General features: G+C 31.6%; 43 protein-coding genes and 2 tRNA genes (1 of these 45 cut by a window edge). 27 read left to right on the plus strand and 18 right to left on the minus strand.

Annotated features, from left to right (window positions below; all coding sequences use genetic code 11):
- A protein-coding gene (locus tag B4H69_RS09115; RefSeq protein ID WP_280062637.1) for a lipopolysaccharide biosynthesis protein crosses the window boundary here: on the minus strand, positions 1-435 show its beginning. It extends 984 nt beyond the left edge of the window; 435 of the gene's 1,419 nt are visible here — the first part of the coding sequence; the start codon lies at positions 433-435; its stop codon lies off the left edge, out of view.
- A gap of 96 nt (positions 436-531) precedes the next feature.
- Here B4H69_RS09115 and B4H69_RS09120 point away from each other — a divergent pair, with 96 nt between their 5' ends.
- The 6 genes from B4H69_RS09120 (at position 532) to B4H69_RS09145 (ending at position 4,789) form a co-directional block, all read left to right on the plus strand.
- Positions 532-1,533, plus strand: a complete 1,002-nt coding sequence (locus B4H69_RS09120) for an NAD(P)H-dependent glycerol-3-phosphate dehydrogenase (RefSeq protein ID WP_291074718.1) — start codon at positions 532-534, stop codon at positions 1,531-1,533.
- Position 1,534: 1 nt separating this feature from the next.
- Positions 1,535-1,948: a hypothetical protein gene (locus tag B4H69_RS09125; protein WP_280045873.1), complete on the plus strand. Its 414-nt coding sequence runs from the start codon at positions 1,535-1,537 to the stop codon at positions 1,946-1,948.
- Positions 1,949-2,035: 87 nt separating this feature from the next.
- On the plus strand, positions 2,036-2,527 hold the full coding sequence (locus tag B4H69_RS09130) for a hypothetical protein (RefSeq protein WP_180905632.1): 492 nt from the start codon (positions 2,036-2,038) through the stop codon (positions 2,525-2,527).
- Between the two features lie 116 nt (positions 2,528-2,643).
- A complete protein-coding gene (locus tag B4H69_RS09135) occupies positions 2,644-3,519 on the plus strand; it encodes a bifunctional 5,10-methylenetetrahydrofolate dehydrogenase/5,10-methenyltetrahydrofolate cyclohydrolase (protein ID WP_180906769.1) in 876 nt (291 codons plus the stop codon).
- Between the two features lie 4 nt (positions 3,520-3,523).
- Entirely contained in the window at positions 3,524-4,171 is a 648-nt protein-coding gene (locus tag B4H69_RS09140) for a 7-carboxy-7-deazaguanine synthase QueE (protein ID WP_180905631.1), read from the plus strand.
- A gap of 96 nt (positions 4,172-4,267) precedes the next feature.
- Positions 4,268-4,789, plus strand: coding sequence for a plastocyanin/azurin family copper-binding protein (locus B4H69_RS09145; RefSeq protein ID WP_180905630.1), 522 nt, complete (start codon positions 4,268-4,270; stop codon positions 4,787-4,789).
- 53 nt (positions 4,790-4,842) lie between these two features.
- Here B4H69_RS09145 and B4H69_RS09150 read toward each other — a convergent pair whose 3' ends face one another.
- From B4H69_RS09150 to B4H69_RS09160, 3 genes are read right to left on the minus strand one after another with little or no spacing between them, the layout of a single operon-like run.
- A complete protein-coding gene (locus B4H69_RS09150; protein ID WP_180905629.1) occupies positions 4,843-5,355 on the minus strand; it encodes a hypothetical protein in 513 nt (170 codons plus the stop codon).
- 12 nt (positions 5,356-5,367) lie between these two features.
- The gene (locus tag B4H69_RS09155; RefSeq protein WP_180905628.1) at positions 5,368-6,828 is read right to left on the minus strand and encodes a hypothetical protein; all 1,461 of its coding nucleotides are present in this window, start codon (positions 6,826-6,828) and stop codon (positions 5,368-5,370) included.
- 6 nt (positions 6,829-6,834) lie between these two features.
- Positions 6,835-7,413 (minus strand): hypothetical protein, encoded by a 579-nt coding sequence (locus B4H69_RS09160; protein ID WP_180905627.1) that lies wholly within the window; start codon positions 7,411-7,413, stop codon positions 6,835-6,837.
- Positions 7,414-7,795: 382 nt separating this feature from the next.
- Here B4H69_RS09160 and B4H69_RS09165 point away from each other — a divergent pair, with 382 nt between their 5' ends.
- Positions 7,796-9,529, plus strand: a complete 1,734-nt coding sequence (locus B4H69_RS09165) for a thiamine pyrophosphate-dependent enzyme (protein ID WP_280045875.1) — start codon at positions 7,796-7,798, stop codon at positions 9,527-9,529.
- A complete protein-coding gene (locus B4H69_RS09170; RefSeq protein ID WP_280045876.1) occupies positions 9,529-10,767 on the plus strand; it encodes an MFS transporter in 1,239 nt (412 codons plus the stop codon). The genes B4H69_RS09165 and B4H69_RS09170 overlap by 1 nt, the downstream gene beginning before the upstream one ends.
- 46 nt (positions 10,768-10,813) lie before the next feature.
- Here B4H69_RS09170 and pgi read toward each other — a convergent pair whose 3' ends face one another.
- Entirely contained in the window at positions 10,814-12,466 is a 1,653-nt protein-coding gene (gene pgi / locus B4H69_RS09175; RefSeq protein ID WP_280045877.1) for a glucose-6-phosphate isomerase, read from the minus strand.
- Positions 12,467-12,631: 165 nt separating this feature from the next.
- Between pgi and B4H69_RS09180 the strand changes: the two genes are divergently transcribed.
- From B4H69_RS09180 to B4H69_RS09210, 7 genes are all read left to right on the plus strand, one after another.
- Positions 12,632-14,257, plus strand: a complete 1,626-nt coding sequence (locus B4H69_RS09180) for an alpha/beta fold hydrolase (RefSeq protein WP_280045878.1) — start codon at positions 12,632-12,634, stop codon at positions 14,255-14,257.
- A gap of 55 nt (positions 14,258-14,312) precedes the next feature.
- Positions 14,313-15,059 (plus strand): lysophospholipid acyltransferase family protein, encoded by a 747-nt coding sequence (locus B4H69_RS09185; RefSeq protein WP_244957993.1) that lies wholly within the window; start codon positions 14,313-14,315, stop codon positions 15,057-15,059.
- Positions 15,056-16,906, plus strand: a complete 1,851-nt coding sequence (locus tag B4H69_RS09190; protein ID WP_180905624.1) for a M1 family metallopeptidase — start codon at positions 15,056-15,058, stop codon at positions 16,904-16,906. The genes B4H69_RS09185 and B4H69_RS09190 overlap by 4 nt, the downstream gene beginning before the upstream one ends.
- A gap of 3 nt (positions 16,907-16,909) precedes the next feature.
- Positions 16,910-17,383 carry a ribonuclease HI gene (rnhA, locus tag B4H69_RS09195; protein ID WP_038336544.1) on the plus strand — a complete coding sequence of 158 codons (474 nt, stop codon included), beginning with the start codon at positions 16,910-16,912 and terminating at the stop codon, positions 17,381-17,383.
- 29 nt (positions 17,384-17,412) lie between these two features.
- A complete protein-coding gene (locus B4H69_RS09200; protein ID WP_180905623.1) occupies positions 17,413-18,327 on the plus strand; it encodes a hypothetical protein in 915 nt (304 codons plus the stop codon).
- 452 nt (positions 18,328-18,779) lie between these two features.
- A complete protein-coding gene (locus B4H69_RS09205) occupies positions 18,780-19,727 on the plus strand; it encodes a radical SAM protein (protein WP_244957992.1) in 948 nt (315 codons plus the stop codon).
- A 30-nt stretch (positions 19,728-19,757) separates the two neighbouring features.
- Entirely contained in the window at positions 19,758-20,315 is a 558-nt protein-coding gene (locus tag B4H69_RS09210; RefSeq protein WP_280045879.1) for a 5-formyltetrahydrofolate cyclo-ligase, read from the plus strand.
- Here B4H69_RS09210 and B4H69_RS09215 read toward each other — a convergent pair.
- Both B4H69_RS09215 and B4H69_RS09220 read right to left on the minus strand, forming a co-directional pair.
- Positions 20,255-20,884 carry a hypothetical protein gene (locus B4H69_RS09215; RefSeq protein WP_280045880.1) on the minus strand — a complete coding sequence of 210 codons (630 nt, stop codon included), beginning with the start codon at positions 20,882-20,884 and terminating at the stop codon, positions 20,255-20,257. The two genes, B4H69_RS09210 and B4H69_RS09215, sit on opposite strands and share 61 nt — an antisense overlap.
- A complete protein-coding gene (locus B4H69_RS09220) occupies positions 20,868-21,950 on the minus strand; it encodes a hypothetical protein (RefSeq protein WP_180905619.1) in 1,083 nt (360 codons plus the stop codon). The genes B4H69_RS09215 and B4H69_RS09220 overlap by 17 nt, the downstream gene beginning before the upstream one ends.
- A 307-nt stretch (positions 21,951-22,257) precedes the next feature.
- Here B4H69_RS09220 and B4H69_RS09225 point away from each other — a divergent pair, with 307 nt between their 5' ends.
- Both B4H69_RS09225 and B4H69_RS09230 read left to right on the plus strand, forming a co-directional pair.
- Positions 22,258-22,515, plus strand: coding sequence for a hypothetical protein (locus B4H69_RS09225; protein ID WP_180905618.1), 258 nt, complete (start codon positions 22,258-22,260; stop codon positions 22,513-22,515).
- Positions 22,516-22,545: 30 nt separating this feature from the next.
- On the plus strand, positions 22,546-22,767 hold the full coding sequence (locus B4H69_RS09230; protein ID WP_291093631.1) for a hypothetical protein: 222 nt from the start codon (positions 22,546-22,548) through the stop codon (positions 22,765-22,767).
- A 62-nt stretch (positions 22,768-22,829) separates the two neighbouring features.
- Here the strand turns inward: B4H69_RS09230 and B4H69_RS09235 are convergent, their stop codons facing one another.
- From B4H69_RS09235 to B4H69_RS09250, 4 genes are all read right to left on the minus strand, one after another.
- The gene (locus B4H69_RS09235; RefSeq protein ID WP_180905616.1) at positions 22,830-23,879 is read right to left on the minus strand and encodes an NAD(P)-dependent alcohol dehydrogenase; all 1,050 of its coding nucleotides are present in this window, start codon (positions 23,877-23,879) and stop codon (positions 22,830-22,832) included.
- Between the two features lie 10 nt (positions 23,880-23,889).
- Positions 23,890-24,810 (minus strand): hypothetical protein, encoded by a 921-nt coding sequence (locus tag B4H69_RS09240; protein WP_180905615.1) that lies wholly within the window; start codon positions 24,808-24,810, stop codon positions 23,890-23,892.
- A 72-nt stretch (positions 24,811-24,882) separates the two neighbouring features.
- Positions 24,883-25,728 (minus strand): hypothetical protein, encoded by an 846-nt coding sequence (locus B4H69_RS09245; RefSeq protein WP_180905614.1) that lies wholly within the window; start codon positions 25,726-25,728, stop codon positions 24,883-24,885.
- An 84-nt stretch (positions 25,729-25,812) separates the two neighbouring features.
- Positions 25,813-27,927 (minus strand): prolyl oligopeptidase family serine peptidase, encoded by a 2,115-nt coding sequence (locus B4H69_RS09250; RefSeq protein ID WP_291093634.1) that lies wholly within the window; start codon positions 27,925-27,927, stop codon positions 25,813-25,815.
- 199 nt (positions 27,928-28,126) lie between these two features.
- Here B4H69_RS09250 and B4H69_RS09255 point away from each other — a divergent pair, with 199 nt between their 5' ends.
- Positions 28,127-29,551 (plus strand): MATE family efflux transporter, encoded by a 1,425-nt coding sequence (locus B4H69_RS09255; protein WP_180905612.1) that lies wholly within the window; start codon positions 28,127-28,129, stop codon positions 29,549-29,551.
- 33 nt (positions 29,552-29,584) lie between these two features.
- Here B4H69_RS09255 and B4H69_RS09260 read toward each other — a convergent pair whose 3' ends face one another.
- The gene (locus B4H69_RS09260) at positions 29,585-30,910 is read right to left on the minus strand and encodes a hydroxymethylglutaryl-CoA synthase family protein (protein WP_280045881.1); all 1,326 of its coding nucleotides are present in this window, start codon (positions 30,908-30,910) and stop codon (positions 29,585-29,587) included.
- A 174-nt stretch (positions 30,911-31,084) separates the two neighbouring features.
- Between B4H69_RS09260 and B4H69_RS09265 the strand changes: the two genes are divergently transcribed.
- On the plus strand, positions 31,085-31,723 hold the full coding sequence (locus B4H69_RS09265; RefSeq protein ID WP_180905610.1) for an HdeD family acid-resistance protein: 639 nt from the start codon (positions 31,085-31,087) through the stop codon (positions 31,721-31,723).
- A 42-nt stretch (positions 31,724-31,765) separates the two neighbouring features.
- Here the strand turns inward: B4H69_RS09265 and cls are convergent, their stop codons facing one another.
- On the minus strand, positions 31,766-33,256 hold the full coding sequence (cls, locus tag B4H69_RS09270) for a cardiolipin synthase (RefSeq protein ID WP_291093636.1): 1,491 nt from the start codon (positions 33,254-33,256) through the stop codon (positions 31,766-31,768).
- Positions 33,257-33,389: 133 nt separating this feature from the next.
- Between cls and B4H69_RS09275 the strand changes: the two genes are divergently transcribed.
- The 4 genes from B4H69_RS09275 to der all read left to right on the plus strand — a co-directional run bounded on the left by B4H69_RS09275 (position 33,390) and on the right by der (position 35,803).
- Positions 33,390-33,465 (plus strand) — tRNA-Phe (locus tag B4H69_RS09275).
- A 112-nt stretch (positions 33,466-33,577) separates the two neighbouring features.
- Entirely contained in the window at positions 33,578-33,928 is a 351-nt protein-coding gene (locus B4H69_RS09280) for a phosphomannose isomerase type II C-terminal cupin domain (RefSeq protein ID WP_291093638.1), read from the plus strand.
- A 35-nt stretch (positions 33,929-33,963) separates the two neighbouring features.
- On the plus strand, positions 33,964-34,392 hold the full coding sequence (locus tag B4H69_RS09285; RefSeq protein ID WP_038336508.1) for an adenylyltransferase/cytidyltransferase family protein: 429 nt from the start codon (positions 33,964-33,966) through the stop codon (positions 34,390-34,392).
- A gap of 103 nt (positions 34,393-34,495) precedes the next feature.
- On the plus strand, positions 34,496-35,803 hold the full coding sequence (gene der, locus B4H69_RS09290; protein ID WP_180905606.1) for a ribosome biogenesis GTPase Der: 1,308 nt from the start codon (positions 34,496-34,498) through the stop codon (positions 35,801-35,803).
- Between the two features lie 108 nt (positions 35,804-35,911).
- Here the strand turns inward: der and B4H69_RS09295 are convergent.
- Positions 35,912-35,985, minus strand: a tRNA-Arg gene (locus tag B4H69_RS09295).
- 190 nt (positions 35,986-36,175) lie between these two features.
- Between B4H69_RS09295 and B4H69_RS09300 the strand changes: the two genes are divergently transcribed.
- Both B4H69_RS09300 and B4H69_RS09305 read left to right on the plus strand, forming a co-directional pair.
- Positions 36,176-37,243: an ABC transporter substrate-binding protein gene (locus B4H69_RS09300; protein WP_291093641.1), complete on the plus strand. Its 1,068-nt coding sequence runs from the start codon at positions 36,176-36,178 to the stop codon at positions 37,241-37,243.
- Positions 37,244-37,735, plus strand: coding sequence for a MepB family protein (locus B4H69_RS09305; protein ID WP_291093644.1), 492 nt, complete (start codon positions 37,244-37,246; stop codon positions 37,733-37,735).
- A 452-nt stretch (positions 37,736-38,187) separates the two neighbouring features.
- Here B4H69_RS09305 and pheS read toward each other — a convergent pair whose 3' ends face one another.
- Complete coding sequence (pheS, locus tag B4H69_RS09310) at positions 38,188-39,207, minus strand: phenylalanine--tRNA ligase subunit alpha (protein WP_219034641.1); 1,020 nt, start codon at positions 39,205-39,207, stop codon at positions 38,188-38,190.
- A 96-nt stretch (positions 39,208-39,303) separates the two neighbouring features.
- Here pheS and B4H69_RS09315 point away from each other — a divergent pair, with 96 nt between their 5' ends.
- Complete coding sequence (locus B4H69_RS09315; protein ID WP_180905602.1) at positions 39,304-39,960, plus strand: ATP-binding cassette domain-containing protein; 657 nt, start codon at positions 39,304-39,306, stop codon at positions 39,958-39,960.
- A complete protein-coding gene (locus tag B4H69_RS09320) occupies positions 39,953-40,945 on the plus strand; it encodes a hypothetical protein (protein ID WP_180905601.1) in 993 nt (330 codons plus the stop codon). The genes B4H69_RS09315 and B4H69_RS09320 overlap by 8 nt, the downstream gene beginning before the upstream one ends.
- A gap of 176 nt (positions 40,946-41,121) precedes the next feature.
- Here B4H69_RS09320 and B4H69_RS09325 read toward each other — a convergent pair whose 3' ends face one another.
- The 3 genes from B4H69_RS09325 to B4H69_RS09335 form a co-directional block, all read right to left on the minus strand.
- Positions 41,122-42,258 carry a DegT/DnrJ/EryC1/StrS family aminotransferase gene (locus tag B4H69_RS09325; RefSeq protein WP_291093647.1) on the minus strand — a complete coding sequence of 379 codons (1,137 nt, stop codon included), beginning with the start codon at positions 42,256-42,258 and terminating at the stop codon, positions 41,122-41,124.
- A gap of 349 nt (positions 42,259-42,607) precedes the next feature.
- Positions 42,608-43,705: a hypothetical protein gene (locus tag B4H69_RS09330; protein ID WP_291093650.1), complete on the minus strand. Its 1,098-nt coding sequence runs from the start codon at positions 43,703-43,705 to the stop codon at positions 42,608-42,610.
- 10 nt (positions 43,706-43,715) lie between these two features.
- Positions 43,716-44,489 (minus strand): RNA polymerase sigma factor, encoded by a 774-nt coding sequence (locus B4H69_RS09335; RefSeq protein WP_280045890.1) that lies wholly within the window; start codon positions 44,487-44,489, stop codon positions 43,716-43,718.
- Positions 44,490-45,522 lie beyond the last annotated feature (1,033 nt).

Below are 45,522 nucleotides of genomic sequence, written 5' to 3' on the forward strand. Positions count from 1 at the left end.
ATATAATATTGGTCGATTTTTAAAACGTAGAACTGCAAAAGGAATCACACAAATTGCATCAAAAAATGCAATCCACGCAAACCACAACAAGTATTCGGGATGATCGCTATAGTTTGCGAAATCTGCCAAAGGTTGTAAAAAAAGAAAAACCAAAACGAGCATCGCAGTAGAACTCATTACCATAAACCAAAAAGCTGTATTCAACACTTTTTGATACATTCCTTCTTCGGTTGCGTAGCGGAAAAAGGCTGTTTCGAAACCAAATGTTAAAATGACATTCAGGAAAGAAACCGCAGAATATAATTGAGAAAACATTGCAAAATCTGAATTATCAACTTGCTTGATAATAAAAAAATTCAATGCTAAAATAATTACCCTCGGCAATATAGAGCCAATACCGTAGATAATGGTCTCACTAAAAAGCTTTTTATACAAAGTCGTTAAAATTTTTACAAAATTGAGTTTCTTTTCGTAAAATTCAAAATACCTAAGCTACAAATTAATTAACTTTGTCTGTTCAATACATATATTATGATAGAGTTATCTAATCGTAAAGTTGGATTAATAGGGAATGGAAGCTGGGCAACTGCGATTGCAAAAATGCTGAATAAAAACCTTGAAACTTTCAACTGGTGGGTAAAAGATGAATACGTAAAAGGATATTTGGAGCGAAATAGACACAATCCAAATTATTTAACTGATGTCGAATTTAAGTCCGAAAAGCTTAAAATTTCAACGGATATCAACGAAGTTGTCATGAATTCGGATATCATCTTTTTGGTTGTGCCATCTATTTACGTTGCTGATTGTTTGAGTAAATTAACTGTTCCGTTGACAGATAAATTTGTTGTGACATCAATCAAAGGAATTATTCCAGATTATTATCAATTGGTTGGACAATATTTGTTCGATAAATTCGATGTAAAAGAAGAACAATTAGGAATTGTAAGCGGTCCTTGTCACGCTGAGGAAGTTGCTTTGGAGCGTCTTTCATATTTGACAATTGCGGCGCAAGACGAAGCTAAAGCACAAATTGTTGCCGATTGTTTAGCGTGTGATTTTATCAAAACGAAACTTTCAAACGATATTTACGGAACTGAATTTGGCGCAGTATTGAAAAATATTTACGCGATTGCAGCAGGTATTGCACATGGTTTGGGTTATGGAGATAATTTCCAAGCAGTTTTGATGAGTAACGCAATTCGAGAAATGAATCATATCTTGAAAACTGCAAGTCCAATGAAACGTAAAATTAACGATTCGGCTTATTTAGGCGATTTGTTGGTGACTGGATATTCATTCTTTTCACGAAATCGTATGTTCGGGAATATGATCGGAAAAGGTTATACTGTAAAATCTGCTATTTTAGAGATGAATATGGTTGCCGAAGGTTATTATGCGACAAAAGGTGTGGCGATTATGAATGAGCAATACCAAATAAAAGCGCCAATTATCAACGCTGTTCATAAGATTTTATACGAAGATAAAAATCCAAAGAAAACTTTCGAAAAGTTGTCTAAAAAATTAGATTAAGATGATTAAACAAGATTTTATTTCAAAATATATTCAAGAATTAAACAAAACATTGGCTCGAATTATTTCGTTAGAAATTGGAAATGCTGATGAAGGTTTTTTGATTATTTTCAATCAAATGTTACAATCGTATTACAAAATTGATGACAATAATTTGTCGACTTTATTGGAAGCAAACGAAGAACGCGATCAATTTTTGTTGGCAGATGAATTGAAAAAGAAAAATATTTTGACGTTTATGAAAGCGATTCGTATTTATCTAAATCGAGAAGATGTTTCAAAAGCAAAAGCTTCTTACGAAGTCTTGAAACGCATTGAAAGCATCAATTCTGGAATTTTTCAATTTCCGACTGAAGAAGATAATTTGATTGCACAAGAACGAAAAGTAGTGGAAGAAAAAATGAGTAATTTGTAATAAAATCAAACTTTATAAAATTTCAAAAAAGCTGTTAGAAAACTAACAGTTTTTTTTGTATCTTAACACAACCTAAATCAATCTACTATGGATAACATTCTTTCATTACTATCATCATTACTTTGTTGTATTTTGCCTTTTTTGTTAATTTTTGGAATTGCTTTTTGGGCGAGTAAATCTCGCGAAAAGAAACAAAATGCTTTGTTAGCACAAGTTCCTCCAAATGCAGAGTTCAAAGCAGTTTTGCGTTATAACTTCGGAAATCAACAATCAAAATTCTTGAAAATGAAAGCGTTTCAAGGAAGTGGTGTTTTATATGTTTTAGACGATCAAATACATTATATCACTACAAATAATCCGAATGATAATTTTATTTTCGACCTCAAAACTTCACAAATCAATTGGATTGGTGTTAATCTTACAAATGGTTTATTGGAATGGTTTCAATTAAAAAATGGAGAAAAAGATTATTATTTCAATGTCGAAACTGGAATGTTTATTTTTAATACAAATTCCAAAAAAATGAAAACAACACAAGTTTTTAATTACTTAAAAGAAGCGCAGAAAAAATATCAGTAATGCTAAAACCACTTCACAACGAAGTGGTTTTTCTATTTAATCAAAAAATCATCAACTCAAAACTTAATGATTTATTTTCCAATTTGTCCGTATCTTTGCGCAAACACAACAAAACAATGCAAATTTTAGACGGTATTAAACTGGCAAAAGAGATCAAACAAGAGATCAAGGAGCTGGTGCAGAATTACAAGGACCAAGGAGTTCGTGTACCACATTTGGGTGCAATTTTAGTAGGAAGTAATGGTGCTTCTCAAACCTATGTTGACAATAAAATCAAGGATTGTCATTTTGTAGGTTTCGAGTCTTCAGAATTACGTTTGCCTGATACAATTTCTCAAGAAGATTTGATTGCAGAAATTGAAAAATGGAACAATGATGATACATTAGACGGATTTATCGTGCAATTGCCATTACCAAAACACATCGATCAAGAAGCAGTTATCAATGCAATTGATCCTAAGAAAGATGTAGATGGTTTTCATCCAATGAATTTTGGTAAAATGGCATTAGAAATGGAAACATTTTTACCTGCTACACCTTACGGAATTATGGAAATGTTAGAGCGTTACAACATTGATACAACTGGTAAACATACAGTTGTGATTGGTCGTTCTCGCATCGTTGGTCGCCCAATGAGTATTTTGATGAGTAAAAACGGAAATCCTGGAAACAGTACAGTTACATTAACTCATTCGAAAACTCAAAATTTAGAACAATTTACAAAAGAAGCTGATATTGTGATCACTGCTTTAGGTGTTCCAGGTTTCTTAAAAGCTGATATGGTAAAAGATGGAGCGGTTATCGTTGACGTAGGAATTACACGCGTTGATGACGAAACTAATCCACGAGGATTTAGATTAGCTGGTGATGTAGATTTTGATAATGTAAAAGAAAAAGCATCATGGATAACGCCAGTTCCAGGAGGAGTTGGACCTATGACACGCGCTATGTTATTAAAAAACACATTGTTGGCATACAACAACAAAAAATAAAATTATGATACACATTGCATCAACAACTGCAGAAGAACAACAATTGATACAAGAAGGGAAATTATTGCCTGTTATGGAGCATTTTTACACAATTCAAGGTGAAGGAATGTACACAGGTGTGGCTTCTTATTTTATTCGATTAGGAGGTTGTGATGTTGGTTGCCATTGGTGCGATGTAAAAGATAGTTGGGATGCTGACAAGCATCCCTTAACTAATGTTGATGAATTGGTAGACTTGGCAACTTCTCAGGCCAAAACAATCATCATTACAGGAGGAGAACCTTTGATGTGGGATTTGACTTATTTGACAAAAAAACTACACGAAAAAGGTGCAAGAATTCACATCGAAACTTCGGGTGCTTATCCGTTGAGTGGAGAAATTGATTGGGTTTGTCTTTCTCCAAAAAAATTAATGTTGCCGTTAGACGAGGTTTGCGAAGCTGCAAATGAATTGAAATGTATTGTGTTCAATAATCACGATTTTCAATTTGCCGAAGAACAAGCTGCTCGTGTTGGAAAAGATTGTACGCTTTTCTTGCAAACAGAATGGAGCAAACGCGACAAAAATCTTCCATTGATTGTGGAATATGTGAAAGAAAATCCGAAATGGCGTTATTCTTTACAAACACACAAATATTTGGATATTCCTTAGATATTTATCTGTTTAAAATCAGTTCTATTTAGACTGAGTAAACTTTTTTAAGTTACTGAATTTCATTATTTTTATATCAAACAAAAAATTGAAATAATGAAAAAAATAGCTTTGATGAGTTTCGCGGCAATTTTGATGATGAGCTGCGGAGGTTCTAAGAAAGATGAATCAACTCAACCAGAAATAGATTATAGTACAGCTCCATCAGAAGATGCTGAAACTTCTACAGCTACGCCTGCTACAAACAATCATATTGTTTTGAAAGCGAGTGATGACATGCGCTACGATAAAACTGAATTTACAGTGAAAGCTGGCGAAGAAGTAACTTTAATCTTAATGAATGCTGGTGAAATGTCAAAAGAAGCAATGGGACATAATTTTATTTTATTAAAACCAGGTTCTGATGCTTCTGCTTTTGCAAATACAGCAGCTTCTGCTAAGGCAACAGATTATATTCCGACCGAATTACAATCAGAAATTATTGCGCATACAAAATTGTTAGGAGGTAAAGAAAATGATCAAATCAAATTTACTTTAGAAGAAGGTACATACGATTTCTTATGTTCTTTCCCTGGTCATTTTGCAACAATGAATGGAAAAATAAAAGCAGTTAAATAATAATAAAAAATGCGAGAAGTTTTCTCGCATTTTTTTATGAATAGATTGAATGATTATTTCCAATAATTCCAAACTTTACCATCAAAAATGGCAACAGTTTTACTTGCTGTATCGTAACAAATCATTCCAGGATATGGACTTTTTACATTAATTTCAGGTTGATTAACCTTAGGTAAAATCATCGCATCTTTATCCGATTCTAAAACTAAAATTCCTGTTGCAGCAGATGTTTCTGCTCCAATAATTACTCCATCACCTACTTCATTAGAAGAATTTGTTAATAAAACTGTTTTTTCTCCAACATCACTTAACTCAACCCAAATACCATTCTCATACATTTTCACTTTAGAATCTGTTAAGTCAAAAGCAAAGGTTCCACCATTATTCGTTGCATCCAAACCTGTAGGTACAGTAGTAACAGCTGGTAAAATAATTCCGTTTGTTGTTGATTCTTCGAAATCTAAAATTGTATTATTCCCATCCACTGCATTTTTACCAATTGACACTTGACCAAAAGAAATTGATGCAAAACCGCATAAAATAGCAGCGTATATTATATTTTTCATTTTAAATAATCTTTATTCGTTACAACTTTTCTCGATACAATGCCAAATTGTTCCATTATATAATTTGACACATTTTTCGGTTGTATCATACACAATCATTCCTTCTTTTGCATCAACAATTTTAACTACATCAACAGTTCTTGTAATGACGAAACCTTTTGTTGAAGATTCTAATGCTAAAAATCCATTTGGAATTGCAGTTGGCCAATTCTCTAATTTTGTTGACATTGCAGAAACTCCAACATTGGTAAAAGAAGTTGCTGTTGTTGTATTTGGCGTTTTTGTACAAGATGTTCCGGGAGTTGGAGTTGTACCTCCTCCTGTTACAGTAATTGTTGCAGAAGAACAAATACCAATTAAACTACATATTTGATATCTTAATCCTCCAACTGGTGGTACGAATCCACTTGTAAATGTAACAATACCAGTCTCAGTGTCTAAAATAGCTTCCGCAGGCCATTCTCCAATTATAGAAATTGTAGAGTTTTTATTATTTCCTGTTAATACTACTTTTGTTCCATTGGTTCCGTATAAATCATTATCTATAATATTAATACTAGAAGTAGTTGATAAATCTACATGGTCATCTGTTGCTTTAATTATATTATCAATTACAACATTAGTATCTGGACAGTCATACTCTGTACCAGTTTCTGTTGTTTCTTCTAATGTAATATCATCTACAAAAAAATCATTACCATCATTTGATGCAATGTTATTCCTTAGCGCCACAGCTATATTAATACAATTTGCGTCATTCGGAGCTTTAAAAGTCCATGTTTTTTGCTCCCAAGTATTAGCAGCACTTAATCTCATTACATTCTTAGCATTTTCAGAAAAATCTGTAATATTATGATCAATGTTGGATGATCCTAATACTTTTTCTGTTAGTATATCTTGTGCCTCAAAACTTACTCCTACTTTATTTCCTCCTGCTCCATAGATAAAAGCAGATACTTTATAAGTTTTACCTGGTTCTAATTGCACTACTCGACGGTAATATTGGTTAAGAACCATACCTCCATTTACTACCAATACAGCTCCGTCCAAAGATCCATCAGTATGATCTGCTGGTTTTGGATTTTGATTGTACCACCATTCTCCAATCCATCCAATATTATTACCATCTGGCATTACTTTAGTCATATCATAAATATGGCTTGGTGCTATTACGGCATAAAAACCATTATCAATATTCCACACATCCTGGTTATAACTACCTTTATTTGTACCATAAGTATTGGTTGAAGGTAAAGTTGATAAATCAGACAAATATTTATCTGCAAGTCGATAAAAAGAAGATCCGTGTTTGAAGAAGCCTAAACTTCCATCTTTTCCTGTTTGTGGTACATATTGAGATGATGTTCTTATTGTACTTTTCCCAAAATCTTCTTTGAAGATAAGTGTTTGCGCATTCAAATTGCATGTTATCATCACTACAATTGCGCTTATTATTTTTCTTAAATTGTTCATTTATAACTATATTATTAAAATTAATACAGTAGATTTAGTTGATGGTTTGTTTTTAGTGAACGAAAATGGAGGCGGACGAGTTAAAATGTTATCGATTACATTTATTCGAATATGAATAAAAGAATTATTAATCGCAAGTAAATTATTAGCAATATCAGACAGATTTATTTTAAAAATCGAATTTGTCCTTGCTACTTTTTGATGATATTTATAAAAATTTTCTTTTAAAACTATTTTCCCCGAGTTCTCAGGAAGATTACAACCAGATAAAAATTTTATTTTAGACGATAAAATAGCTGTTTTTGGCTTGTAGACATGTTCTTTTTGTTGCTTATTCTCTTTTTTTACGACTAAAACCTTTTTGAGTTTTTTAGGTTTAGTAATCGTCTTTTTTTCGACAGTGGTTTTGTTTATGGTTTTATCTACTGTTATTTTTTCTAATAAATTCGTTTCCGTATTTTTTGATATAAAAATAAGTATTTGACCACTTTCAACTATTGTATCTTTTTGGTAACCAAAAAGAATAGAAGAAAAAAGCAAAAGAAATAAACTTCCTAAATTTCTATATCTGAGAAAATGATTCATTAAATTATTAAAAATAACTAGAGATAGTAGGAAGAGAAGTGTGTAAAGCCAAAAGGCATACGAAAGTAAAGTATTTATAAATATTAATTCTGCAAAAAACTCTTACTTACACTATTTTTAATCATTAAAAATAAGAAGTGATAAACATAGATTAAACATTTATTTTACATGTCAAATATAGTTTTGGCACAAATATTGAAATATATTAAGCGTATAAGATTTAGTAGAGTAAATTTTGTCCTCATGTGTTAATTTTAAGCCTGTTTCTCAACAGGCTTTTTTGTTTTACAACAATTTACTATTCAAATATTTAACACTTATTTCAAATATTTTTATCCTATAATTTCATAACTTGTTAGTCACAATCAAAAAATACTTTATTATGGGAAAGAATGTAGCACATCAAATTGTAGAATTACTAGAAAAAGCGAATATAAAACGTGTTTATGCAGTAACTGGTGATAGTCTCAATTTTTTTAATATCGCAGTTAAACAAAGTGACAAAATTGATTGGGTTCATGTAAGACATGAAGAAGCTGGAGCAATAGCTGCTACTGCCGAATCAGAATTGAATGGGATTGGATGTTGCGCTGGAAGCTCTGGTCCTGGTCATGTACATTTGATCAATGGAGTTTATGAAGCGCATAAATCAAGAACTCCTTTAGTTGTAATTGCCTCTACTCTGCCTACAATAGAATTTGGTACAGATTATTTTCAGGAAACGAATACTATTAAACTTTTTGATGATTGTAGTTGTTATAATCAAATTATTACTCGAGCAGAACAAGTTCCTAGAATGGTACAAACAGCTATACAACATGCTATTTCAAAAAAAGATGTTGCAATTATTGGACTTCCAGGAGATATTGCAGAAATGGAAGCCGTTGAAAGTAATTATACCTCGAATTTCTATTTCAATCAACCTATTATTACTCCAAATAAAACTGAATTAAGAGAAGCTGCTTCTATTATAAATGATGCAAATAATATTACCTTATTCTGTGGAATTGGCGCATCTCAAGCAAATGAAGAAGTTATAAAACTTTCTCGTCATTTGCATGCTCCAGTTGGATATTCGTTCAAAGGGAAAATGAGTATTCAACCCAATAATCCAAATGAAATAGGAATGACAGGATTACTTGGTCAACCATCTGCTTATCATGCTATGCACAAAGCTGATTTAATTATTTTGATTGGTACCGATTTTCCTTATAAAGATTTTATTCCAACAGATAAAAAAATCATTCAAATTGATTCAGATGGCTCTAAACTTGGACGAAGAGCTAAAATTGATTTAGGATTAGTCGGAAATGCAAAAGAAACAATTAACGAATTAATTGAGTTATTAGAACCTAAGCAAGACAGAGATTTTTTGGATAGTCAATTAGAAATGTATAAGAAAGTTCTTGAAAGCAAAATGACATTTGTTCATGAAAAAGGAAAAGAAAATGCCATTCAACCCGAATATGCAGCTTATTTATTAGATGAGTTAGCTACAAAAGATGCCATTTTTACAGTTGATACAGGAATGTGTTGTGTGTGGGGAGCACGTTATATAACGGGTACGGGAGAGCGAAAAATGTTAGGATCTTTCAATCATGGCTCTATGGCAAATGCAATGCCTCAAGCGATTGGTGCACAAATGGCATATCCTGATAGACAAATTATTGCTATGTGTGGTGATGGTGGAATTTCGATGTTATTAGGAGATTTAGCAACCATCAAACAATATAATCTACCTGTTAAACTTATTATTTTTAATAATAGAACATTAGGAATGGTTAAATTGGAAATGGAAGTTGCTGGTTTACCTGACAATGAAACAGATATGGAAAATCCTGACTTTACTTTGATTGGAAAAGCAATGGGAATAGAAAGCGAATCGGTTAAAAATCCCGATGATTTACCTGATGCAATCGGAAGAGCTTTTGCTCATAATGGACCGTATTTATTAAATGTATTTACAAATCCAAACGCTTTAGCAATGCCTCCAAAAGTAGATCTTGATCAAATGATTGGAATGACAAAATCTATGGCAAAACTAATGTTAGGTGGAAAAATGGATGAGGTAATGGAAACTATTAAATCCAATTATAAACATTTAAAAGATTTATAATGAATCAATCATCATCTATCACACAATCAAGTAAAAAACTTTTCATCATTGCATGGGTTTTAGGCTTAATCTTCTATTTCATTGATTACGCAACTCGTTCTGCACCTTCATTAATGATCACAGATTTGGCTCAGAATTACAACATTTCTAAAGAAAATTTAGTTTCTCTTATTGGAACATATTATTACACTTATTCGATATTCGCTTTAATTGCTGGAATATGTTTAGACAAATTTGGTGCAAGATATTCGATGTTTGCAGGGTGTTTTATACTCGGAATAGGATGTATTTTATTTATCGCTTCCTCCCAATTTGCTGGAACAACAGGCAGATTATTACAAGGAGCGGGTAGCGCATTTGCTTTTCCTGGTTGTGTCTATTTAGCAACCAAAGGATTCTCATCAAAATCTTTAGCAACAGCAATAGGCTTCTCTCAATGTATAGGAATGCTTGGTGGAGCGGCAGGACAATTTGTGGTTGCGCCATTATTAGAAAATGGTTTTGGATATAAAACATTTTGGATAATTGCTGGAGTTTTATGTATAATTCCAGCTGTAGCAATGCTGTTCATAACTCCAAAATCGTCTGAAGAAGAGATCGAAAAAAGTAAACAAACCTCTTTTATTGAACCTTTCAAAATTATTTTCAGCAATCCAAATTCGTGGTTAACTGGTATTATTTCTGGATTATTATTTATACCGACAACGATTTTTGCCATGACTTGGGCTGTTCCTTTTTTCAAATTAGACTTAGGTTTTGATGCTCACACTGCTGCTATGACTGCTGCTATGGCGTCACTAGGCTGGGTAGTTGGATGTCCATTAATGGGTTATATAACGGATAAAATAGGAAAAAGAAAACCTGTTATTCTTTTTGGTTGTATCGGAATGATCTTGATGTTTTTACAACTCATTTATCTTCCAGATTTAATTCCAATAAAAGTTACATTTTTCATTTTTGGGCTTTTCTCTGGAGTCGCAATGATTCCATATTCGGTTATCAAAGAAGCTAATCCAGATTATGTAAAAGGCTCTGCAACTGGAGTTCAAAACTTTTTGACGTTTGGTGTAACTTCTCTAGTTAATCCTGTTTTTGCTAAATTATATGGAAACGAAATTGTAAATGTTACAGATAAAACTGGACATTATCATCAAGCAATTTGGTTTTGGATCATCGGAATATTTATTGCCATTATTCTAACCTTATTTTTAAAAGAAACTGGTCACAAAAATTCATAAAAAAATCCGCTCATTGAGCGGATTTTTTAGTAATTATATTGATAAATTATTTTCTCCAATATTTATAAGCATTGATTAATCCATTTGTAGAAGCATCATGAGAAGTAACTTGCTCATCATTTTCTAACTCTGGTAAAATCACATTTGCTAATTGTTTTCCTAACTCTACTCCCCATTGATCAAAAGAGAAAATATTCCAAATAACTCCTTGCACAAAAATTTTGTGTTCGTACATCGCAATTAAATTTCCTAAAACTTTTGGAGTCAACACTTCATATAAAATTGAGTTTGTAGGACGATTTCCTTCAAAAATTTTGAAAGCAGTTAAGAAATCAATTTCTTCCTTCGATTTCCCTGCTTTTTCTAATTCAGCAATAACCGTTTCTTCATCTTTTCCAAATGCTAAAGCTTCTGTTTGAGCAAAAAAGTTTGATAATAATTTTGCATGATGGTCGCCTAAAACATTCAACGAATTAGCTCCTGCAATAAAATCGGCTGGAATTAATTTTGTTCCTTGATGGATTAATTGATAAAAAGCATGCTGACCATTTGTTCCTGGTTCTCCCCAAATAATTGGTCCCGTTTCATAATCCACTTTTTTCCCATCTCGACCAACATATTTACCATTCGATTCCATATCACCTTGCTGAAAATATGCTGCAAATCGCGATAAATATTGTTCATAAGGTAACAAAGCAACCGAATCTGCACCAAAGAAGTTGTTGTACCAAATTCCTAAAAGCGCCAAAACTACTGGTATATTTTGATCTAAAGTTTCTGTTTTGAAATGCACATCCATTTCATGTGCTCCCTCTAACAATTCTTCGAAATTTTCGAAACCTACTGCCAAAGCAATGCTCAAACCAATCGCACTCCACAATGAATAACGACCACCAACCCAATCCCAAAATTGAAACATGTTTGCCGTATCAATTCCGAAATTAGCAACACCTTCTGCATTTGTCGATAATGCCACAAAATGTTTCGCAACATCAGCTTCATTTGCGTTAGAATTCAAAAACCATTCTTTCGCAGAAAAAGCATTTGTCATCGTTTCTTGCGTTGTAAATGTTTTTGAAGCAACAATAAATAAGGTTGTTTCAGGATTTATTTCTTTAAAAGTTTCTGCTAAATGCGTTCCATCAATATTCGAAACAAAATGAATATTTAAACGAGTTTTATAATGTTTCAACGCTTCTGTCACCATCACAGGTCCAAGATCCGAACCACCAATTCCGATGTTGACAACATCTGTAATTTCTTTCCCTGAAAAACCTTTCCATTCACCCGAAATTACTTTTTCCGAAAAAGATTTCATCTGATCTAACACCTCATTAATTTGAGGCATTACATCTTTTCCATCAACCAAAACCTCTTCATTAGAGCGATTGCGCAAAGCTGTATGCAGAACAGCTCTTTTTTCTGTCACGTTGATTACATCTCCTTCAAACATTTGCTGAATTGCAGTATCAACATCCATTTCTTTCGCTAAATCAACCAAAAGTTGAATCGTTTCTGCATTAATTCTATTTTTCGAATAATCTACTAATAATGAGGGATATTGAATCGAAAATTCTTCAAAACGATTTGCATTTTGAGCAAATAGTTCTTTGATTGATGTATGCTGAATCGTTTGAAAATGTTTCTCTAACGCATTCCAAGCCTTTGTAGTTGTTGGATTGATTGTATTTAAAGCCATAATATTTTTAGTATTCTTTCCTTAACAAATTTAATCATTTCAAATTCATCTCAAAATCAATATTGTCTCGATAACGTTGTAGCAGAAAAATTTTAAGAAATAATTATCAATCTAGTCATGTAACCTTTTTAAAAACAATTCGTCTTATAACCAAAACAATAAAATATGCGCAACTATTTTTTTATATTAATCGTAACAATTTGTACAATTCTTCAAGCTCAAATTAAATTAAAAGGAAGTGTAAAAGACAGCAATAATTTGCCAATTGCATACTGTTCGATTGGAATAAAAAATTCAGAAGTTGGAACAATCACAGATGAAAATGGTCAATTTTCTATCGAAATTCCAGAAAATCAATCTAAAAGTCACTTAATTTTTGATGCATCAGGTTATGATGAAATTTCAAAATCTATAGAAGAAATCCAACAAAATTCTGTTATTATTTTAAATGAAAAATCAATTTCATTGACAGAAGTTACACTTAAAACAGAAAAAATGAAAGAGAAAATTATTGGTCAAAAAACTCGTCCAATGCTTACTTTTTCTAAAATGTTTGATGAAAATGTACCAACAATTGAACAAGGAAATATTTTTGAAATTTACCCAAATACAAAACTAAACGCATTCAATTTTCATATTATTCCAAGTTCTAAATACGGAGAAATTACCTTAAAAGTTAATATTTATGCTGTTAAAAATGATTTGCCAACAGAATCGCTTTTAGACGAAAATATTATTTATAAAACATCTACAACTGGATGGCAAAAAATTGATTTAGCACCTTATAAATTTCGATACAAAAATGTTGATAAAATCGCTGTTACACTACAATTAGTTGATTATAAAAAACTTGCTCAAGAAGATTTTATTTTTGGTGTTTCTGCCAAGAAATCTTTAGGAAAAGACTTGTTGTTTAGATATCAAAGTCAAGGTAATTGGGAAGCTTCTCCAGGCGTTTTTATCGCTAACTTAGAAGTTTTATATTCAAAAGATAAATTGACTATAAATGAGGAAAAGCCTGAGGAAATTGATACAAAAACAAAAGAATTAATTTCATATTATCAACATAAAGAGAGTGCTAAAAAGTCGATATATGGAAAAAATAAGTCAGGAAAATATATTGATATAAATGATGCGAAGATTTATTATGAAGAATATGGACAAGGCGAGCCTTTGATATTTCTACATGGAAATAATGGAAGTATAGAAGATTTTTATCAACAAATTCCATTTTTTGCCAAGCATTATCGAGTAATTGCTCTTGATACACGCGGACAAGGGAGAAGTACCGATTTGACAAATACACCTTACACTTATGAAGAGTTTGCAAACGATTTACTTCAAGTGATACAAAAACTTAATCTAAAGAAAGTCAATCTTGTTGGTTGGAGTGATGGTGGAAATACAGCTTTAATTTTCAATGCTCAATATTCTGAAATAATTAATAAAATTGTAACAATTGGTGCTGTTCTTAACCCAAATGGAGTAAGCGAAGAACTAATTGGGAGTTTGAAAAATTTAGCAAATAAACCTTCAGAAAACACGAATTCACGCTTAATCGAATTGATGTTAAATGAACCAAATATTACAAAATCTGAACTAAATAAAATTCAAAATCCTGTATTGGTTATTGCTGGTGAAAAAGATGAAGTAAAAGAGAGTTATACGAAAGAAATTCAACAAAATATTTCAAAAGCGGAGTTATTGATTATTCCAAATTCAACGCATTATGTTCCTTTTGAACAGCCAAAAATATTAAATGAAGCTATTTTGAAGTTTTTGAAAAAATAGGAACATAAGTTTAGTTTTCAATTTCTCCATATCTTTACTCCACTAAACCAACTCAATGAAATACATCACAGGTTTTTTTGTCCTTATTTGGCGCATTTGGATGATATTTTTAGCCGCAATTTATGTCCTAACAATAGGAGTTTTTATCGTGCTACCTTTGGCAAGTTTCGAAAAAACATTCCCATATATTTATCCGTTAATCAGATATTGGGGCAAATTTGTGTTGTACGGAACTGGATTTAGAATTGATTACAAAAAACTTGTTCCACTCGATCCGAAAGAAAACTATGTTTTTATAGCCAATCATACTTCGATTATGGATATTATGTTGATGTTGACGATTCTAAAACATCATCCAATCGTATTTGTAGGCAAGGCAGAGTTACTCAAAATCCCTATCTTTGGACGAATATTCGAACGAATTTGTATCCCTGTCGACCGAAAAAGTGCACGTAGTAAAGCACTTGTTTATCCCGAAGCAAAGAAAAAGTTAGACAAAAATCTGAGTATTTTTATTTTTCCTGAAGGAGGCGTTACAAACGACAAAGAATTCAAGATTTATTTGGATCCTTTCAAAGATGGAGCGTTTAACATTGCGATTGAAACACAAACGCCTTTGGCTGTTTTGGCGATTCACGGTGTTAATAAAATGTTTCCGTTTAATTGGTTTAGAGGTTATCCAGGAAAAATAAAAGTCCGACTATTGGAGACTTTCGAAACGAAAGATTTGAATGTAAAAAACGATAAAGTTGCTTTGAAAGAAGCTGCTTTCAACATGATTTTAAAAGATTTAGAACAATGAAAAATTTAGTTTATATCGCATTAGGAACGGCTTTAACGGCGGTTAGTTGCAATAAACAAATCTCTTCTACCACAGAAACTGAAGCAAAAGACAATCAAACTTTTGCTGATTTAGATAAAGCTCGCATCAAACATTTGAGTTTGGATATCGAAACTGATTTCGATACGCATCAAATCAAAGGTTCGGCAGCTTATACATTCGAAAATAATCAAGCAAAACAATTGATTTTAGATACCGAAAAACTAACAATTGATTCAGTTTTATTAGCGAATGGTCAAAAAACGACATACAGATTAGGTGAAAAAGATTCGATCAAAGGTCAAGCCTTAATCATTGATGTTACGCCAAATGATACAATTGTAAAAGTTTTCTACAAAACTTCGCCTGATGCAAATGCTTTACAATGGTTAAATCCGCAACAAACACACGATAAAAAACATCCGTTTTTATTGTCTCAAGGACAAGCAATTTTAACTCGTTCTTGGATTCCGATTCAGGATACACCAAGTGTTCGTTTAACGTACGATGCAAAAGTAAAAACACCAAAAGATTTGTTGCCTTTGATGAGTGCAATCAATCCAAAAGAAAAAAATTTCGAAGGTGTTTATACCTTCAAAATGCCACAACCAATTGCACCTTATTTGATTGCTTTGGCTGTTGGTGATGTACAATATCAACCAATCGACAACAGAACGGGTGTTTATGCAGAACCTGGTTTGTTAAAAGCTGCTGCGTGGGAATTTGCCGATATGGGAAAAATGGTAACTGCTGCCGAGAAATTGTACGGAAAATATCCTTGGGAACAATTTGATGTCTTGGTTTTACCGCCTTCGTTTCCTTTTGGAGGAATGGAAAATCCGCGTTTAACGTTTGCTACGCCAACTGCAATTGTAGGTGATCGTTCGATGACGAATTTGATTGCACACGAATTGGCTCATTCTTGGTCTGGAAATTTAGTAACGAATTCTACTTGGGATGATTTCTGGGTAAATGAAGGATTTACAGTTTATTTTGAGCGTCGAATCATGGAAGAATTAGAAGGAAAAGATTATGCGGATATGATTTCGGTAATTGGTTTTCAAGATTTAGAAACGTCGATGAAAAATATTCCAGAAAAATATACTTCATTAAAAGTGAACATGAAAGGAGCAAATCCTGATGATGCTTTTTCTGATGTTCCATACGATAAAGGTTATTTATTTTTGAAAATGTTAGAAGATAAATATGGTCGTGAAAAGTTTGATAAATTCTTGAATCAATATTTTTCTTCGCATGCATTCCAAACAATGACAACAGAAAAATTTGTTGATTATTTGAAAGCTAATTTGACAAATGGAGACGATTCTTTTGTTCAAGAATGGATTTATAACACAGGTTGGCCAAAAGATTTGAAAAAACCAACTTCAAAATTATTTGATTTAACAGAAGCGCAATTACAGCAAGATATAACAAACGGACGAAATAAAGTTGCACCTAAAAAAGTGGCGATTTCTACGAAATCTACAAACGAATGGGTTCATTTTATTCGTCAAATTGATACAACTAAAAACACAAAAGAAGATTTAGCTTATTTGGATGCGATTTATGATTTTACAAATTCAAAAAATCCAGAAATTGAATGTGCTTGGTTCGAAAAAGCATTTTTAATGCATTACGATAAAGTCAACACAAATGCGAAAGAATTCTTGGTAAATGTTGGCCGTCGTAAATTTTTAGAGCCTTTATATTTAGCTTTAAAAGAATCTAATCAATTAGATTTAGCGAAAAATATTTACAAAGATGCGCGTCCAAATTATCATTTTGTTGCACGTCAAACAATTGATACAATGTTAAATTACAAACCATAAAACATGGCGATTGTAGCATATACAGACGGTTCGTCGTTGGGAAATCCTGGTCCAGGAGGATTTGGTTGTATTTTGTTGGAAACCGAGAAAAAAGTCAAAAAAGAAATTTCTCAAGGTTTTCGACTAACAACGAATAACCGAATGGAATTGTTAGCAGTTATTACGGCTTTGGAAACGCTAAAGTTTACTAATACTGAAATTACCATTGTGACGGATTCTAAATATGTGGTAGATGCTGTGGAAAAACGTTGGGTTTTTGGTTGGGTGCAAAAGAATTTCAAAGGAAAGAAGAATGCTGATTTGTGGAAAAGATTTTTAGAAGTTTATAAAATTCATCGTGTAAAATTTCAATGGATAAAAGGTCATGCTGGACATCATTGGAACGAAGAAGCTGATAAATTAGCGGTTGCGGCAGCAAATAAACCAGAAAATTTTAAGATAGATTCTTACTTCGAAATTCATCAAAACGAAGAATAATTTTCTACTTTTGTGAGGCAGAGAGAAAAATGAAAATGAAGACGTTGTGGAGATTTCTCCTACTACTTTTAATTACAATTTACAGTTGTTCACCTAAAAAAGAAAAAGGTGAACTTGTCTACTTTAGTGGACGAATTGCGAATGCGCAAACAGATAGCATTTACCTATTATTGAATAATCGTGAAAAGGCTTTTGCTTTAGATTTTGATGGAAACTTTTCGGATACAATTCAGTTAGTTGACGAAGGTTACAAGACACTTTCCATAGAACGAGAAGAATTTACAATTTATTTGATTCCAGGTGATAGTTTGATTCTAAATACAGATTTAAAACATTTGGAGAATAATTTCAAATTCTCTGGAATAGGAAAAAATCGAAACAATTATTTGGTTGACAAAAGTTTTAAAACGGATAAATTCTTAACTGATCATACCGAATTATTTAAACTTGCTCCGCCAGATTTCAAAAATCAAATCAAAAATTTTCATCAAAAAGTTTTCGAAGATTTAGAGAAATTAGAAGTTAATTCTTCGTTCATCAAAACAGAAAAAACGAATTTAAATTACGATTTTATCAATTTGTTGTACATGTACAAGGATTCGTACACATATTACAATCCTGCTTCTCAGCAATTACCTGTTAATTTTTTGACAGAATTAGATGAAATCGATTTAGATAATGACGAGGATTATAGAACGTATCAGAGTTACCGCAATATTGTCTTAACAAACTTACAAGAAAAATTATATCAAGGTCTTTCTGCGGATGCTTTATTGGAAAACATCAAAAGTCAATCGATAAAAAATGGATTTATTAATTCATTAATTTACGAACTTGATCCAAAAGATCCGAATAGCAACGGAATTTATCAAGCAATACAAAAACATTGCAATTATCAACCTTGGTTGGATGAAGCTGCAAAACGTATGAAAAAGTTTGGTTGATAACTTAAAAAAATGCTTTCAGAATCTGAAAGCATTTTTTTAACATTTTTTATTTAATTGAGAAACAGAAGTATACTTGTTATTTGTATTTTTTAACTTTTCTATAGGCAACCTTTTTAAGAAATTTGCATCTGTATTGTAGAATTAGTAATGAAATTGAAAATGTCTAAACCGAAAAGAATTCACAAAACTTACAAAAAATCTATATTTAGTAAAATGAAAGTAAAACCAGTAAACTTATTGCTTTTTATGGCAATCGTTTGTTTTATTTTTGTTGTATTTTTCTTAAAATAATTACAATTAAGTTCTTTCAAAGAAAAAGAAATAATTCTTCATCACGTTCGTTTTAAAGTATATTTGTAAGAATCAAACTACACTATTAAGATATGAACGTTTACAAGCTTTTAAAATTAAATTGGTTAATTAAAAATCATCGGATAAAATTTTTAGGAATGTATCTTTTGCATAAAACAAATCAAAGATATATTGCTGTCAATTTTGATCCTGTGATGGCTTGTAATTTACGTTGCAAAATGTGTTATTTTACAGATGAAAATTATGTAAAGAAAACTAAAGGTATTTTTCCAAAAGAAGATTTATCAATTTTAGCTGATAAAATGTTTGGCAGAGCTCTTAAACTGCAAATTGGTTGTGGAACAGAACCTACTTTGTATAAAGATCTAGCGCAAATTGTTTCTTTAGGAAAAACGCACAAGGTTCCTTATATATCGCTTACAACTAATGCAAATTTGTTAACCAAAGAAAAGGTAAAAGAACTTGTAGGTAATGGATTGAATGAATTCACTATTTCGTTGCATGGTGTACATCAAGAAGCTTACGAAAACTTTATGGGAAAAGCCTCTTTCGATAAATTTCACGAAGCTCTGCAAGCAATTTATGAAGAAAAGAAAAATAATCCGAATCTTATTTTGAGAATCAATTATACGTTCAATAAAGATAATTTCTTAGAACTAAGGGATTTTTTCTCATTATACGGAAAATACGAACCAAATATTCTTCAAATTCGTCCAATGAAAAGCATGGGTGATACCGAATATCAAGATACAAATATTTCGAGCCTGAAAGATAGCTATGATTCGGTTTTGAGAGAAATTAAAACTGAATCAAAGAATAGAGAAATGACTTTATTAGCAACTTCAACTTACGATGAATTAGTAAACGCAACAAACGTAGAAAGTTTAGTTTATAATTATACCTATTGTTACATACGACCTGGTTATACGTGGAAAGATGAATTTGATTACAAAAAGGATACTTTTAACGATTTCTCTAAAAAAATAGGTCTATCAAAAGAACTTTTGAAAAATGCTTTTTCGAATAAAAAACAAATGGATAAACTCAAAACAAAAACTTCTTTAAATTATAATATTATTGAGTAAGATCTTAACTTCGTATCAAACTACGAAGAAATGACAAAATCTGAAGCTAGAAAATATTACCGAACGTTGAGAAAATCATTCACTAAAGAAGAAGTGGATGACTTGAGTGATCAAATTTTTGAACACATCAAACACTTAGATTTTTCTACAGATCAGACATTTCATATTTTCTTACCTATCGAAAAAAATAACGAAATCAATACTTATCCAATCATAAATTGGCTATTTCAACAGCAAAAAGAGGTGGTTTTGCCTTTGGTTGTTGGCGATGATATGATTAATTGTAAAGTAGAAAAAGGTTTCGAAACGGTATTAAATTCACTTCAAATTCCAGAACCCACTCAGTATTCAGAAATTGATTCTAAAGCGATTGATGTTATTTTTATTCCAATGTTTGTTGCCGATAAAAAAGGAAATCGCGTCGGATACGGTGGCGGATATTATGATAAATTTTTGGCAAGATGTAGACCTAATTCCAAAAAAATAGGTCTAACTTATTTTAGACCTATTGAATATATTGAAGACGCCTATTTCGGCGATTTTCCTCTTGACTTTTGTATTACTCCAGATGGGATTGAATCTTTCTGAATCGAGTCTTTTTTATCATTTAATGTTCTAAAATAGAATTTAAACTCTCGTTGAAATTTGATCGGCTCTTGTTTTAACACAAATACACCAACATGATTATTGGTTTCGATTAACTTTTTATCCGAATTGAAATAATTAATTGTATACGCAATTCGCTTGATAGAATCGGGTGTAATCGAATCTTTTGGTAAAATTGCAAATTTAGAAACGGAAGTAAATGTTACTTTTTTCGAACGAAGCTCTCTCAACAACGAAAATATTTCGGTCGTATCTTTTTTAGGAAAATAAGACAACAATTGATCTCTCAACAAGCTATCAACAACCGTATCATTGGTATTAGATGCCAACGCCGAAAGCTCAAAAAACTCACGCAATTTCTGCTTTGCAATAAAATTTACAGCTTCCACAGAATCCATTTTACTACTTACTGTCGATGCCTCGTTTTTGTAACCTTTTATCGCTTCTGGGTTGTAATCTCCTTTATATTTATCGTCTTTGCACGAAAATATCATCCAAACACTCATCAGCAATATCATGCTAAACTGAACTATTTTACTTATCGTTCTCATCTTGTTGGATTTTAAATTTTAATTTCACAATTTTTCCATTTTTCCTTTCCGATTCGATCAAAGAAAAATTCTTTAATGACGTCGTAGGCATTGTAACTAAATTGATATATTGTTGTTTCGAAAGAATCTCTACACCAAAAAAATCATTGTCATACACTTGATAAATCAACGCATCATCCGCAATCATTTGATTTAGCTTAGAAATTCGTTGTTTCAAATCTTTTGCTGAATTCGAATAATAATACAGCATAATCTTATAATCATCTGGCTCTAACAATAGCTTTTCAGGCTGATTATATTGATGCAAATTAACCTTAAACGTATCTTGTTTATAGTAAGGCGAACTCACAAACATCTTGATTGTATCTTTTTGCGATTCAAATTTGATACAACCTGTTTTGGTCGATAAATAAAGTGGTGTAAAACCATCTCTAATAATTGTAACCTCAACAGAATTGGTAATTGCAGCTTGTCTGTCCGAGTCTACAAAACAAAATTCGTATTCGCGCTGACCAAAAATTGAATAATAAATAGTTGCGCCAATTCCGCTCAATAAAACAATTGCTGCAGCTATTATCGAGATCAATTTTAGCTTAGATTTTGTTTTAACAGTTTCCTCTTTTGCAGGAATTATTTCTTTTTCTGTTGATAGTTTAACTTCTACTGGAATCTCTACTTCAGATTCTTCTGGAGTTATATGTTCTGATGAAAAATTTTCGTTTTCTGTTGCTTCAATCGTCGATTCTTCAGCTTTATTTGGACCAAAATGTTCTATTTTTTGAACATTAAGAAAGTGTGCCCAATTTTTATATCCACAATATTGCGCCAAAAGATTGAGCATATCAATACGCGGAAGCTTCTTAAAATCTGACTTAAAATACGTATAAAACCACTTTTCGCTAACGGTAGATCTGGTTTTATTGAATAAATCGTCTTGGAAAGATGTAATTTCTTGCCCCTTCCAATCGGAGATATTTTCGGATTGAGCAGAATTTTCTTCTAAAAATCGATTTGAAATCGTTTTTTTCAGAATTTCGAAAATTTCTATATCTGTAAATTTGCTCAAAAAATAAAATTTATAAAGTTGGTTTTCAGTATTTTGTAAAATAATTTCGATTTTACAAATTGTCTTTTAATACAACTACAAATAAAATAATTTTTTTGATATGTTGAGTTGTATTTCTTTATTAATGCGTTGTTAAATGATTTATTTTGTTGTAAAACATTTGTTGAATATTCGATGATTGGATTACAATCATCTTACAACTATTTTGCTTCGAAAAACTTTGATGTCAGCTTAACTTTGGTTCAACAAAATGATTGAAAAATCAACAAAAACAAAAAATCAATTAAACATTTAAAAAATTAAAGTTATGAAAAAATTAGCATTAAACGTAATCGTATTAGGAGTAATCGGAACTGCATTTGGTTTAACATCTTGTAATTTATTTGGATCGAAAGAAACAAAAACTGAAACAGAAGTAAAAAATGACACAATTACAACAATCGAAGATTCAGTAAAATTTGATTCTGTAGGAAAAGATTCTGTTGTGATCAAAGATTCGGAAGTTGTAAAAGAAACTCCTGTAAAAGTTGAAACAACTACGACTACAACAACAGAGAAAAAATAATTTGTAGAATAGATTAAACAAAAAAATCAAATGAAAAAATTAGCGTTATTCGCTTTTGTAGCGATTTCTTTCACAGCAATTTCTTGTAAACAAGAGGCAAAAAGTATTGGAGAGCCAACAACAGTTGCTGAGGATTCTGTAAGTGTTGAAAAAGCTGAAATTCCTGCGGCAGATTCTGTAGAAGGAGTTACGGTAGATTCTTCGAAAACTGTAAATCCAGCAGAAACAACAAAAGATTCTGTTGCGAAATAGAACTTGAAAACTCAATAAAAAAATCCGCTTAATGAGCGGATTTTTTTATTTTTATATCTAAATTAAGATTCTTTCAATGATTTGATATCAATCACAAAACGATATTTCACATCCGATTTCATCATTCGCTCGTAAGCTGTATTAATGTTTTGAATATCGATCATTTCTACATCAGATACAATATTGTGTTCTCCACAAAAATCTAACATTTCTTGTGTTTCCTTGATTCCTCCAATTAAAGATCCTGCCAAATTACGACGTTTCATAATCAATAAACCTCCGTGAACAGCATCTAAAGGCTCAATAGCACCCACCATACACATTGTTTTATCTAATTTTAATAATTGTAAATATGGATTAACATCATGTTTCACAGGGATTGTATTCAATAAAAAATCGAATGAATTTGCATGCGCTTTCATTTGTGTTGCATCTTTCGAAATCAAAACCTCATCAGCTCCAAGTTTCTTTGCATCTTCACCTTTCGACTCAGAAGTTGTAATCATTACAACATGTGCACCCATTGCTTTTGCAAATTTAACACCCATATGTCCTAAACCTCCAAGACCGATTACCCCTACTTTATCGCCCGCTTTTACATTCCAGTGACGCAAAGGAGACCAAGTTGTAATTCCCGCACACAACAATGGCGCAGCAGCTTTTACATCGATATTTTCAGGTACGTGAAGCACAAAATCTTCTTCTACCACAATGTTTTCTGCATAACCACCGTAAGTAATTCCGCCATGTTTCGAGTTTTTAGAATTATACGTTCCTGTAAAACCATTTTCACAATACTGCTCTAAACCTTCGTCGCAAGAATGACAATGTTGACAAGACTCTACCATACAACCTACTCCAACCAAATCTCCAACTTTGAATTTCGTAACTTCAGAACCTACTTCTTTTACTCGACCAATGATTTCGTGCCCAGGAACAACCGGATAATTTGGTTTTCCCCAATCTCCTTTCGCAGTGTGAATATCGCTGTGACAAACCCCACAATACTCGATATCGATAAAAATATCCTTCGCGTGTAAATGTCTACGTTCTATTGTGTGTGGCGCTAATGGATCAGTTTCATTGAACGCTGCATATGTTTTTGTACTCATTTTATATTTATTAAAGGTTATTTAATATTTCTCTTTGTTTATCTATAGAATAATCTGCCTTACAATCTAAATTAAACTCTGAATTATATTTCGTCACATAACTATTTAAATCAGAACATTTCGACAGTATTTCAAATTCTTTATTTTTTGTATCAAAAATAATTCCTTTATAATCATTTGTATTAAAAGTTATAATTCCTTCTTTCACAAGATTGATATAATTTTCTGAATAACCTTCTGGAACATCCTTCGTATCTAAAACAGTCGAAGCAATTGCTCCAGCAATTCCAAACATCATTAAATAGCCATTATTTTGTTGTGATTTTGGCAATTCCATGTACAAATGATGATCTGATCCTGCTTTTACTCTAACATAAGCAAAGTTTGGAATCTCTTTCGCTAACAAGATTTTTTTATCTTTTGCAATCTTTTTTATCTCTTTTACATTAAAATAAACATCTCCATTTCGCACAATTGCAAAATAATCTCGTTGTTGAAATTCAGGAAATTTTCCTTTTGTATCATAAAAATTAACCAAATCTGCCGATTGTTCAAACAAATCCGCATAAAGATTTGGCTTCATTTCAAATGCTTTACTTTCTACATTCTTGGAAACAAAATCGTCTTTTGTCACATAAACTCCATCAGGATAACTAAAAGATTCTTTGCTAAACACACCTTTTATTTCAGGAATATTTTTAGACAAATTTTCAGAATCATAAACCAAATCGAAATCTTTTACTCTAACTACCGCGAAAGTATTTTTTGATAAATCTGTTTTGAATTGTAATCCTTTTCCATCATTAATGTATTTTACATCTCTTATTTCAAAAGAATTATTTGTGCTTTTAGAAGTTATTTTCGCTTTCGATATATATTGCCCAAAAACAAAAGTAGAACATAAGGCAAGTAGAGTAAATAATTTTTTCATTCGATTATATTTTGGATAAAATTAAAAAATCCACCTGAATAATCAGATGGATTTTAGGGTTATTATAATTGTTTATTCTTGCGAAATCATCAGTTTTCTTACATCATCTAAAAAATCATTATCCTTTTCACAAGGAATCCTTTTATTCAATTTATTTTCAAAATATTCATTAAATCTCTTACAGTTTTTTACAGCATAAAATTTTTGTTCATTATTTAATAAAATAAAAGGATACAAAATATATTTTAACCTATAAGGTGCTCCATAATAATTTCCTACAGCCATTTTTGTAATTGCTTCACCTGAAGGAATAGCAGATATTTCGCTGTAAAAATAATCCGAATTTGCAAACTTTACTTTTAAGAAATAGTTTTTTGAATAATCTATCATAAAACCACCTTTCATTTCCTTCGCTTCGTTTTTATTAGATGCTTTTATGCTTAAGTAAAGATTTCCTTTGTAAACAACTGCAAAAGTATTTCTTAAAATATCATCACTTCCAACATATTTAAAAGCCATTAAGTCTTTTGGATTATCATAATATTTTTGACCTTCTTCTCTTCCAACAATCTTTTTTGTTGAGGAAGGATTTTTTTTATAAAAATCATCAATTGTTTCATAAATACCTTCAGGTAAATCATTTTCATAATATTTATCCTTTATTTCGGTATAAGTATTTTGATCCACTTTATTAATAAAATCAATAGAATCAAAAATAATTTCAGAAACATCTTCTTTTATTATTGCTTGATTAGAAGACTTATTCATTTTAAGTTTATATTCATAAACTTTATCTCCATAAAAAACATCTTCAACTTCCATTTTTTTTCCGTCTGATAAAACTAAAGTTGCTTTTTTAATATACTGTCCAAAAGAAAAAGTAGAGCATAAAATAAATAGTGTTAATAATTTTTTCATTCGATTATATTTTGGATAAAATTAAAAAATCCACCTGAATATTCAGATGGATTTTGAGTTTATTGATTGAATTGAATTAATCTTTTATTTCAATTTTTTGATTCCCATGTTCCATAAAGTGAACGCATATTTATCAGCTGTTTCATTGATCACAACTTCTGTCGAACGACCTGCTCCGTGACCAGCTTTTGTTTCAATTCTGATTAAAACTGGATTATCACATGCTTGTTTCGCTTGTAAATTAGCCGCAAACTTGTACGAATGCGCAGGAACTACACGATCATCATGATCTCCTGTTGTGACTAATGTAGCAGGATAACATGTTCCTTCTTTTACATTGTGAACTGGTGAATATCCTTTCAAATACTCGAACATTTCTTTACTATCATCAGCTGTTCCATAATCATAACCCCAACCTGCACCAGCAGTAAACGTATGATAACGTAACATATCTAAAACACCAACCGCAGGCAATGCTACTTTTGCTATTTTTGGATTAATTGTTTCTGTTGCTCCAACTAATAAACCTCCATTAGATCCTCCTGATAATGCAGTAAAATCTGGTGAAGTGTAATTGTTTTTCTGTAAATATTCTGCAGCAGCAATGAAATCATTAAAAACATTCAATTTATTGAATTGACGACCTCCATCGTGCCATTTTTTACCATATTCTCCACCTCCACGTAAGTTTGGAACAGCGTAAACTCCACCATTTTCAATCCAAGCTGCAGTTGCTGGACTAAATCCTGGTGTTAAACTAATGTTGAATCCTCCATATCCGTAAACGATTGTAGGATTTTTACCATTTTTCTTCAATCCTTTTTTATACGTAATAATCATCGGAACTTTTGTTCCATCTTTTGACGTATAAAAAACTTGTTCAGAAATATAATCATCTGAATTAAATTTCACATTTGGTTTAATGTAAACATCCGAAGAACCCGTTTCTACATTGTATTTGTAACTTGTTGAAGGTGTGATATAATTTGAAAATCCGAAATAGATTTCTTTCTCTGATTTTTTTCCTCCAAATCCTGATGCAGAACCAACTCCAGGCAATGTAATTTGACGGACTTTTGATCCATCATATTTGTATTGCTCCACAACCGAAATTGCATCTTTTAAGTATTTAGCAAATAAATAACCTCCTCCTGTAGAAACAGATAATACATTTTCAGTTTCTGGAATAACTGTTTTCCATGCAGCTTCGCTCAAATCAGAAATAGTTGCTTTAACTACTTTATTGTTTGGAGCTTTGTTATTTGTAAAAATGTAGAAAGTCTCTCCATCATTATCAATCACAGAAGTATTTGTGTCAAAATTATTCACAATCGTTTTGATTGGACTATTTACTTGAGACAAATCTTGATAATACAACTCATTTCCAGTTGTTGTGTTAGCTGCAGATATAATTAAGAAACGTTCATCATCTGTCAAATAAGCACCAACATAGCGACGAGGTGTTTCTGCTCCCCCAAAAATCAATTGATCTTTTTTCTGAGCCGTTCCTAATTTGTGGTAATATAATTTGTGTTGATCTGTTTTTTCTGATAATTCAGATCCTTTTGGTTTATCATAAGAAGAATAATAGAAACCGTCGTTTCCTTTCCAAGCTGTTCCAGAGAATTTAACATCAATCAATGTTTCTCCAACTTGTGTTTTGTCTTTTGCGTTCAGAACAATTACTTTTCTCCAATCTGATCCACCTTCTGAAATAGAATAGGCAACTAGACTTCCATCTTTAGAAAAGCTAACATCAGCCAAAGAAACAGAACCATCTTTAGAGAATTTATTCGGATCTAAGAAAATTTCTTCTGTTCCGTTTTCACCTACTTTACGGTACAAAACAGAGTGTTGTTGTAAACCATCATTTTTGTAGTAATATGTATAATCTCCTTCTTTAAAAGGCGTTGAAATTTTCTCGTAATTCCAGATATCCGTCAACGATTTTTTCAATTGTGTACGTAACGGAATTTCATTCAAATAAGCATAAGTTGCTTTATTTTGTTCGATCACCCATTTCTTAGTATCCTCAGACAAATCGTCTTCCAACCAACGATATGGATCTTGTACATTCTCTCCAAAATACGTATCAACATGATCAATTTTTTTTGTATCTGGATACTTTTTCTTATAACTCTGTGCATTCACTCCTACCATAAGGGCAACATTAAATAAAATAAAAGCAGTTTTTTTCATTTCTTCTTAGTATAGCTGTTTTGGTAAAGATAATAAAATCAAAAAGATAAATTGGTATTGAAAAAAATGATTTATTTTTGCGCAAAATCCTCTCAGATTTTAATTGAAATGAATATTTAAAACTTCGCGGCAACTTAACGTTAAATTCATTTTGATTTAAAAATTTATCAAGTATTTTTAATTTGAAAAACCAAAAAAAATGACTGTAGAAAAGTCTTTAACAGCCAAAATTGGGTCTATTTTTTCGTTGATTAAACAATCTTTTTCAAGCGAAAACTTAGATTTAACCGCGTTACCAATCAAAAAATCAGTATTTCTATTAGCAATTCCGATGATGTTCGAAATGGTGATGGAATCTGTCTTTGCATTGGTCGATTTATATTTTGTAGGACATTTAAAAGAAAGCGCTTTCGCCATACAAACCGTTGGTCTTACAGAATCTTTATTAACAATTGTTTATTCAATTTCAATCGGAATAAGTATGGCTGCAACTGCCATTATTGCACGAAGAATTGGTGAAAAGAAACCCGAAAAAGCTTCGGAAAGTGCTTCGCAAGCAATTTTATTATCGATTATCATTACAATTCTGTTGAGTATTTTCGGGTTTATATTCGCCAAAGATTTATTGATTTGGATGGGCTCAACCGAACAAGCCGCAGAATATGGGAAGAATTTCACTAAAATAATGATGGCAAGTTGTTTATCAATTGTATTATTATTCTTGATTAATGGAATTTTTCGTGGAGCTGGAAATGCAGCAATTGCGATGAAAAGTTTATGGTTAGCCAACGGAATCAATATTATTCTATGTCCAATTCTTGTTCGCGGATGGTTCTTTTTTCCTGAAATGGGGTTAGAAGGAGCAGCCTTAGCTACTGCGATTGGTAGAAGTGGTGGTGTGGTTTATCAATTGTATTGTTTAACGAAAAAAGATTCATTAATTCAAATTAAATGGAGCTATTTCCTTCCAAAATCTAAACTCATTATCAATATTGTAAAAATTGCAGTTCCTGCTATTGTACAATACATTATTGCAAGTTGTAGTTGGATTATTCTCGCTCGAATTGTTGCTCAATCTGGTGGAGAAATTGCCTCATCTGGTTATCAAACTGCTTTACGTTTGATGATGTTTTTTATGTTACCTGCATGGGGATTAAGCAATGCTGCGGCAACTTTAGTTGGTCAAAACTTAGGAAATAAAAATCCCGAAAAAGCAGAAAAATCAGTCCTTATGACCATGAAATTTAACATCATTTACATGTTGATTGTAAGTGTTATTTTCTATGGATTAAGCAATTATTTAGTCTCAATTTTTACAACAGAAGAACATATCAAAATCGTTGCAAAAGAGGGAATGTACATTCTTGCAACTGGTTTTTTATTATACGGAATTGGAATGGTAATGATGAATGCTTTTAACGGCGCTGGAGATACGATGACGCCAACGATTATTAATTTTGTTGGATTTTGGTTATTCCAAATTCCATTAGCGTATGTATTAACGTATCATTTCAACCTAAAAGAAGAAGGCGTTTTTATAGCAATTCCTGTTTCGGAAACGTTTATTGCAATTTTAGCATTTATTCTCTTTAAACGAGGGAAATGGAAGCAGAAAATAGTATAAAAAAATCGCTCAAATGAGCGATTTTTTTATATTTTATCCTTTAAAAGTATAATATCTTGCACCTTTCAAATCTGGAATTTCAGTTTCAATGCGATCTAAAGCAAATCCTTTTGAAGCATTGATTGATGTTTTCAGATTTTTATTGTGTAGATTTTGGTATTGTTCAAAAGAAATCGCTTCTCTTTGATTCAAATAATTGAACAAATCCATTTTATTCATCACATTTTTCCAACCTTCGCCAATTTGTCCTTGAAAAACTTTTGATTTAGATCCAGAACCATACGCAATAAATCCAACAGTTTTTCCATTCAACTCTTCATCATTATCAGCACTCACTTGTAAAGCCGATAAAAATGCCGTGAAAACAGAAGCTGTGTACATATTTCCGATCTCAGAAGAAGCACGTTGAGTTGGTTCTACTTTTTCTTTGATTAACGCTTTATATTCATCCGATTTTGAAACAATTTTCAAATTATCATTCGAATTATCTTGATTATTTTCTAACGCAAAAACATCCGAAAACATTCTTTTTCCTTGAAATGCATAAGGCAAGTGAAAAGCAATATATCGCCAATTTTCGTACAATTTACCTTCTACTTTAGCCTCATCTTTAAAGTTAAAATAAGCTTCTCTTACTCTATTTTTATAACATTCGTTAGAATATTGACCTTCGAAAATTGGTTCATCAGAAAAGATTTCGATTTCAGATTTTGTAGTTCCTAAAGCATTCAAAATTGTTGCATCAGAAGTTGATTGATGAGGCTTAAAGAAATCAAAAACAGATTCCATTCCAATTCCCCAATTATTATCAAACGCAATCAAATCTGGTTGATTTGAAATTAACATCGCTACTGCACCAGCACCTTGCGTATATTCTCCCGTCGATTCTAAGCCATATTTTGCATAATCTGCTGCAATTACAATCGCCTTTTTAGCTGGATTTACACGAACATAATCGATAGAATTGTGCATCGCATCTACTCCACCCACGCACGCAAACGTCATATCCACAACATCTGTGTGTTTGAAAGGACGTTCTCCAAATTTATTTGCCAAAACAGATTCCACTAACTGAACTGCGTAAGTTGCCGTTGGTTTTGCGCCATCCAAAGCACTTTCTGTTCCTAAATAAATTCGTCCGATTTCGTTTGGATTAACATTAAAATCAGTAATCAATTTCAACAAAGCATTCGCAGCAATCGTTGCTGTATCTTCGTGAACATCTAAAACTGACATTTTCTTTAAACCCAAACCAATTTCAAGTTTATCAGGATCAATATTGCGCTGAATTGCTAAATCTTTTATTGGTAAATATATATGCGGAACGTAGATAGAAGCCGCCTCTATTCCATACTTCATTTTCGTTATTTTTTAAGCGAACTTCAAAGTTAAGAGTATTTTAATTTTTAGTAAGCATGAAATAAATCCTGAATTTTAAGAAATCAATAATCATTATAAAAAAACAAAAAAATAGAGGTTTAATTAGAATATTTCTTAATTTTAAGTCTATAATTTTAAATATTTTTTTTCAAAATGGCTCGTACTTTTTACAAATCAATCAAAAATTCTGTCAAATATTGGTGGATTTTATTAATCATTGGATTATTATTCGTTGGACTTGGAATTTATACATTCGCATTTCCAACAGCATCGTATGTTGCACTTTCAGTATTTTTTGCTGTATCTTTTTTATTCTCTGGAATTTCGGAAATTGTTTTTTCGATCTCAAATAAAGATGAAATTGACAGTTGGGGCTGGACATTAACTTATGGAATTATCACAGCAATTGTTGGATTTATGTTAGTTGTTAATCCTATTTTAAGCTTAGAAGTTTTTGCTTATTATGTTGGGTTCTTAGTGTTATTCCGATCAATTTCTGGAATTAGTTATGCTTTCGACCTAAAAAATTATGGTGTAAGAGATTGGGGCGTTTCATTATTTTTGGCAATTGTAGGATTAGTTATTTCGCTTATTTTATTATCAAAACCACAATTAGCAGGTTTAACAGCTGTTGCATGGCTAGGATTAGCGGTTATTTCTACCGGATTATTTGCGATTTTTATTTCATTACAATTGAAGAAAATTAAAGATATCCCGAATAATATTTCAGACGATTTGAGAAGTCGATATGAAGAAATTAGAAAAGAAATCGAAGATTTTAAAAATCAATAAAAAACAAAAACCTCCACTTTAATTGAAGTGGAGGTTTTTGTTTTACAATATCGGTGCTAATAATCTACAAATCGATGCAAACGCGCGGTTATACCAAGGTCTATTTTCCCATTTTTCAATAGTTAATAATTCTGAATCCTCTTTATCTATATCAAATTGAACACTCATTTGTTGTAATAACGTCGCATTTTCAATCACCGAAGTAATCTCGAAATTAATCATAAAACTACGATAATCTAAATTCACTGTTCCAATAAAAGCCAATTTATCATCAACCGTTATTGTTTTGGCGTGAATAAATCCTTTTTCGTATAAATAAACTTTTACACCCCGCTTCATCAAAGGTTTTAGGAATGATAATGACGCTTGTTGCACTACAATAGAATCGCCTTTTTTAGGTATAATCAACTCCACTTCTACTCCGCTCGAAACGGCAATCATCATCGCTGTCTTAAATTCGTCACTTGGTATAAAATATGGCGTGCACAATTGCACTTTCTTTTTCGCCAAAGTAATTGCCAAAACCATCGCTTCCATAGCCGAATGTAAATCACTTCCTGGTGAAGAGAGTCCAAAACTAACTGTTGATAAATCGTTATTTTCTTGAGATGAATAAAAATATTTTGGATCAGAAATATTATACTTTTTGCCTTCCGTCATCATCCAATTTAGATAAAAATGCAATTGCAAACTATTGATAGAATCTCCTTCAATCATCACAGAAGTATCACGCCAATAAACCTTATTATTTGGGCTTATTACACTATTTTGATTGATGTATTTATCACTAATGTTAATTCCGCCTACAAATGCTTTTTTGCCATCAACAATCAAAATTTTGCGGTGATTACGGTAATTAGAATTCGCCAAAGAAGAAAATCGAACAGGTAAAAATGTTTGAAATTCCACACCTGTTCCATCAAATCTTGATTGATGTTTATTCAGTTTTGGTGAACCAAAATCATCCGCAGTTACACGAACTTCTACACCATTTTTAGCTTTTTCAATCAGAATATCAATGATTTCATTTCCGATATGATCTTCATCAAAAATATAATATTCGAGATGAATATGATCTTTCGCTTCACGTAAAGCTTCCAAAAAAAGAGGGAATTTTTCTTCTCCATTTGTCAACAACTTTACTTTATTATTTGTTGCAGGATAAGCAACTCTTGCATTGTTTAAATAACGATAAACCTGTGACAACGAACCTATTCTTATATTTACTTTATCTAAATCATCTTGAACAAATTGATCCATTTCAGCCCATTTTTCATTGATGATTTTTTGATGATTCTTATCTATTCGTTTAAAAAATTCATCTTTTTTAAATTTCTGTCCAAAGAAAAAATATAGGATTATTCCAATAAACGGTAGAAAAACAATCACTAATATCCATGCAATTGTTTTGGTTGGGTTTCGATTTTCGATCAAAATAGTAACAATCACCATTATATAAAGGATTGTAAGCGGAACCCAATACCATTCTTTGATAAAATTCCAGATGTGCAAAAGTGTGATTGACCATTCCATTTGTTACCGATTCGTAATTTTTTTATAAAAATAAATGAATAAAAATCAACTGCTTAAAAAATTAACAAAAAATATTTAAAAATAATTTTGGAAATGATAAATAAACCTTCTTATATTTGCAATCCAAAATGACGGTGCCTTAGCTCAGTTGGTAGAGCAAAGGACTGAAAATCCTTGTGTCCCTGGTTCGATTCCTGGAGGCACCACCACATTTATAAAACCTCGAGCATGTGTTTGAGGTTTTTTTTTTGAATAAACATAACAATTTATTCATCAAGTATTTTAGAGTTGTATCTAAATATTCCGTAAATTGCGTAAAACATGGAAATAGGAAATAGACCTTGGGGTTCTTACTACGTATTAGAAGACACCGATATATATAAATTGAAGAGAATAGAAGTGAATGTTGGCGGGCGTTTGTCTTATCAATATCACAATCATCGTGCAGAAGTATGGACAATTATTCAAGGAACTGCAATGGTGACACTTGACGATAAAGAATATGAATACAAGGCGGGAGAAGTCGTTATTATTCCATTAAAAGCAAAACATCGTATTCAGAACATAGGTAATGAGACTCTAATTTTTATCGAAGTTCAACATGGTACGTATTTTGGTGAGGAAGACATCATTCGCATTGAAGATGATTACAACCGATCATCTGAAGATTAATAAAAACTAATTATAAAAGACTAAACTGATTGACTATGAAAATCGGAATTACATTTAGTGCTTTTGATTTGCTTCATGCGGGACATATCAAAATGCTAGAAGACGCAAAACAACATTGCGATTATTTGATTGTAGGTTTACAAACAGATCCAACATTAGATCGACCAGAAAAAAACAAACCGACACAAACTGTTGTAGAGCGTTACATTCAGCTCAAAGGTTGCAAATTCGTCGATGAAATTGTGCCTTATGCAACAGAACAGGATTTAGAAGATGTTTTGAGATCTTTCAAAATTGATGTGCGTATTTTAGGGATTGAATACCAAGACAAAAACTTTACAGGACGTAAATATTGTGAAGAAAAAGGAATCGAATTGTATTACAATTCAAGAGACCACCGTTTCTCAAGTTCCGGACTTAGAAAAGTGGTTGCTGAAAAAGAACTTCTTAAAGTTGTAAAATAAAAATTGAGTAAGGTTAGAGTTTGTCTAACCTTTTTTATTTACAATACTTTATCAATCAAAAAATTAATGTAAAAAATAAATCGAAAAATTATACCTTTGCAGAATGTCAAATATAGTTGCAATTGTAGGAAGACCAAACGTTGGTAAATCTACGTTCTTCAACAGAATGATCCAAAAAAGACAAGCTATCGTTGATGACACTTCTGGTGTTACACGTGACCGTCACTATGGAAAATCTGATTGGAATGGAAAAGAGTTTACCGTAATCGATACCGGAGGGTATGTCGTTGGTTCAGATGATACCTTTGAAGAAGAGATCCGCAAGCAAGTTGAATTGGCTATCGATGAAGCAAATGTAATTTTGTTCATGGTAGACAATCAAGTTGGTTTAACGGATATGGATAAGGAAGTTGGCAACCTTTTAAGACGCACTAAGAAGCCTACATTCTTAGTTGTGAATAAGGTCGATACCAACAAAAATTTAGACGATTCTTATGAGTTTTATAACTTAGGATTCGAAAAAATGTACACAATCGCTGCAATGAGCGGAAGTGGAACAGGTGAATTATTAGATGATGTGGTAGATTGTTTTACAGAAGAAGAACACATTGATCCATTCGAAGGTTTACCTAAAATTACAATCGTAGGTCGTCCAAATGCTGGAAAATCTACATTAATCAATGCATTATTAGGTGAAGAACGTAATATTGTAACCGATATCGCAGGAACAACACGTGATTCTATCGAAACGTTGTACAATAAATTTGGACACGAATTTGTTTTGGTAGACACTGCCGGAATGCGTAAAAAAGGAAAAGTTAGCGAAGATTTAGAATTCTATTCTGTCATGCGTTCGGTTCGTGCAATCGAAGAATGTGACGTTTGTGTCTTGGTAATTGATGCGGAACGTGGAATTGAAGCACAGGATTTGAACATTCTTTATTTAGCAGAACGTAACCGAAAAGGTGTTGTCATCTTAATCAACAAATGGGATTTATTGGAAAAAGAAACCAATACAATGAAAGAATACAAAGATGCTATTCTAAAACGTATTGCGCCTTTTACAGACGTTCCTGTGTTGTTTATCTCGGCTCTTACAAAACAACGTGTCTTGAAAGCTGTGGATACATTTATCGAAGTTTACGAGAACCGCAGTCGTCGTATCAAAACAAGTAAATTAAACGAAACCTTGTTACCGATTATCGAGATTACACCTCCACCTGCAGTAAAAGGAAAATACATCAAAATCAAATATGTAACGCAGTTACCTACAAAAACGCCTCAATTTGCGTTTTTCTGTAACTTGCCACAATATATTAGAGATCCTTACAAACGATTTATCGAAAATCAATTGAGAAAGGAGTTCAATTTTGAAGGAGTTCCAGTTGAAGTTTACTTCAGAAAGAAATAATAAAAATCCAAAAAGTCCATTTACAATTTGTAGATGGACTTTTTTATTGATAACAATAGAATTTAACATTCATAAAAAAAGCTCAACGATTGACGCTGAGCATTTTTGTGACCGAGACAGGATTCAAACCTGTAACCTCTTGAGCCGTAATCAAGTGCGCTATTCAGTTGCGCCACTCGGCCGTTTGAAATAATTGAAAGTATTTTCCCTTATTTTCGAATGCAAATATACAGCACTTTTATCGTAAAAACCTAAGCTTTTCGAGAAAAATTTTTAACAATAATTTAATTTACAACGTATCAATTGCTTACAAAAATATTTTTTTATGATTTTGACAGAATTCTTAACTTGCTTCCTCTAAATTCAATCCAAATGATAAAAAAATTTATTCTAACCTCATTCGTTCTTCTTGCCATTAGTAGTTGTAAACAGTCGAAAGAAGCTGTTAAAACCGAACAAGAAAATACAACTTTTCAGTTTGCAAAAAATATTTCTATCGAAGAAAACAACCAAACAATCACGATAAAATCTTCTGGAAATACAATTTCATTTGATAAAAAAGACTTGCCTATCAAAACTGTGATGGTTGAAACTTCATCTGCCGTTACGTTTTTAGATCAATTAGGAAGTCTTGACTTAATCAAAGGAGTTTGCGATGCAGATTTTATTTACAATCCTAAAATAGCAGAAGGAATTGCGAATAAATCAATCTTAAAAGTTGGAAATTCAAACGAACTATTCACAGAAATTATCTTAAAAAATAAACCACAATTGATTATCGCAAGTTCTAATCCTGTTTTAGCAAAATTTCATCAACAATTAGAACAAAATGGAATAAAAGTATTGTATTTAGATGAATACAAAGAGCAAAACCCATTGGGACAAGTTGAGTATTTGAAGGTTTTCGGAAAATTATTCGGAAAAGATACAGAAGCTGAAAAACGCGTAGAAACGGTTAAAAATAATTATGATTCGATCAAAAATATCATTCAAACCAAAGCGCAAGGTAATGTTTCTACAATTGTTAATACAATGTATGGCGACATTTGGTACGTTCCGACAAATGATTTGTTGCAAGCAAAATTGATTGATGATGCGAAAGGAAATTATATTTTCAAGAATAAAACAGGTGAAAATAGTTTGAGCTTAACATTTGAAGAAGTTTATACAGCTGGAAAATCTGCAAATTATTGGATCAATGTAACAAACGTAAATACGTTGGCAGAAATGAAAGCTTCTTATCCAAACTATGCGTGGTTTGATGCATTTAAGAAAGGAAATGTGTACGCTTACAACAAACGTATGAATGCAAAAGGTTCGAATGATTATTTTGAACAAGGAATTCTTCGTCCTGATATTATTTTGAATGATTTAGGAAAAATTTTCTATCCAAATTTATTCCCAACGTATGATTTATACTTTTATCAACAATTGAAATAAATGATTGAAATTATTCAAAAATTCGAAGATTTTGTTCTAAAATCTTCGAATTTATCCATTTCAACTCTTGAAAAAGATGCAGAATGTGACGAATATATAGGTTATAATTTCAATGTTAAAGAATTTTCTATAAAATTTAGAAAAGCGAAAATTACGCCTAAAAAAGTTGGTCAATTTGTAACGTTATGGAAACGAAATACAGCTAAACAAACCGAACCTTTTGACGAAAATGATGGTTTTGATTATTACATTATTGCTGCAGAAGATGATTCTAAACTAGGTTTTTATATTTTTCCGACATCAATTTTAATTGAAAAGAATATTTTGACCTCAATTAAAAAAGAAGGAAAAAGAGGTTTTAGAGTTTATCCGAATTGGGTAAAACCTGAAAATAAACAAGCGGAGAAAACTCAAAATTGGCAACAAGATTATTTCGTAGAAGTCAACAATCAACAAATTGATAAGAAAAATGTTAAATCAATACTTAAATAATAATTGAGATGTCTCAACAAGCTTGACATGACAATTTCTAAATGCTTTTTTATGAAAATTAAACACATCATATAATTAGATATTCCTTATATTTTATGTCACTTTTTACTTGACTAAAAAGTAACCAAAAAGTCAAGGCTGTAAATCTATTAGACTAAAAATACTTTCATTTCACTAAAGATTTTAAAAACCCTACAGGCTAAAATCTTTTTAACGTTACATTCAATTATTTTCTTAACGTCATAGATTTAAGGCCATTTTTAATAGGACGATTACATTAATTATTACTTTGTAAATAAATAGAGTGATGTCTCGGCATGACAATTTCTAAATGCTTTTTTATGAAAATTAAAACTAAAGGATATAATCTCTAATATATTATTTAAAACATTATTCCAATAAAAAAATCCTGCTCAATTGAACAGGATTTTTTGTTTATAATATTTTCTATCTTAGAATAACTCCGATTGAAATTGCTCTAAGAAACGTTTATCATTTTCTGTGTACAAACGGATATCCCCAATTTGATACAACAACAACGCAATACGCTCAATTCCCATACCGAATGCATAACCGGAATATTTCTCAGGATCGATATCTACATTGCGCAAAACGTTAGGATCTACCATTCCACATCCCATAATTTCTAACCAACCTGTACCCTTTGTCATACGATAATCGGTTTCAGTTTCTAATCCCCAATATACGTCAACCTCCGCAGAAGGCTCTGTAAATGGGAAATATGAAGGACGTAAACGAATTTCAGATTTACCAAATAACTCAGTTGTAAAATAACTTAAAGTTTGTTTCAAATCTGCAAACGAAACACCTTCGTCGATGTATAAACCTTCGATTTGGTGGAACATCATATGCGAACGAGACGAAATCGCTTCGTTACGGTAAACACGACCTGGCGCTAAGAAACGCATGGGCGGTTGATTTTTCTCCATATGACGAATCTGCGTAGACGACGTATGCGTACGCAACACAATATCTGGATTAGTTTCGATGAAAAATGTATCTTGCATGTCTCTCGCAGGGTGATGCGCAGGCAAATTTAACGCTGTAAAATTGTGCCAATCATCTTCGATTTCTGGACCTTCAGAAACGCTGAATCCAATGCGATTAAAAATCTCGATAATACGATTTTTTGTAATGTTAATTGGATGACGAGAACCCAATGTAAAAGGCTCTCCAGGACGCGTTAAATCTAAAGAAGAATCAGTTTTTCCTTCGTTTGAGATTTCATTTTTAAGAACAGTTGATTTTTCTGTTGCCAATGTTTTTAATTCATTCACAACTTGACCAAATTCCTTTTTTTGTTCATTCGGAACAGATTTGAACTGTGTAAACAAGTCCGTTAAAATTCCTTTTTTTCCTAAAAATTTAATTCTGAATTCTTCAATTTCAGCAGCATTTGTTGAATGGAAGTTTTTTACTTCTTCAATATATTGTTTGATTTGGTCAATCATAATTTCTGATCAATTTGATTACAAATTTAACCGATAATCAACTTATAACAAATTATTCGAGTACTTTTATCTTTATTCCACTAAAACTCTGTAAAAATGGTTCAACCAATTTTAGAAATTAATCTTGAAAAAATCAGTTATGATTTAGATAAAGTTATTTTGAAAGCGATCGATCTCAAAATAGATTCAAATGGTTTGTATGGCGTTTTTGGGAGAAATGGACAAGGAAAAAGTACTTTTCTAAAAACCTTGTGCGGTTTGAAATCCTATGAAGGAACAATTAGATTAAACAATGAAATTCTACAACCTTCTGATGTTGCATTTTTAGCAACAGAACCGATGATTTATGAATATTTGACAGCAGAAGAATTTTATAAATTTTATCAAAAAGTATCAGGTAGAAAGAATTCAAATTCAACTCGAATCTTTGATATTGACGAAAAAGTTTTACTTAAAACAATGTCGACAGGAACACTGAAAAAGGCATATGTCAATACTATTTTACAATTTGATGATTATAAAATTTATATTTTCGATGAACCTTTTAATGGTTTAGATATCGAAAGTAATTATGTTTTACTCCATAAAATTAGAGAATTAGCAAAGGAAAATATTGTGTTTGTTTCTTCGCATATTATCGAAATTGTTTCGCCTTATTTGACTAAAACTTTTTATGTAAATGAGCAACAAATCACGGAAGTTGAGAATGAAAATATTATGAACTTGTTTATGCAATCAATCGATCATGGATAAAATTCTATATACGCTAAAAATCATTTATATCAACCGTTTTCGCCAATTAACCTACAACGATTCGTCTAAATTTTGGATACCTTTTATCCTTTATTTTGTCATTATTTTCAAAATATTGAATGGTAGTTTTCCGAGTTTCCCTGCTTTCGATTATAAAGAATATCTTGTTCTATTTTTTAGTTTTATGGCAAGTCAGCAAGTGAATATCAGAAAAGATTTCGGACTTTTAAAAGGTTTATTCACCCCCCGAAAAACCTATCTCATTTATCTTATAGACCTCATCCTTGTTAATGTTTTCAACATTATTGTGGCTATTCATTTTGGTTGGATGATTAGTTTAGCGGTTATTTTTGCTTTCATTCTATTTTTCACTTTTTATAATGGAAAAATTGGTAAACCAATGGTGAAAAATAGACTTCGAATTTTAGATGTTTTGACGATTGTTCAACTTAGACGATTCAAAATTAATTATCTCATTTTTATTGGCGCCTATTACATTTCGTATCAAGGATTGATTGAAAATAACCTGAATTTGTTTCTCGTTTCTATTGTAGGAATTCTTTTTCTTCTTCTCGGAAATATTCAAAAAACAGAGAAATTAGCTTACTTTATAAGTTCAAAATTATCCAACAAACAATATATACTAAAGAATGAAATTGATTTTAGCCTAAATAGTTTGCTCTTTATTTTACCTTGTTTGATAATGGCTTTATTTCTAAATCCAACCTATTTTGGTTACGGAATAAGTTGTTTAGGAGCAATTATTATTACTTTTCCAATCAAATATATTTTTATCAATCATCAATTTCCAATTGGTTTACTTTCGATGCTTATTGTCTGTTTTTTTCTAACGATTATTTTAAATGAAAAAGTAGATTGGTTGCTTTATCTCAGTATTTTTCCGATAAGTTTTATTCTACATCTCATTGCTTTCCGGAAATTCACGAAGGAAAGGATTACTGGGGATTCTGGGTTTTATTTGTAGATAATTACATTATTTTTTAACGAGAGAGATTTAACTTTGTTTATCGTCTAAGTCTTCGATACAACGTTTTGCAAACGCCACTCTGACTGACGATAAGATGAAGATAAATGCTTTAATAAACAAAAAATCCTCCTAAGAAAACTTAAGAGGATTTGATTGATATTATATTTTGAAAATTATTTTCCAAATACTTCTTTTACTTTAGCTGTAATTCGTTCGCGTTCTGCATCTGTTAAATTAGAACCAGAAGGAAGACATAATCCATTTTCGAATAATTCTTCTGCTACCGTTCCTCCATAATAAGGTGCATCTGCAAAGACAGGTTGCATGTGCATAGGTTTCCATAACGGACGAGATTCGATATCATCTTCCAAGAAAGCTAAACGTAAATCTTCGCGCGTTTTCCCTGCTACTTTTGGATCAATTAAAATCGCTGATAACCAATGGTTAGAGAAATAATCAGAACTTGGTTCTACAAAAACAGTTACGCCATCAATATCCGCAAACAACTCTTGGTAGAATTTATTCATTGCACGACGAGCTGCTACTCTATCCGCTAAAACTTCCATTTGTCCACGACCGATACCTGCTGTAATATTACTCATACGGTAATTGTACCCAATATGCGAATGTTGATAATGTGGTGCATTATCACGAGCCTGAGTTGCTAAAAATACCGCTTTATCTTTATCTTCTTGTGTATGGGAAACCAACGCTCCACCACCAGAAGTTGTAATAATTTTATTTCCGTTGAATGATAAAACACCGAAACGTCCAAAAGTTCCTGCAGATTTATTTTTGAAAGTAGAACCCAATGCTTCTGCAGCATCTTCGATCACAGGAATGTTGTATTTATCTGCAACAGCATGTACTTCGTCAACTTTATAAGGCATTCCGTACAAATGAACGGCTAAAATCGCTTTTGGTGTTTTTCCTTTTGCTATACGATCTTTAATCGCCTCTTCTAATGCTATTGGACAAAGATTCCATGTATCTTTTTCAGAATCTACAAATACAGGTGTTGCGCCTTGGTAAGCGATTGGATTTGCAGTTGCTGAGAATGTCATTGATTGGCAAAGAACCTCATCTCCGTAGCCAACTCCACATTCAATCAAAGCTAAATGAATTGCAGCTGTACCAGCAGATAATGCTGCAACTTTTACATTTGCATTTAAGAATTTTTCTAAATCTGCTTCAAAACCATTAACATTTGGTCCTAAAGGAGCCACCCAGTTTGCATCGAATGCTTCGTGAATGTATTTTAATTCATTTCCTCCCATATGAGGAGATGATAACCATATCTTTTCAGCCATTTTCTATAGTTGTTTTTGTTGTACAAATTTAGAATAAAACTATTGTTTTCGCTTCATTAGTTAATCATAAAACTTCATAATTGTAGAATAAAAAAACTCGAGCATCAATTTTAAATTCTAATTTGTACATAATACTTTTTACATTTTACTATTCTAACTGAACCGAATAACCCTTACATACATTCTACTGCCTTCATCCTGCCTTCATCCTGCCTTCATCTTGGGAGTATCTAGCAAGTTTCAATAAAATCTAAAAAAATCCCCCCGTTTGTATATGTTTTTCACATTTAGTGAGTGTTAACAATCACCTCACCCTATGGGTGTACAAATCACCCTCCGAAATTATGGTTTAAGCTGTTATAAGCTCAATACCTGCTTTATCAGCTTTGTATTTTATTTTATGTATGAGCTCATAATAGCTCCAGTTTCTTAGGACAAACCTTTCTTTTTTGGCTATTTCTATTTTTTCTTCTTGATCTACAATAACTATCGTTCCTGCTTTTTTTTCAACACAAAAATCAATTAACATTCTACTGTAGACATGTAGGCGATGATGAACATACTTACTCTCGGTATTTTTTAATTTTTTTGCTATTTTTAATTTTCTTTCTTTTCCTTTCCCTCCTTTGCAATAAGGTACTCCTTCTAATATTCTTTTACGAGAAGCTTGTATCGCCAATCTTCTATACAAAAATTCTTCTTTGGTACCAATCGTAAGTCGATATTTATCTATTTTTACAACCAACGGATATTCCAACGACAAAGAAACTTCTGCAATAATTTCGGGTTGTAATTGATTTTTTTCTTTTTCAATTTCTGCAGCGAATTCCCAAAATATTTTATTTTTTTCTAATTTAATTTGCGATCTACAAATTTTAATTTGGTTACTTACAAATTGCTCCAATACCTTATGATTATCAATATAATCTTTACCAAGATATGTTTTAAAAGGAATTTTATAAAATTTAAAATAAAACTCTTTTTGATCTGAATCATACGAAAATTTACTTATCCTTGTTAAGTTAAAAGGAATTGCTATATCCCGTTTAAATGTTTTTAAGGAAATTTCTCCTCTCCAATATTTGACACAATCCTTCTTAAAGGATAAGTATAACGTATTCATCAAACTAGACAATATGTACATCGGAACTTCGTCCTTAAAACGTTTTGAGAGCACACGATAAATGGTAGTCGACCGTGAACATTCTAGTATTCCATCTTCATCTTTATTTTCGTCTACTAATTTATATTTGATTCCTTCAGAGAAATAAAAAAAATCTTTCACCATTTCTTGCACATACAAATGAGAAACAATCAAATTAGCTGCTATAAAACATCTATTTTGCCATTTGTATAGGGTACTCCAAACTTCCTTTCGTTCTTCTTGGGTTGGTAAATCAACGATTAACTGTATTTTACGTATTAAAAAAATTGTAGAATTTTCCATATTTAGTTATTTAGGGGTTTAAGCTTTTTTGTTGATACAATTGATAAGCGACTACAAACTCATTGTGCACTTCTTTCTGAGAAAGTTCTAATGTCTTGGCAATGGTTGTAAACGATTGGTTCTTCTCGAATCGAAGCTTTAAAATCAACGATTGTTTTTCTGTCATTTGATTTTTTTTCTTTGTCTCAGATACTGTTTTGTTTTTATTTGCTAACTTTTCTTGGTGACTTAGAATGTTCTGGAGATCCGCTATAGCTCGTTTAATTTCATTCGTTGTTTCAGTTATTCCTCTTCCCATTGCATTGGCAATTGCTTTGTATCTGAATCCATAATTCAAGCAGAGCTCAATCAAATATTTTCTTTCAGTGCTTAATAAAGGCAATACCTTTATAATTTCTTCATAATATTGCTGTTGTCTATCATGATCGATTAGGTTTTGAATGTTATCTGCGGGGTCATATCCAGTCAAATAACTATCATAATTCTCGTAACTCTCTAATGAATACACTGACCTAAAAAATTTATTCTTCGGTTTATAGTAATGCGAATAACAACTGTATTTCAGTACAAGTTTCAAAAAGAAAAGGATATGTTTAGGTCTTTCTATCTTCTCACGATATTCCCATAATTTCAGAAACGCATCTTGTACCAAACATTCTACTACAAATTCATCCGTAATTATTTGTTTACCAATCCAAAAAAGTAGTCTTTTATATCTTACATAAATATGTTCTAAGGCTTTGGGATCGCCTTTTTTCAGTAATTCATATTCTTTTTCTAGCATAATATAGGTGGTTTATTTATGTTTTACGTGATACGTATTACGTTATACGCTCAACGTCTTTTTTCTTATTAATATTCAAATTCATTTTTAAAAACAGATTTTGTCATTCTGGGCTTGTATCAGAATCTCTTCTTTTCATTTTTGTCTTGACACAAAAACGAAACAAAAAAGTCAAGGCCGTAAACCTCTCTACTAAAAATGTTCTCATTTCACTAAAGATTTTACAAACCCTACGGGCTAAAACCTTTTTAACGCTCCATTCATCCATTTTCTTAACGTGAGAGTTTTAATGCCATTTTCTTCATCCTTTAAATCGTTGTCTTAGTTCGTCACAGAACCTTATCCTTAATCTCAACCTCAAATACATAAGACATCTTACAATTATAAAATCTCAATTCTCATATCTGACATCTAATCTGTACTTTTTACTTAATACATAGTACTTTTTACAAATTAAACACCGATATACGAACACCGAACAAACCATACGGAACGCATATACAATGGATATAGAATGGATATAGAATGGATACAGCGCGGATACACAACCGATACAGAAAAGTGTCATTTTCGATATACAACGATACAGGGTTTTAACTCTTTTTAACACTTAATTTATCTAACCACAATGTTTTTTATCAAGTTTTACCTTGTACACTTAACGTTTTAAGTGGTTTTCTAATTAAAATTCTAATTCGATTTTGACAACAAATTTTGTCATTATGAAACCAGGCATAAACCCACAAATTCCCCTTGGACAGTTTTAAAAATTACATTAATAAATGAAATAAAAATTAACACTACTTTTATGAAGATCATTCACTCTCTTACAAGTTGTCTTCGGGGAATTAAATGTGAGTCTTTATCGCTTAATAATTTTGTTCACTATTTCTCCTTCCTACTAGTAGTATATCCACCACTAAGGTCAGAATTTCATTTACCATGTCAGTCATGGTTTTTATTTGTGCATATAAAGGTATAGCACAAAATAATCTCAGTAGTTCAGCATACAATTGCCTACTGAATTTGAAGT

The sequence above is a fragment of the Empedobacter sp. UBA6745 genome (genome assembly GCF_002453775.1).
Lineage (GTDB): Bacteria > Bacteroidota > Bacteroidia > Flavobacteriales > Weeksellaceae > Empedobacter > Empedobacter falsenii_C.

Excerpts from the sequence above, each read along its gene's own strand:
- B4H69_RS09120 (WP_291074718.1), top strand. The coding sequence starts at position 532 with ATGATAGAGTTATCTAATCGTAAAGTTGGATTAATAGGGAATGGAAGC.
- B4H69_RS09125 (WP_280045873.1), top strand. The coding sequence starts at position 1,535 with ATGATTAAACAAGATTTTATTTCAAAATATATTCAAGAATTAAACAAA.
- B4H69_RS09130 (WP_180905632.1), top strand. The coding sequence starts at position 2,036 with ATGGATAACATTCTTTCATTACTATCATCATTACTTTGTTGTATTTTG.
- B4H69_RS09135 (WP_180906769.1), top strand. The coding sequence starts at position 2,644 with ATGCAAATTTTAGACGGTATTAAACTGGCAAAAGAGATCAAACAAGAG.
- B4H69_RS09140 (WP_180905631.1), top strand. The coding sequence starts at position 3,524 with ATGATACACATTGCATCAACAACTGCAGAAGAACAACAATTGATACAA.
- B4H69_RS09145 (WP_180905630.1), top strand. The coding sequence starts at position 4,268 with ATGAAAAAAATAGCTTTGATGAGTTTCGCGGCAATTTTGATGATGAGC.
- B4H69_RS09150 (WP_180905629.1), bottom strand. The coding sequence starts at position 5,355 with ATGAAAAATATAATATACGCTGCTATTTTATGCGGTTTTGCATCAATT.
- B4H69_RS09155 (WP_180905628.1), bottom strand. The coding sequence starts at position 6,828 with ATGAACAATTTAAGAAAAATAATAAGCGCAATTGTAGTGATGATAACA.
- B4H69_RS09160 (WP_180905627.1), bottom strand. The coding sequence starts at position 7,413 with ATGAATCATTTTCTCAGATATAGAAATTTAGGAAGTTTATTTCTTTTG.
- B4H69_RS09165 (WP_280045875.1), top strand. The coding sequence starts at position 7,796 with ATGGGAAAGAATGTAGCACATCAAATTGTAGAATTACTAGAAAAAGCG.
- B4H69_RS09170 (WP_280045876.1), top strand. The coding sequence starts at position 9,529 with ATGAATCAATCATCATCTATCACACAATCAAGTAAAAAACTTTTCATC.
- pgi (WP_280045877.1), bottom strand. The coding sequence starts at position 12,466 with ATGGCTTTAAATACAATCAATCCAACAACTACAAAGGCTTGGAATGCG.
- B4H69_RS09180 (WP_280045878.1), top strand. The coding sequence starts at position 12,632 with ATGCGCAACTATTTTTTTATATTAATCGTAACAATTTGTACAATTCTT.
- B4H69_RS09185 (WP_244957993.1), top strand. The coding sequence starts at position 14,313 with ATGAAATACATCACAGGTTTTTTTGTCCTTATTTGGCGCATTTGGATG.
- B4H69_RS09190 (WP_180905624.1), top strand. The coding sequence starts at position 15,056 with ATGAAAAATTTAGTTTATATCGCATTAGGAACGGCTTTAACGGCGGTT.
- rnhA (WP_038336544.1), top strand. The coding sequence starts at position 16,910 with ATGGCGATTGTAGCATATACAGACGGTTCGTCGTTGGGAAATCCTGGT.
- B4H69_RS09200 (WP_180905623.1), top strand. The coding sequence starts at position 17,413 with ATGAAAATGAAGACGTTGTGGAGATTTCTCCTACTACTTTTAATTACA.
- B4H69_RS09205 (WP_244957992.1), top strand. The coding sequence starts at position 18,780 with ATGTATCTTTTGCATAAAACAAATCAAAGATATATTGCTGTCAATTTT.
- B4H69_RS09210 (WP_280045879.1), top strand. The coding sequence starts at position 19,758 with ATGACAAAATCTGAAGCTAGAAAATATTACCGAACGTTGAGAAAATCA.
- B4H69_RS09215 (WP_280045880.1), bottom strand. The coding sequence starts at position 20,884 with ATGAGAACGATAAGTAAAATAGTTCAGTTTAGCATGATATTGCTGATG.
- B4H69_RS09225 (WP_180905618.1), top strand. The coding sequence starts at position 22,258 with ATGAAAAAATTAGCATTAAACGTAATCGTATTAGGAGTAATCGGAACT.
- B4H69_RS09230 (WP_291093631.1), top strand. The coding sequence starts at position 22,546 with ATGAAAAAATTAGCGTTATTCGCTTTTGTAGCGATTTCTTTCACAGCA.
- B4H69_RS09235 (WP_180905616.1), bottom strand. The coding sequence starts at position 23,879 with ATGAGTACAAAAACATATGCAGCGTTCAATGAAACTGATCCATTAGCG.
- B4H69_RS09240 (WP_180905615.1), bottom strand. The coding sequence starts at position 24,810 with ATGAAAAAATTATTTACTCTACTTGCCTTATGTTCTACTTTTGTTTTT.
- B4H69_RS09245 (WP_180905614.1), bottom strand. The coding sequence starts at position 25,728 with ATGAAAAAATTATTAACACTATTTATTTTATGCTCTACTTTTTCTTTT.
- B4H69_RS09250 (WP_291093634.1), bottom strand. The coding sequence starts at position 27,927 with ATGAAAAAAACTGCTTTTATTTTATTTAATGTTGCCCTTATGGTAGGA.
- B4H69_RS09255 (WP_180905612.1), top strand. The coding sequence starts at position 28,127 with ATGACTGTAGAAAAGTCTTTAACAGCCAAAATTGGGTCTATTTTTTCG.
- B4H69_RS09260 (WP_280045881.1), bottom strand. The coding sequence starts at position 30,910 with ATGAAGTATGGAATAGAGGCGGCTTCTATCTACGTTCCGCATATATAT.
- B4H69_RS09265 (WP_180905610.1), top strand. The coding sequence starts at position 31,085 with ATGGCTCGTACTTTTTACAAATCAATCAAAAATTCTGTCAAATATTGG.
- cls (WP_291093636.1), bottom strand. The coding sequence starts at position 33,256 with ATGGAATGGTCAATCACACTTTTGCACATCTGGAATTTTATCAAAGAA.
- B4H69_RS09280 (WP_291093638.1), top strand. The coding sequence starts at position 33,578 with ATGGAAATAGGAAATAGACCTTGGGGTTCTTACTACGTATTAGAAGAC.
- B4H69_RS09285 (WP_038336508.1), top strand. The coding sequence starts at position 33,964 with ATGAAAATCGGAATTACATTTAGTGCTTTTGATTTGCTTCATGCGGGA.
- der (WP_180905606.1), top strand. The coding sequence starts at position 34,496 with ATGTCAAATATAGTTGCAATTGTAGGAAGACCAAACGTTGGTAAATCT.
- B4H69_RS09300 (WP_291093641.1), top strand. The coding sequence starts at position 36,176 with ATGATAAAAAAATTTATTCTAACCTCATTCGTTCTTCTTGCCATTAGT.
- B4H69_RS09305 (WP_291093644.1), top strand. The coding sequence starts at position 37,244 with ATGATTGAAATTATTCAAAAATTCGAAGATTTTGTTCTAAAATCTTCG.
- pheS (WP_219034641.1), bottom strand. The coding sequence starts at position 39,207 with ATGATTGACCAAATCAAACAATATATTGAAGAAGTAAAAAACTTCCAT.
- B4H69_RS09315 (WP_180905602.1), top strand. The coding sequence starts at position 39,304 with ATGGTTCAACCAATTTTAGAAATTAATCTTGAAAAAATCAGTTATGAT.
- B4H69_RS09320 (WP_180905601.1), top strand. The coding sequence starts at position 39,953 with ATGGATAAAATTCTATATACGCTAAAAATCATTTATATCAACCGTTTT.
- B4H69_RS09325 (WP_291093647.1), bottom strand. The coding sequence starts at position 42,258 with ATGGCTGAAAAGATATGGTTATCATCTCCTCATATGGGAGGAAATGAA.
- B4H69_RS09330 (WP_291093650.1), bottom strand. The coding sequence starts at position 43,705 with ATGGAAAATTCTACAATTTTTTTAATACGTAAAATACAGTTAATCGTT.
- B4H69_RS09335 (WP_280045890.1), bottom strand. The coding sequence starts at position 44,489 with ATGCTAGAAAAAGAATATGAATTACTGAAAAAAGGCGATCCCAAAGCC.